Origin of the sequence: [Bacillus] enclensis, from assembly GCF_001456935.1 — a bacterium.
Classification (GTDB): Bacteria; Bacillota; Bacilli; order Bacillales; family Bacillaceae_B; genus Rossellomorea; species Rossellomorea enclensis.
On record NZ_KQ758486.1, the window covers coordinates 115,344 to 173,014 of the forward strand.

Sequence of the window (57,671 nt, forward strand, 5' to 3'; positions counted from 1 at the left end):
GCCAACGGAAGAAAACTTTGTCAGACTTTCTGACATATTTGTCGGGGGCCGCCGCCCGCCCATGTATAATAGGGGTAAGAGGGGGAGGGTAGTGTGGGACAGGAATCTTCCTATAAGGACAAAAAAGTGATTTCAATCGGTGTCGTCAGTGAATTGACAGGCCTGACAGAGAGAAAGATCAGGTATTACGAGGAAAAGAATCTCATCTACCCGGAACGGACCAACCGGGGTTACCGGAAATACTCTTTCAACGACGTAGAGCGATTGATGGAAATTGCGGACCATAGAGAAGAAGGTGTCACGACCAAGGAAATCAAGTACGAGCTGACTAAAAAAGAGAGAAAAGAAGCGAAGCAGAAAATGATCAAGGGCCAGATAAACGCACGGTTCGGTATTCAGAAAAACTGATCGGCCTTCTAAAAAGACAGACTCAAATGGGGGAGAGTTTGTCTTTTTTGTTGTGTGAAAAAAGAACGGCCATCTCCTGAACTTGGCGATACCAAAAATATACAGGTTACTTCCCACTGTAATCGGGAATAACTTCATCATGTAAAAGCAGCCAAGATCAGGAAGGTAGGATTATCAATGTCAAAATGGAAAATCATCATACCCATTATCGTAATTGCACTAGTTCCAATTATTTATTTCATTTATTTTGCCGATGAAAGCAAATCGGAATCGAAGAAACGAGTCATTGCCCTTGGCGATTCCCTGACGTACGGATACGGGGATGACAAAGATACAGGCTATATCGGCCGCCTCGAAGAAAAAGTGAATAAGAAGGAGACGGACGAACTCTACACATTCCAGAACCTCGGGATTCCCGGTCAGAAGTCATCCGGCCTTCAAAAGCAGATGATGAAACCGAGCGTGAGCGAAGACCTGACTGAAGCGGATGTCTTCATCGTCAACATCGGGACGAATGATCTCATCAAAAGCAACGGAGGCAAACTGGTCCCGCTGCATCATGATAAGATCATGGAAGCGAAGAAAGAATATGTGGATAACTTGAATTTCATTCTTGATACGCTTGAAAAAACGAATGAAGATGCAGAGATCCTTGTAATCGGGCTCTATAACCCATACCCGGACAGGGACAGTGATAAAATCGAAGCATATGTGGATGAGTGGAACCAGACAATCGTGAAAGAAGTGAAGAAGCATGGTAAAGTGAAATATGTTTCTTCAAATCCTTTATTCAAGGGTAAAAATAAGAAGAAATACTTCCATGATTCCCTCCATCCAAATGGAAAAGGATATGAACTCATGGCAGATCAGATCATGAAGAAGTATGACTTCTAAGAATAAACATCCAGAAAAATGAATGTTCATTCATCAAAAGTTATACAAATTCTCACAAAAATCGACGCTTGTTTAATAAAAATTCGTCAAAATTAACAATTCCGTAATACCGTTTTAAATCTGTTGTAACATGAATGAAACAATTATCGGGTATTATAGAAAGTAAGAAATTGACCCCCTTTTTAAGTAATAAATCCCTTTGACGACACAGGACTCGCCTGTGTCTATTTTTTTTGCCATTTTTTCCTGTTATAGTGGTTCAACTATAGCTGTATCACTCGAAATTTGCGGAAGCTTGTCCCTATATTTTTATAAAGAAATCGACATTTTTTCCTGAATGAGCCTCCAAATGGAACTTCCTTTCCTCCAACACAGGCTGAGACATTGTAGCCTGTCCGCAATCATAGTATAATAAAAGGAATGAAAAAGGACGGAAAATGTCCAAATGAACCAGACTAGAGGTGAAGGATGTGCAGCGTGTCACAAATTGCTTATATCTGGATGGAGACAAAGTACTCCTTCTCCAAAAACCCCGCCGCAATTGGTGGGTGGCACCCGGAGGCAAAATGGAGCCGGGCGAGTCGATCCGCGATGCCGTCATACGCGAGTACCGTGAAGAGACAGGGATCTATTTAAAAAATCCGGATTTGAAAGGTGTGTTCACCTTTATCATCAAAGACGGCGAAAAAGTCGTCTCAGAATGGATGATGTTTTCCTTTTTTGCAACCGAAGCAGACGGCGTGAACCTTCAGGAATCAGAGGAAGGCAAGATCAAATGGCATAAGTTCGAAGACATCAAGGACCTGCCGATGGCCGAAGGGGATTACCATATCCTCGACTACCTGCTGCACGGAAAGAAAACCATCTACGGAACGTTCACGTACACACCGGATTTCAAGCTGCTTTCATACCGCTTGGATCCGAGCTGATAAAATAAAAGAATATGTACATGTGATTTGATCTTGGGCGGTTCCAGCAGTTGATTGGAGTGGAAGATGAAGACTCCTATCAGAAAAGCGGAAGGGCTTTGCCCAGAGGCGTGTGGCATAAGACGAATCGACCTGGAAGGCGTTCTTTGCCTTCTCGGTCGGTTTGGCTTATGACATGTGCCTCTAAGCCCTGCAGCTAGACAATAGACTCTCCTAACAGGAGGCTCACGGGCTACCCGCGGAAAGCGAAGTCTTCCACGGAAATCAACTGCGGTATTTAGAAGCGAAACACAAATTTTAAAATAAAGCGGGGGAAGAGTATGAGTACAGGTTCTACGAATGACGTACAATTAGTGATCATCACCGGGATGAGCGGAGCCGGTAAAACGGTCGCCATCCAAAGCTTCGAAGATTTAGGTTTTTTCTGCGTAGATAATTTGCCGCCGACTCTTCTGCCTAAGTTCCTCGAACTCATGAAAGAGTCCGGCAATAAAATGAATAAGGTCGCACTTGTGATGGATCTTCGCGGACGCGAATTTTTCGACCATCTCTTCAAGGCGCTGGATGAGCTGGCGGAAACCTCCTGGGTGACGCCGCAGATCCTGTATCTGGATGCGGATGATTCAGCCCTCGTGAGACGTTACAAGGAAACTCGCCGCTCCCATCCGCTTGCCCCGTCAGGTCTACCCCTTGAAGGGATCAAGCAGGAACGCGAGCTGCTCGAAGAATTAAAAGGCCGTGCACAGCTGATTTATACGACGTCGAAAATGAAGCCAAGGGAATTGCGCGAGAAAATCCTGACCGAGTTTTCGGTGAACAAGAAATCGATTTTCACGGTCAACGTGATTTCATTCGGCTTCAAGCACGGACTTCCGATTGATGCCGATCTTGTATTCGATGTGAGATTCCTGCCGAATCCGCATTATATCGACCACATGCGTCCGAAAACCGGGCTGGATCAAGAGGTTTCAACCTATGTGCTGAAATGGAATGAAACCCACAAGTTCCTTGATAAAGTAACCGATTTGCTTTCCTTCATGCTTCCTCACTACAAACGAGAAGGGAAGAGCCAGCTTGTCGTGGCGATCGGCTGCACGGGCGGCCAGCATCGTTCCGTGGCACTCGCGGAATACATCGGGCATCATTTCGAAGAGGATTATCATACGAAAATCTCTCATCGTGATATCGAAAAAAGAAAGGCTGTTCAGACACCATGACCACATTGCCAAAGGTTGTCGTCATCGGAGGGGGGACGGGTCTCCCCGTGCTCCTGCGCGGACTGAAACGCCACCCGCTCGATCTCTCTGCGATTGTGACCGTGGCGGATGACGGTGGCAGTTCGGGAAGGCTGCGGGATTCACTTGACATCCCTCCGCCGGGCGACATCCGGAATGTGCTTGCGGCACTTTCAGAGGTCGAACCCCTCGTGGAGCAGATGTTCCAGCATCGATTTGAAACAGAGAATGAGCTCTCGGGGCATGCCCTTGGAAACCTGATCATTGCCGCACTGGCTTCGATCACGGGTGATTTTGTCCACGCCATCCAGGAGATGAGCAGGGTCCTGAATGTAAAAGGCAAAGTGCTGCCTTCCGCCAATCAAAGCGTCATCCTGAATGCCGAGATGGAAGACGGCACCATCGTGACGGGTGAATCGGCGATCCCGAAGGCGGGCAAAAAGATCAAGCGCGTCTTTTTAAAACCTGACAACATCAAGCCGCTTGCTGAAACGCTGAGGGTCATCGCGGAAGCGGATCTGATCGTCATGGGACCAGGCAGTCTTTATACCAGCATCATACCGAATCTGCTCGTGCCGGGGATCGGCGAAGCAGTCTGCCGCTCAAAAGCCAAGAAGCTGTATATATGCAACATCATGACCCAGATGGGTGAAACATTGGGATACACGGCAAGCGATCATGTAGAAGCTCTTTCAAAGCATTTGGACTCTTCATGCATCGATGCGATCCTCGTTAATAACAAACAGGTGCCGGGTGAAGTCCAGGCACGCTATGACAAGGAGCAGGCGAGTCCCGTCCATTTCGATATCGAACGGTTGAACTCGATGGGGATGGAGGTTCTTGCACAGGACATCCTGTCATATAATAATGGACTGGTACGCCACAATACAGAATCAGTAGCGAAAATCATTCATTCCTATATGGAATCCAAATAATGACAGAAGAAAATTTCTGTTACAGTAGCTTGTGCAAGCGTTTGCTAGGAGGTGATGGGGATGTCGTTTGCGTCAGAAACAAAGAAAGAATTAACTAACATCGAGGTCAAGGACTGCTGTGCCAATGCTGAATTATCCGCTCTCATCCGGATGAACGGCTCACTTTCCTTCTCGAATCAGACGCTGGTCGTCAATATTCAGACTGAGAACGCCGCAATCGCCAGAAGGATCTACACACTGATAAAAAAGGGATACGACACCCCGGTGGAACTTCTGGTGCGGAAGAAGATGCGTCTCAAGAAGAACAACGTCTACATCGTCCGGATCAAAGAAGATACAAAGAAAATCCTTGAGGACCTGAAAATACTCGGCGAAGGATTTACATTCATCCATAATATCTCAGAAGATCTGATCAAGAAGAAATGCTGCAGGAGGTCCTATCTGAGAGGGGCGTTCCTGGCAGGGGGATCGGTGAACAACCCGGAAACATCCTCCTACCATCTTGAAATCTTTTCTCTTTATTCAGAACACAACGAAGCGTTGTCAGAACTGATGAATACCTTCGGACTGAACAGCAAGACGCTCGAACGAAAAAAAGGATTCATCACCTACTTGAAAGAGGCGGAAAAAATCACCGAATTCCTCAACATCGTCGGGGCGCACAACTCCCTCCTGCGATTTGAGGATGTACGGATCGTACGAGATATGCGTAATTCGGTGAACCGCCTTGTCAACTGCGAGACGGCTAATCTGAACAAAACGATCGGTGCCGCATTGAGGCAGGTAGAGAACATTAAATTCATTGAAAAGCATGTCGGCCTGGGGGTCCTTCCTGACAAACTGCGTGAAATCGCGGAACTGAGGGTAACCTATCAGGACGTGACATTGAAAGAACTGGGGGAAATGGTATCAGGCGGTACCATCAGCAAATCCGGAATCAACCACCGCTTACGGAAGATCGATCAAATTGCCGAGAAAATCAGAGCGGGTGAGAAAATAAGCAAGTAATCCGAACAAAGGGGAGAAATGATCATGGTAGAAAAACAAGTCGAAGTCAAACTGAAAACGGGTCTTCAAGCACGCCCGGCAGCACTATTTGTCCAGGAAGCAAACCGCTTCTCATCCGAAATCTTTCTAGAGAAAGACGGGAAAAAAGTGAACGCCAAAAGCATCATGGGCCTCATGAGCCTCGCGATCAGCACCGGCTCCGAGATTACACTGGCAGCGGACGGAAGCGACGAAGAAGAAGCCATCGCGGCGCTTGAGAAGTTTGTTGGAAAAGAAGGATAGGATCGGCTTCACATGAGATAAGCCGGCAGCCCAATAGGGGCTGCCGGCTTTTTCTGTGCTTACTTTTCAACTGGGACCCAGGTCTCCTTGTCCCAAGACAAGGGAGAAGATTGGATATATTGATTCATCAATCTGACATTTTTAGGGGGAAAAGATCATGGAAGTGTATGGTATTTTTTGTTACATTAAGGTTTTAGGGGAATTCGCACATGACTGAAAACCAGTTGGCTTACCCCCACTGCACAAACCTTCAATAAAACTATTAAACAATTAAAGACGGCAGTATACTAGTAAAAACTTGTGAACTGACCACCACCCGAAAGTACTCCAATAAAAAGGCAGAAGATGAGATATGGAAAAATACCAGAAGCATTTTTTAAATAACTTCAGAAAGAAATTAGAGAAATGGGAAGCGGAGCCGGAAGTTTCCCATACGGAACTTTATCGGTTTGTCCATTCCCTGGCAGGAACAGCTTCAACCCTCGGCCTCGATCACATCGGAGGTCTTGCCAGGAAACTGATGGACACGATGGATGAAAGAGATGACCGGATGCTGGCCATCGCTGAATGGAGAACCATGCTGTTTGACATCATTGAGGCGTATTACCAGCTGGAGGAAGGGGAGGCAGATGCACGCCTTGGAATGCGAGAAAAAGACGGGGATAAGCCAGTCCTCCTTTTGGTCGATGATGATACCTCTTTTCTGATGTATATGAAAGAACAGCTTGAGAACATTGGATGGTATGTCGTCCCTGTTGCCAACCCGCAAAAAGCCGTGATGTCCTTTTATGATGTAAGGCCGGATTGTGCCATCATCGATATTTATATGGATGAAACGGATGGGTTCGAGGTGCTTGACTTCTTTAAACAAAAACTGAAGCAGCAGTTCATCCCAACTGTCATGGTCAGTGTGGATGACCGGAAGGAAACCAGGATGAAATGTTATGAACTGGGAGCGGATGATTTCATCCCAAAACCCTTTGATATCGATGAATTCATCGTTCGGGTAAAAAGGCAGATCGAGCGGAAGAAACAGATCGAAGAACTGGTATTAATCGATGAATTGACCCATGTGTACAATCGTAAATACCTGACGCAGGCGTATGACCAGGTCAAGAGCATCTGGCAGCGGAGAAAAGAAACCTCTTCCATTGCGGTGCTTGATATCGATCATTTCAAGCAGGTGAATGATCAATATGGCCACTTGGCCGGAGATAAAGTGTTAACGGAATTTGCTTCATTTTTAAAAAAGAACACCAGGGGACAGGATGTAATCGTCCGATATGGAGGCGAGGAATTTGTCGTCCTTTGCCTGAGCACCACTGGGCAAGATGCCCATACCTTCCTTGATCGGTGCCGCCAGGAATTCAGCAGGCACATTTTTAATGAACCTGACGCATTCACTTGCACGTTTTCTGCAGGCATCGCTGAAATCACCGATCCGTCCAAGCCGATGGATGAATGGCTCAGATTAGCCGATCAAGCTCTTTATGAAGTGAAAGAAAACGGAAGGAATAGTGTGAAACTCGATTCGGAATCCACCGATATACAACATATGAAGACGATCAAGGTTGCGATCGTCGATGATGATCCGATCATCCGGACGGTTATGAGGGATATCGTTTCCAAACTGCCGTCAGAGCAGGATGTTCAGTATGATATCCAAAGCTTCAATGACGGAGCTTCTTTTATGGAATCTGATTGGCACCTTGAATCCCTTTGTCTCGTGATCCTGGACGGGGTGATGCCCAAGATGGATGGACTTGAAGTCCTGGAGAGGCTCCGCAGCCGGAATGATGCCGATCGCTATAAAGTTCTTATGCTGACCTCTCGCAGCAGTGAAAAAGATATATCAAGATCTCTCCAATTGGGCGCGGATGATTATATGACAAAGCCATTTAAACTGCTTGAGCTGGAAGCGCGCCTGAGGCAAATCTTGAAAAGGATGGGGTAAAGAACGTGTTTGCTAACGAGATTTTTTATTTCTCTATCGTGCTGGTCAGCTCACTGATCATTTTATTTCTATTGTTCGGCTACCTGGTCATAACGAAGGTACTCGAAAATGACAGACGGACAAAGGTGGAGCAGTACAAGGAAGAGTACCGTCTGCCCCTTTTCCAGTATCTCAACAATAAAGCCGGTGAAGAGGCACTGAGCCTTCAATCACCGCTCGAGGTAAAAGCATTCATAGAATTGACGGCCGGCTTTGCCAAGGTACTTGGCGGTGACGAGATCGGTGAGCGGATCAGGGAATTTGCAGAAACCTATTTCGGAACCTATATCCGATCGCGCTTGACTCATAGGCGCTGGAGCATGAGGATGAATGCCTTCTACTGGATCGAGGAATTCAACATGAAAAATATGTTCATAGAGTTGGATCGATTATATGATTCAAGAAAATTGACCAAGAGTGAAGAGATTCAGCTCCTTAAGATTTATATTCTGAATGAGGATGAAACGGTGATGGGGAAAATGACCAGACCCAAACATCCGTTGACGGAATTTGATTACAGCCTGCTCTTTACATCCTTCACCGGGGAACAGCTCGATCGATTCATCGCGATGTTTAATCAGTTACCCGCAGAGATGGCCTATGCGCTGGTCGATTCAATCGGCGTCAGGGGCAGGCAGGGGGACAGCCTGTTCCTCGAAAATCTCCTGGAAGATCCAGCGGAGGAAATCCGTATCCGCGCCTTGAAAGCAATGGTCGAAATGGAGTATTTCCTTGCGCCTTCAGCTCTGATAAAACATCTTCTGTCGCCTTCCTGGCAGGAGCGCCTGATGGCCATTAAAGCGTGCGAGTATATCAGAAGCCATGAACTCCTCCCGTATCTTGAAGACCTTATGTCCGACCATTCCTTTTACGTCCGGTCACAGGCAGCTAAAAGCTTATTAAGGCTGGAAGCAGGCAAAGAGGTACTAAGACAGGTCGCTGCCTCCAATGAAGATCACTACGCAAGGAATATGGCTGAACAATGGCTGGAAAGGGGATCGGTATGATGGAGCTGACATTACAATGGGGCGGGGTCCTGATGGCCATCGGATGGATGGTCCTCGGCTATATGGTCCTCGTCATATCCTTTTATTCTCTTTTACTCTTGATCTCCTTCGTCCAATTAAGGAAGACCTATCAGCTGGATGAAAGGGAACCTTATGAGGAACTGCTGCATCTGCATCAGACCAAACCGGTTTCAATCCTGGTTCCTGCCTATAATGAATCAGTCGGGATCATGGCCACTGTCCGGTCCCTGCTCAGTATTGAATACCCGGAATATGAAATCATCATAGTCAATGACGGGTCGACCGATGATTCCCTTGAGAAGCTCATCGAGTCTTTTCAACTGGTGAAAATAAAATGGGTCATCCGTCGTCAGTTGGATACGAAGCAGGTGAAGGGGGTCTATCAATCCAGGATTTATAAAAATCTCCTCGTCGTCGATAAGGAAAATGGCGGGAAGGCAGATGCCTTGAATGCCGGCATCAACGTCTCCAACTATCCTTATTTCTGTTCGATCGACGGAGACTCGGTCCTCGAAAGAACGGCATTCCTGAAGGTGATGAAGCCGATCATCGAATCAGACGGCGAAGTCATTGCTTCAGGCGGCAGCATACGAATCGCCAATGGCTGTGAGATCGAAAGCGGTGAAATCGTCAAGGTCGGGTTGTCACGGTCACCGATTGTCGTCATGCAGGTGATCGAGTATTTGCGGGCCTTCCTGATGGGAAGGATCGGCCTGAGCCGTCATAACCTCCTTCTCATCGTTTCCGGGGCGTTCGGCGTCTTCTCGAAGCGCTGGGTCGTGGAAGCCGGGGGCTACTCTCATACAGTCGGCGAGGATATGGAGCTTGTCGTGCGTCTGCACCGCTATGTAAAAGAGCAGAAAGCAAATAAGAAAATCGTATACGTCCCGGATCCTGTCAGCTGGACAGAAGCACCGGAATCGCTGAAGTATCTGCGCAGACAACGGAGGAGATGGCACAGGGGGCTGTTTGAAAGCCTCTGGATCCACCGCCGGCTCATTTTCAATCCGAAATACGGATCCATCGGAATGGTGTCGATCCCTTACTTTCTCATTATTGAATTCCTGGGACCCGTGGTGGAGCTGATGGGGTATTTGGTGATGCTCCTGTCCATTTTCTTCGGAGGGGTCTACCTCGAATTTGCGATTCTATTATTCTTGCTGTCGGTTCTTTACGGCTCCATCCTTTCGATGGCTTCCGTCCTCCTCGAGGAGTGGACCATCCGGAAGTATCCGAAGGCGTCCGATATCATCCGCCTGTTCTTCTATTCTTTGACGGAAACACTCTGGTACCGCCCATTGACTGTCCTCTGGCGCTGTGAAGGGATCCTTGACGTGCTGCGCAGAAAGACAGGCTGGGGAGAGATGGCCAGAAAAGGAGTATCAAAATGACAAAACTAAAACTCTATGGATTCCTGCTGTTCATTTTTGGAATCGTGCTCGTTATCTCCTCACCATTCTGGCTCTGGCAGTTGAAGGGCGATCGGGAGCTTGAGGTCCTGATCATCGATAAGACCGTGCCGGACGCGACGTACCGGGAACATAAGGGATTGATGTGGATTCTGAATCAGCAGAAATATAGGAAGGAGGACGGAAATCCTTATAAGCTTGAAGAAGATTACGCTGGCTTCGTTCCTGGTGCGGGAGGAGGATCGGTGAAAGAACTGCCTTCTACTCTTGAAGACTATGACGCTGTCTATGTGACGGATACGTACGGTGTGTACGAGGAAGACCTCGATAACGAAAATGTATCGGGGGAGCGTTCGTCCAAAGTATACGGAGGTATGACCGATGAAGACGTGGATGCACTGAAGCAAATGGCGGTGAATGACGGGAAAACGCTCATGGCAGAATTCAACTCGATGGCACATCCGACGACGGAAGAAACCCGGCAGTCCTTTTATTCCCTGTTCAACTTGGAATGGTCGGGCTGGATCGGCCGCTACTTCCCAGAATTGGACGGCAGTGAGGTCCCTGAGTGGGTCCGTGGAAACTATAAGGAACAGTACGGGGAATCCTATACGTTCAGCGGACCGGGATATGTCCTTGTCGGCAAAGACGACAAGCTGGTCATCCTTGATCAGGATGACATCGGGAAAGAAGGCGTCGTCTTTTCCACGACTTCAGAAGGTGAAAAACAGTTCGGTCAAAAATTAAAAGTACCGTACTCCTACTGGTTCGATATCGTTAATCCGGTCGCAGGGGGCGATGTGCTGGCCAATTACACATTATCCCTATCAGAAACCGGAAAGGAAACGCTGAGGGCCCTTAGTTTGCCCGAGACATTCCCGGCAGTCGTTCACAGTGAAAATAAGCGCTACGACACGTATTATTTCAGCGGCGATTACGCCGACCATCCGGATGTTCCCGATCTCTATCAAACGGCCGGACTTCAAAAGTGGAGAAAGTGGACCGAAGCGTCAAACCCGGATAACTTGTCTGCTTTTTACTGGAAGGCTTATGTCCCTATGATGACAAGAATCCTTGAGCGTATCGAGAACGGAAAAGACCGGGTGACGCCGAAAAAACCGAAAATCAAATCTGAAAACGGTATAAAAATGGCCGGAAAAGCAGGTGCCGACTACATCCAGGTCAATAAAGACGGCAAATGGGAAGACCTTCTCATTAAAGGAGTGAATATGGGGATTTCTAAGCCCGGTTCATTCCCTGGTGAGACGGCCATTACGAAAGAAGAATATTTAAGATGGTTCAAGCAGATCGGCGCCATGAATGCCAATGCACTGCGAGTCTACACGATTCATCCGCCTGCTTTCTATGAAGCTTTTTACGAATATAACCAAATGGCGGAAGAACCCCTTTATCTGTTCCATGGTGTGTGGGTGAACGAGGAAATCTTCCTGGAAACGAATGATGCCTTTGCCAGGGAGAATACGGACGAATTCCGCGAAGAAATCAAGCGTACGATCGATCTCGTTCACGGGAATGCAGAGCTACCGGAAAGAAAAGGGCACGCATCCGGTGTGTACGACAAGGATATCTCACCTTATGTGCTTGGCTGGATCTTCGGTGTAGAGTGGGATCCTGGGGTGGTCCTTGCCACAAACGAAAAGCATAAGGGTCTTGAAGACTTCAAGGGGAAATATTTGACGACGGAACAAGCGGAGCCGTTCGAAATATGGCTGTCCGAAATGATAGACGAAGGGATCGCCTATGAAACCGATAAGTATAGATGGCAGCGCCCGGTCAGCTTCACGAACTGGGTGACGACAGACTTGCTTCACCATCCAAGCGAACCATCCGAAACGGAAGACATGGTGTCGGTGGATCCGAACGTGATGAAGGGGACCGGCAGCTTGCACACAGGCTTATTTGCCTCTTATCATATTTACCCTTACTATCCGGACTTCCTGAATTATGAGCCCGAATACGTGAACTACGTGGATCACCGCGGTGAGAAGAATAACTACGCCGGCTATCTGAATGATATGAAAAAGGCCCATTCGATGCCGCTTTTGGTGGCAGAATTCGGGGTGCCGGGTTCAAGGGGACTCACGCACCGCAATGTCCAGGGACTGGACCAGGGCCATCATTCTGAAAAGGAACAGGGAGAGATCAACAGCCGCCTGTTCGACGATATCGTCGAAGAAGGAGCGGCCGGCGGACTCGTCTTTGCCTGGCAGGATGAATGGTTCAAGCGGACGTGGAACACGATGGACTACGACAACCCCGACAGGCGTCCTTACTGGTCTAATGCCCAGACGAACGAGCAGCAGTTCGGGCTCCTGAGTTTCGATCCCGGACCGGACAGGGCTTCGATGATCAAAGTGGACGGCCGTCCCGAGGACTGGGAGCTGAAGGGGATTCAGCCTGCCTTTTCAAATAGCGGCCGCGCCATGTATGTAACCAGTGATGAACGCTACCTCTATGTGAGGGTTGATACGGAGCCTATCAAGGACGAAACAGACACCTACGTTCTATTTGATACCCTGTACGGACAGGGACAGTCTTCCATTCCCGGGGTGTCGGGGGTGAACACTTCCGGCGTGGATTTTGCCCTGCATATCGAAGGCGGGAAAAAAGCCCGCCTGCTTGTGGACAGCTATTATGATACGTTTCATTACCATTACGGTGAGGTCCTCGGCATGATCCCGCGCGAAAAATATGCGGATCAGAAGGATAATGGAATGTATCACGGGATCAGACTTACGCTGAACAAGGAACTGAACATAGGCGGAAAGGTGCTTCCGTTTGATTCTTATGAAACCGGGAAATTGGCATTCGGGACGGCCAATCCTGAAGATCAGGACTATGACTCTCTCACGGATATCAGTGTCAGCCCTTCAAAGGACCGTTATGAAATCAGGATTCCATGGCAGCTCTTGAATATAAAGGATCCGAGCCAGAAAGAAGCGATTGGGGATGTCTGGGAAAATGGTCTGGAGGCAGGACAAACGATTGACGGCATAAACATAGGGCTGTATGAATCGGTTGGAGGATCTGAATTTTCTTATCCGGAAGTAAAATCAAACAATCTGGAACCTGCCGGATTTTATCATTACTCTTGGGAAACATGGAACGAGCCTTCTTATCATGAGAGGCTGAAAGAGTCCTATTTTGAAATGAAGAAAGCTTTCGAAAAAGAGGAGGAATAAAAGGTGGCCAAAATTTTAGTGGCGGAAGATGAAGAAGTACTTAGAATGCTGGTGGTTGATACCTTGGAGGATGAGGGTCACGAACTTCATGAAGCGGCGGACGGCCGGGAAGCCGTCGTAAGCATCATGGAACATGACTATGACCTGATCCTCCTCGACTATATGATGCCATTATTCACAGGACTTGAAGTCATCGAAAAGGTAAGGAACACACCGGAGAAAAAAGACGTGAAAATCATGATGGTTTCGGCCAAAAGCCAGCAGGCGGATAAAGAACGCGTGCTGAAATCAGGTGCCGACTACTTCATTGCGAAACCATACAGCCCAATGGAACTTGTCCAGCGGATCGAGGAAATCTTGAATGAAGAAAATTAGTGGGTTTTTCCAAACAAGCCTGCGCAATCAATTCATCGGTGTGATGAGCAGCTTCATCTTTATTTTCCTGATAGGGGCTGCCTGTTTGTTTCTCTACAATCAATACATTACGGATGAATATCAAGCGGAACGAGAAAAGCTCAATGAAAAAGAAGCAGTGGCTGAACAGCTGAACAGGGCATTCAGCAAAGCCTTCTTTGATGCCAGGGGCTACGTTGCATTTGGACGGCTGGAGCTGAAGGAAAGCATTTACCGTCAGGAAATCGTAATCGAAAATACCATCGAGAAATTCAGGACGCTTGCGATCGAACCGGAGGATCAATCGTTCATCAAAGATGTAGAAGAATTCTCTGCATACTATTTTAACCAAATCGTCGCGAATGCCATTACAAATTACGATAACGGAGATCTCGAAGCGGTAAAAAAAGCATCTGCAGACGGCGGAACTGCCACTGTTGACACTTTTCAAAATCAGATGAACGACTATAAGGATTCAATCGAGCAAAAGAGTGATGAGGCATATGAAGAGGTGAAACGCAAGCAATCCCTCAGCCAGGGGGCCTTTGTTTTATTCATTTTCCTTATGCTCCTGGTCTTGATGCGAATCATGAGGATGCTGGCAAGACAAATCGGCACCCCGCTCAATCTGGTAGCAACGGCAGCCGAGCAGATTGCCGAGGATGAAACGAATCAGCGCTGGTCTTTTGAAAACAATCGGAAAGATGAAATCGGGAAGGTCTCGAGGGCTTTTGAAAAAATGATCCACCGGATTCAATTGAAGGAAGAAGATTTGCTTGCCCAGAATGAGGAGCTGGTCGCCCAGCAGGATGAACTTGAATCACAGCAGTCGAAGCTTGAGCATCTGCTTACGGTTGCCAAACTTCGCGAGCAGCAGCTCGAGCGGCGCAATGAATTCATCAACGGGATTTCCTATTCCCTTAACAAACAGGAAGTGCTGGATAGCATCGTAGACACGATGTGCGGGGTCATGGACGCTTCGCGCGGAATGATTGTCCTCCTTGATGAGAAGAAGTCGCGTGCATCATGCGGGATTTCCGAAAAGGGAGTGGAGCAGTTTATCAACTATATGGATAACGGACTTCATCAACGTTTAGTTCAACAGAAGAAAGCTTTTTCGGTTAAACGTGAGCTTGTGGAGGCGGAGAAGAGCTATCATCTTGAAACGATGTATTCTTATGATCTTTTCATCCCGATATTATCGCTGAGCAAAGAGGTGGAAGCCATCATGGTCTTCAGCCGCTTCGGTCATGACTTCAGCCCGGAGGAACTGAAAGAATATAAGAGTCTCAGCAAACAGATATCGATTTCCCTTCAAAAGATCCATCTGTTTGAGGAGTCGGAAAAAGACCGCCATATGAACCAGGATATACTGAATAACATCCAGGAAGGCATCCAGCTGGTCGATAACAGCGGGAACAGCATGCTGATGAATACGAAACTGGCGAAAATCATCCAAGGGGAGCTGTGTGCCCTGCAGCAGGCACCTTATCAAGAATGGAAACAGGCGCTTGCAAGCCGGGTTGAAGATCCGAAAATGCTTAACCGGTATTATGAGATGGTCATTGAAGCGGAAAAAGCCGGCAGGCATCTCCATACGTACCATCTCGAAGACGGCAGGACCGTCTATCAGGTGTACTCGGAGTCTCTCTACCGAGGTGATGAGAAAGTCGGCACCATCTTCGTCCACCGGGACATCACAAAGGAATTCGAAGTCGATCAGATGAAATCGGAATTCGTCTCGACGGTCAGCCATGAACTGCGAACTCCGCTTTCGAGTGTACTCGGCTTCACCGAATTGATGCTGACGAAAGACTTGAAGCCGGAAAGAACGAAGAAGTATCTGACCACCATTTATCAGGAAGCCAAACGATTGACGTCGCTGATCAATGATTTTCTTGATGTCCAGCGGATGGAGTCCGGCAGGCAGACCTTTGATAAACGGTATGAGGACATCGTCCCGATCATCCAGCATGCCATCAACACCCAGAAAGTCAATGCCCCCCATCATACATTCACTATTGAGAAAGACACGGATTGTACGATGGTCCTCGGCGATAAAGATAAATTATCACAGGCGTTCACTAACCTGATCAGCAATGCCATCAAATATTCACCTGACGGGGGAACCATCACCGCCCGGGTTTATGAAAAACAGGATATGGTGTTCATCAATATCATCGATGAAGGACTCGGCATCCCGGATGATGCCTTCCCTAAGCTGTTCACGAAATTCTACCGGGTCGACAATTCAGACCGCAGAAGGATCGGCGGCACAGGGCTGGGTCTTACAATCGTAAAGGAAATCATCGAGAATCATGACGGCAGTATCAGGGTCGCTTCTGAAATAGGGAAGGGAAGTACGTTCACGGTCTGCCTCCCGATGGTGACACTCCAGACCTTCAAGGAGGAAGAATCAAGCGGCGATGGCATGTCGATCACGGTCATAGAGGATGACATAAACCTCGCATCGCTGCTGACTACAGAGCTTTCCGGAAGCGGATTCCAGGTGCAGCATGCGAAATCCGGAGAAGCCGCGATTGAAAAAATCACTGAGTTTAAACCGGATGCGGTCGTCCTCGATATCATGCTCGAAGGAACCATGTCGGGATGGGACGTTCTCGAAGCCCTGAAAGCAAATGAAGAGCTGTGCGACATCCCGATCATCATCTCATCCGCACTCGATGAAAAAGAAAAAGGCATCACACTCGGGGCAGTTGATTACCTTGTGAAACCCTATCACCCAAGTGAACTGTCCAAGACCATTCTTCATCTGCTCCTGAAAAGCGGGAGGAATGGGGAAGTGCTGATACCTTTTAAAAATTGAAGACCACTTTTGAAGGCCCGTCCCAGACTGCGTTATCGCAGTCTGGGACGGGCCTTTTGTGTTTATGGAAGCCTCTTTTCGCATATTCCTTATAAGAGGTGATAAAATACTCAGATAATGCCTTTATTTGTCCTCATAGTTCAGATGGTAACTGCAATTGTCATAAGCCGAAAACAGGAATGCTTTAATTCATATGATTGAAATTCCTTGTAAAATTCATCGAGAGTAGCTTCACCTCTACTAATTCTATGTTGATTAGTACAGGCAAAAGTTTTAATATTATTTTCCTTTAAAATTTGTAATGCATCTCTACTGAACGAATATAGGGAGAAATCTTTTGGATGTATAAATTGTCCATTGCCATAGTTCCATCACGGGGTCAACAAAAACTGTTTCAATATTCATTGGTATGGTATTCCCCCTTTTATTACCATATTCAACTTTCCTGGCCGTTAGCTGAATAAAGCCTCTCTTTATATAATACCATAAAAAGTAAATTATTCCTTATATTAATTAACAGCAACAATCATTACGAAAAGAGTCTTGTAAATTATTTAAAGCTGATGTAATTTCCGTGTAAAATCTTTGTAGGAAGCTATCATTCCTTCTAATTTGCTTTTAAAATGCTAGTGAAAAGGGATAATGCCAAATTATTTCTTTATCACAGATAGTCATTAGGAGGAATCGTATGAGAAACGTCATGGCATTACTTACAGGTGTTTTGTTCATCAGTATGATATCAACGGCAGTAGTTGCGGAAGATAATCAGAATCTGGAAGGTTCATTCAAAGAGCTTTCACGTAATACTGAATGGAAAAAAACAAATCGGATTGAGCTTCAATTCAATGCCTATCATCCTCAAGGAATGACAAAGGTTGGGGATACATACTATATGTCTTCTGTAGAAATCCTTGAAAAACCCGAGAAATATGAGACTCCTAAAAATGGATATGACCGGTCTGCCGGGAAAGGTATCGGCCACTTATTCATTTTCGATGAGCAGGGGGAATTATTGAAAGATATTAAGCTGGGCGAAGCTGATATGTATCACCCGGGCGGAATTGACTTTGATGGGGAAAATATTTGGGTCCCTGTTGCAGAATATCGTCCAGATAGTGAGTCGATTATCTATAAAGTTGATACAGATACACTTAAAAGCAAAGAAGCATTCCGTGTGAATGACCATATCGGCGGCGTCGTTCATGACGATAAAACGGGGAAAAATCTCGGTGTCAGCTGGGGATCCCGTGAATTCTATGAATGGGGAAAACAGGGTAAAAAGTTGAAGAAAGAAAAGAATGACAGCCACTTCATCGATTATCAAGACTGTGAGAATGCAGGCGGAGGGAAAATGATTTGCAGTGGTATCGCAGAATTGAACAATCCGGCATCCGAAACAGGAAAATACGAACTTGGCGGTTTAGCGCTGCTGGATATGAAAGACTTTTCTGTTGAACATGAAGTCCCTCTTGCTGAGTTTTCTTCCGAAGGGCATGTCATCACTCGTAATCCAGTCTTTCTAGAAGAATCTGATGGCAGACTTCAACTTTTTGCTGTACCTGATGATGACGAAGCGTCGCTTGTCATTTATGAGACAGGTATAGATGAGGAATAAACAAAGGCATTCGCTATTTTAGGAACCTCACTTAAACTTAGACAAGTGCACCACATCACCATTCTGTAAAATGATTTCGTAGTTGCTGCGGGGTCATTTTTTTGTAAGGGATTTTCTCGTAACAAGTATTCGTTGTTGTAGACAGTCTAAATAGTCTACAGTATTAATACGAAAAGCAACAATCTATTAGAAAACAGCCTTATGAAAAAAACCCCGACGGCATAATTCGTCGGGGCAGACTCTTGATAAGAGTATTATTTATTGTTCATATCGTTGCGTGTGATGATGCGGTCGATCAAACCATACTCCTTCGCGCGCTCGGCAGTCATGAAGTTGTCGCGGTCCGTATCTTTCGCAATGACTTCAAGCGGCTGGCCAGTGCGGTCTGCGAGGATCTGGTTCAGTTTTTCACGAAGGAATAGAATGCGCTTCGCAGCGATTTCGATTTCCGTCGCCTGACCTTGTGCTCCTCCAAGCGGCTGATGGATCATGACTTCTGCATTCGGAAGGGCAAGTCGCTTGCCTTCAGCACCTGCTGCAAGAAGGAATGCACCCATTGAAGCGGCCATACCGATACAGATTGTTTGTACATCAGGCTTGATGTATTGGATCGTATCATAGATCGCCATACCTGCCGTGATGCTTCCGCCAGGTGAGTTGATATAGATGGAGATATCTTTCTCCGGATTTTCAGACTCCAGGAATAGAAGTTGTGCTACAATGGAGTTCGCCACATTATCATCGATGGCGCTTCCAAGCATGATGACACGGTCTTTCAGAAGACGGGAATAAATGTCATATGCACGTTCGCCGCGGTTCGTTTGTTCAATAACTGTAGGAATTAAGTTCATCCTTCGTTCCTCCTTAAAGTACACTTTTTTATTTGTATTTAATACATATTCACTTTGTACTGTAATCATACACTGTTGGTCAATAAAGGTCAAACCTGACGCATCAGTGATTCTTACACTATGTAATCCTTTCTACATCATACCCATCCATTCCTTTTTTAAACAGAGAAAACGTATTGCATTCCTGAAAAAAGTACATTATAATATACTTTCGTACGATAGTTTTACAAGATCATTTACATGCCCTCGTGGTGCAACGGATAGCACGTAAGATTCCGGTTCTTAAAATGGGGGTTCGATTCCCTCCGAGGGCGTACTAAAGACCTTGTGTTTGTTGAGTTTATCAGCGGACATGGGGTCTTTTTTTGTTTCTGATGTTTGGGTGCTTTTCAAATGTTTATACCACGCAACGAATAACACGCAATGGGAGGAATAAACGTGCAAGAAGAAAAGCAACGACTAGCACCAGTCGATCTAAAAGCGGTACAGACACCAACATTGAGAACTGAATAGATTACATGAAAAATAAAAGAGCAACCTCCTCGATGAATGCTCGTATGAGAACAGGTAGAACGTTCTTTAGTTTTTGTATGAAGAAGAGTTACGTTGATAAGAACCCATTTGGGGGTGTTCCTCAACTTAGGAAATGTCATATCATTGGGGCAACATTCACAAAAAAGCAATTAGAAAAGTTATTAAGCGCTCCAGATATAACTCAATTTGTTGGACTTCATGATCTTGCTATAATGCTAACCTTTGCACATGTGGGGCTCCGTTTAAAGGAACTATGCACTTTAAAGGTACCAGACGTTATATTCGACGGTAATGGAGAGGTCATCATCCAACAGACAAGAATCATTATGCAAGACGAAAATCGATGACGAAGAGGCTGAAAACTGTTTTAAAAGCTTATTGTGAGGAGCGGGGAATACTTGAGAACGATGCTTTGTTTGTAAGTGTCGAGAATGCCCTATAAGCCCTCGAACTGTTCTAGGAAGGTTGAATAGTACTATGGAGTCCTTTCAAGCGTAGAAAAAGAGGTTTAGGTGTGGCCACACGCTTTTAGAAGGACGTTCTGTAGATTAAAAGTTGAAGCAGGGGTGAATTTGTTTGTGCTGCAATGACTAACTGGTCATCGAGAGCTTGAAACGCTTTAACTATATGTACAGATATATGGGAAGGATCTGAAGGAGGCAATTGAGAAAGGGTTTGAATATGCTAACATAAAATACTAACGGGCTTTAAATTATAGAGTATAAGTATGGAAGATAAGGGAGCGGTCAATTGTCTGCTCTTTTTTATCGATTTGCACACAATTTTACAAGAAAACAATCTTAATAATGTCTAATTTTCTCCTGGGGAGTTGATGCATATTGAAATACAGAGAAATAGCAGTTGACGATTGTGTTAAATTGATTAACGCTGATGGTAACTACAATAAGAGGATAAAGGACTCTATAGACAAACTGGCAGAATGCATAGAGTCAAGAGGACATAAGTTGTTAAGTTCTTATAAAGGGAATAAAACAGCAGTGTTGATTGATTTCAAGTGTGGGCATGAACCAAGAAGGGTTACACCGAAAGATTACAAAAAGAAGAATGGGGTAGGATGTGACAGATGTAGTGGTCATAGTTCAGAGCAAGCAAGAGAGGATTTCTTTAAGCGACTGGAAGACAAAGGACATAAATTATTAAGTGGATATATTAATAATACAGAAGAAGTATTAATAGATTTTAAATGTGGTCACAAACCATCAAAAAAAACGCCTAAGGCATACAAGCTTGGACAAGAGTGTGTAAGATGTAGTGGTCACAGTTCAGAGCAAGCAAGAGAGGATTTCTTTAAGCATCTGGAAGACAAAGGACATGAATTATTAAGTGAATATATTAATAATACAGAAGAAGTATTAATAGATTTTAAATGTGGTCACGAACCATCTAAGAAAACACCTAAGGCATACAAGCTTGGACAAGAGTGTGTAAGATGTAGTGGTCACAGTTCAGAGCAAGCAAGAGAGGATTTCTTTAAGCATCTGGAAGACAAAGGACATGAATTATTAAGTGAATATATTAATAATACAGAAGAAGTATTAATAGATTTTAAATGTGGTCACGAACCATCTAAGAAAACACCTAAGGCATACAAGGTTAGACAAGAGTGTGTAAGGTGTAGCGGTCATAGTCCAGTACAAGCCAAAGAAGATTTCATTAAAATGTTAGTGGATAATGGTCATGAATTACTAAGTGATTATGTCAATAACACTCATGAGGTGTTAATAGATTTTAAATGTGATCACAAGCCATACATGAGAACACCAAAGGAATATAAAAGTGGGAGAGTGTGTCCGAGGTGTGGAAATAACAGCGACACTAAAGTAGCGAAAGAAGATTTCTTGGCATTATTAAAAAGTAATGGTCATAGGTTGCTAAGTAAATATATCGACAACACGACAATAGTTTTAATTGATTTTAAGTGTAGTCATAAACCATCTACTGTAACACCAAAGTCTTATAAAAGTGGGAATGGGTTATGTAAGAAATGTAACTTAAATAAAGACTGGTATAAGCAGAGCGAAGAATCTTTAAAAAGTTTATTAGAGAAGGTGAAGAAAAATAACCATAAGCTGCTTAGTAAGTACATAGATACTAATACTAAAGTATTAATAAACTTTAATTGCGGACATAATCCAAGCTGGGTATATCCACATCGCTATAAGAATGGTCAAAAGTGTCAGCAATGCAACAAGGTAAATAGTAGAGGCGAAATTGTAATTAAGGGTTATCTAAAGAAGAATAAGTTAAGATTTAAGCCACAGTTTACATTTGGTGACTTGGTATATAAAGGTAAGTTAAGATTTGATTTCGCTGTTTATAAAGATAAAGAGTTGTATTCTTTAATAGAATTTGATGGCAGACAACACTTCACATTAGTTGATCATATGGGTGGAGAAGATTATTTTAAAGAAATTCAAATGAAAGATAAATTAAAGAATAACTATTGCTTAGAAAACAATATTAGATTAATCAGAATTAAGTATACTAAGTTTGACGAGATCGAATACATTTTAGAGCGAGAGTTTGCAATTGATTCGGAAAAATCAAGTGATGTCATCTCTTTCTATCCCAAAGTTGGTTACTATGATTCTAGCTTGAGGAACAATTAGACTTAGAATTAGTCTAATTTACTTTCAATTAGGAAGTAGTAGCGAAGATAAGTGTTAATAGAAAATAGAGTTTAAGAGAGTTTACCTCTATATAACGTGTAAAAAAATGGGTTTAGCATTACAAAAATGGGTATCTCAAGACGCTGTATTCCTAACGATTTAACTAGAACTAGTAGAAATTTTAGAATCAAAAAGAGTTCAACTAGTTTCAATTAAATAATATCGTCAATTCAACTGCAACAGGCAGACTAATGCTAAAATGATGAGTGCGATAAACGATTTTGAACCTGAAAATATGCTCGAAAGACAACGTGAAGGAATCGCAATTGCCAAAGCAGAAGGAAAGTATAAAGGACGAAAAAAAGTATCATCCCAGCCTTTGACAAGCATTATCAATGATATATGAATCGAGAACTATCGAAATCTCGACTTGCTAAAGAACTAGGAGTATCCAGACCTACATTAAATAAGTTAATAAAAGAACATCAACAATTAAGCTAATAAAGGGACTCCCCAAGGGTCTCTTTATTTGATTTTAACTAAGGGGGTCTATTTCCACGTATTTACTAATTTCTTTGTAAGGTTTTCATCCACACATCAAAAAAAGTTATTTTTAGAAGATCCTACTACCTTAAATCTATATTCGGGTGGGAAATTCAATTTATTGGGGAGAGAAATAAAATACCCTTATTCAAAGAAACATGAATAAAGGTAAATAGCAATCAGCTGTTAAAATCTCTTCATTAAGTAAATTATACTGCTTGGAATAAAGTGTTTAAACCTAAGGAATTAAACTTTTCTTCTCCAATAACAAATTTAAAGAACCTTAATAGTTTTTCTTGGTAGTTCTCGAAATCATCTGTGATAAGTTTAGTAGCCTTCCAAGGTTTATCATCATTCCATTCTTGCTCGAAAATATCACCTTCAAAATTCGGTTGATGGGTAAGACGGAATGTTTCGTCCCCGATTGCGTTTATAATATTTAAGTTGTTTCCTTCATTTAAATCTTGGTTATCAAGGTCGTGTATCAGGTAGGATTGTATACCAAAGTGAAGTAATACTTCATGGTAAGCTTTCTGAGTTAGTTTACCATTGCATGGAATTACTGAAACTTCCCTCAGTATCTTCTCAAGTTCATCCGAAATCTCTGGGCGAAGTTCCTGTATTTTATCCTTAATGGCTGTAATACTCGCAACTTCACAATCTCCCTCGACTAGAATTACCCTCTTGGCGAAGAATGCTTCGAGTGTAGTAGTGTTGAAGTTCAAAAGCATCCTCATTCTACTTCGTTTCTCTCTAGCAGTTTGCCCATTGAATATGTTTTCAGTAACCTGTCTAACCCTTGTTGAGAGGTTTTCATCTCTTTGCATGACTACTATTCCTTGATGTCTGTCCGCTAAGTCTATAAAGTTTTCTGAATGTGATGTGCAAACGACTTGTGCTAAAGGATGTTTTGAGATTTGGACTAAAGAATCACGCATTTTACGTTGGAGATGTGGATGAAGGTAAATTTCAGGTTCTTCCACTAAAAATAAAAAACTTCTTTTCCAAACATCAGTAGTTGCATCCGCTGCTACTTCCTCTAGGGTGTTTTGGGTTAGTTGTTCTGCCATGAGTTCTAATAGGGAAAGTATAAGCATCCTTTGCACTCCGTTGCCTTGTTGGCTAGGAAGAGTTAGTAGATCATTATGCTTAAGATAAATGTTTGAATTTAAATGTAATTTTTCCATTACCTCTGGTACGTCAAAGTCTACATTTGCTTCAATATCCATTAATCGTTTAAGTTTTCTACTCAGTTTATCCTCGAGATTTAGTACTTCTGTATGGCGTGTACCTTCATTGAAAATGTTCTTGAGGGAAGCGAGAGATGCCCTAAATTCTCGAATCTCCTGAGTCTGGTTTAAATGGTGTTCAAATAAGGCAGAAGTTATTTGATTTGCTGCTGATTTACTCTTGTTTGCGTCTGCTTCTTCATCTATCAATTTTACAGCAGGAACATAAATAACTTTTGGCATAATTGACCTAATGTTCGAAGAAAAACCGTTAGGATTTCTCATCCAATCAACTTCACCTTCAGAAACAAGGGTTGGATTATTTAGGTAAACATATTGTATAAAATCCTCTTTTTTAGATTTGGGGATAGTTCCTGTCGTTATTTGCTGTTCACGACAATAACTCTCATATTGATTATATAATGGTGTTGGAACACCGTTAAACATACCCGTATTCCAAGTCCTTTCCATGTCAAGCTCGGATATATATCGATTGGGAATGAAAACTTCAAAGGGAATTTCACTATCTTTGAGGTTAGGGGAAGACCAAATCCGCCGTATCCGTAATTCATTATTATAAATATACGGTTTAATAAACCTATTATTTCTATCAGCATGATTAAAGTCATCAAAAACCAATAATACTTCCATATTCATAGATGGATTCGTTGGCTCGTTTTTAAAAGGAAACATATCGATAGAAGGTGTATTAGGAGTATCTGTTTCAGGTAAAAATAACTTTAAAGCCTCTAGAAGTGATGACTTACCTATGTTGTTTTCTCCAATAATTGTGACAAAATCAGAAGCCCCTTCCCCATCTACTCTTGGAAAAGTTATGGTAGATGCCTCATCATGACCAAGATTCTTGAAATTTTTGATTGTAAAATCTTTTATCCTCATTGTATCCCTCCTAATATTCTAAGAATTAAAATTCGACAGAGAATCCCATAAACCTTCAAAATATCCAAAATTTGTGAAAAGAATGGATTTCAATTATGATCCTAGGAATCGTTGTGAAAAGAGAGAATTGAGGGAAACAATTGAGGGAAATATTGTTTGTTGTGTTCTCGTACATCCTTCATTGAAGAGAGTCAAACATATTAAAATATATTGAGCCAGAGATGATTCCATTTTAGCAACACTGAGGATTCTCTGCATAATTGGTAGAATTGTAGTTTATGTAAATGACAAGAATTCTTAGCATCTGAAGCATCCACGCAGTGGCGATTCATCTTTCATACTTCTACCACATAAAATGAATGTGAAGAAACCGTTACCAAACAATTCCCATTAACGAAACCCCCGATTTCATGTAAAATGAGGGGAGGAGGTTAGAAGGATGAATTTGAACACAGGATTATGGCAGAAACAACAACTAAAGCTTCAGATGACCCAAGAGCTAAAGCAGGCCATCACCATCCTCCAGTATTCCACGTTGGAACTGAATGCTTTCCTCGAAACAAAGGCATTGGAGAATCCCCTCATACAAATAGAAGACCCCATCACAGACATTCCCGTCCGGGGAGAGTCTTATCAATATAAAAGTAAACATGAGACCGATTTTACCGAGTTTCTATCAGTCTCAAAGAAAACGCTGGAGGAGCATCTTTTTCTTCAATTGAATTTGAAATCGTTTTCATGTCATGAGCTGAAAATCATGAAAGACTTGTTTTACAGCCTGGATGAAAACGGATATCTGCATATTGAAACGGAAGACTTCCTTTTCCGGCATGATCTGCAAACCGACCAGCTCCAATACTATATTGACAGTCTGCAAGAATTGGATCCTGCAGGCATAGGGGCCCGTTCCCTGCAGGAGTGCATTTCCCTCCAGTTAAAGCGAAGAGAGGCCGCAGAGCTTGCCCGAACGATCGTAGAAGAACATTTCGATGATTTTGCCGCGAAAAAATGGAAGGGGATTGCGAAGGATTTGGATGTCGACCTGAAGGAAATCCAGAAGGCCGCAGATCTCATCCGGGAGTGCAATCCACGTCCCGGTGCACTATACAACGACGGACCTTCTCATTACATCGTCCCTGAATTGGTCGTGAAAACATCGGGTGGGAATGAAGTCTCTGTTTCCCTTTTTGACGGGACGACTGTCAAGGTGATCTATAATGAAGAATACAAAGATTTCCTCGAGCATCACCCCGATAAGGAAACCGTACGTTACCTGAGGGAGAAGGACCAGGAATTCCAATGGCTACTTCAAAACCTGCAGCAGAGGAAACAGACGATTCTAAAAGTGGGTAAATTGATTGTCGAAAAGCAGAAATCATTCTTCCTCGAAGGGCCGGCCGGTCTGCAGCCGCTTACACTGAAGGAAGTGGCCGATGAAGCGGGAGTCCATGAATCGACGGTAAGCCGCGCGGTCAAGGGTAAGTATATGCAGACCCCCTATGGAATCTATGAAATGAAGTACTTCTTCAGTGCCGCCATCAAAACGCTGAGCTCAGAAGACTCCGGAGCGGCTTCATCCACTGCCATCAAAAATGAATTACAGCGCCTGGTGGATGAGGAAGATAAGAAAAAACCGCTTTCCGATCAGAAAATCGTCAATATGCTCATCGACAAAGGCTTTGATGTCTCGCGCCGGACGATCGCCAAATACCGTGACCAGCTGGGGATTTCTTCGTCTACGATGAGGAAGCGGTATGAATAGAATGAAATGAACCTTGCGTATAGACATTGTCGTAATAGGCTGGTGAATTTTGTTGGGATTCGGATAGTATGATGAAAACGGACAATCTTTTGAGAATACGGAAAAAAAGTTTAAAATACGGACATTTTTTCTTATATTCGGACGAAAAATCAAATTTGCCGACAATCTTACCAAAACCGACAAAATCCGTTGGCTTGGTCAACCGCCCAAGCCATTTGGACCTTACCATCATATATAGTAATATCAGTTGTACCAGGTATAAAGAACATGTTTTGTAACTGGTACAACTGACCAACAAAAGTACCACCCCTTAAATCATTCGCAAATCACTAAACGGAGGACCAAACCAATGAACCCAGTCATCTTCTACACCAGAAACCAATGCCATCTCTGCACCGATGCGAAACTGAACCTGAAACTCGTCCAGGACGACTTGGAATTCGAGATCATCGAGAAGGATATCGACGAGAGTGACGAGCTGACGGAGCGGTTCGGACTCATGATCCCTGTGGTGGAATATGACGGTGAAATCATTCAGTACGGGCAAATTGACTATTTTACACTGAGTAAACGTTTACATGAAAAAACTCAGTAGTTTCTAGTTGAAATGCGATTTCCATACTGATAGAATTGACGTTGAAAGCAGGGATGAATTTTTTTTGGAGGCAGTGGGACATAATATGTCTATGCGGGACTTTTAGAGTCCAACCGGACATAAGCCACATTTTTATCAACAACAATGGAAGGCTGCGTTTAATGCATATCCATTGTGGAATTACTATAAAGTGGCAGTCACTCACTCCATGTAAGGAGCTTTTACCGATGGAATCCATTATAGATATACAAAAGCGATTATTACCCGACCTGCTTGAAGTTATGCAAAAGAGGCATCAGATTCTCCGTTCGATTCAATTCTTACAGCCGGTCGGCCGCAGGAGCTTAGCGCAGAACCTCGGGCTGACGGAACGGGTGTTGAGAAGTGAAGTGGAATTCCTGAAGAATCAGGATCTCATCTCGATCAAGACGTCCGGGATGATCATGACCGAAGACGGCATGAAGCTCCTCGACAGGATTGAAAACATGATGAGAGAGATTTCAGGAATCAATGAAATGGAGAAAAGATTACAGTCTTTACTCAATCTTAATGAAACTGTCATCGTTCCTGGGAATAGTGATGAGTCTCCCTGGGTAAAAGAAGAATTGGGGCGTGCGTCTGCTTTTAGTATGAAACAGCGCCTTGAGGGGAATAATATCATCGCTGTGACCGGCGGTTCGACCATGGCGGCTGTCGCAGAAATGCTGACACCCGACTTTTCCGGATCCGACACGCTGTTTGTTCCTGCGCGCGGCGGAATCGGGGAAGATGTAAAGAACCAGGCCAACACGATCTGTGCAAAGATGGCAGAGCATACAGGGATGCGCCACCGCGTATTGTATGTTCCCGATCAGGTGAGTAAAGAAGTCTACAAATCCTTTTTGAAGGAACCGATGATCAAAGAGGTCTTGAATTTAATCAAGTCGGCGAACATGGTTCTTCATGGAATTGGAGATGCTATTACAATGGCTGAAAGACGCAAGACGTCACCGGATGATTTTGAAAAAATCACGGCGGGTCACGCTGTCGGTGAAGCGTTCGGCTACTATTTCGATGAGTCGGGGGAAGTGGTACATAAAGTGCCGACCATCGGACTCCAGCTTGAAGACCTGAAGCATATCAATCATGTGTTTGCGGTTGCCGGCGGCAGCTCGAAAGCGAAAGCGATCCGGGCATATTTAAAGAGTGCTCCCTCTTCAACCATCCTGATCACGGATGAAGGAGCAGCGAAAGAGCTTTTAAAAGGCTGAAGCCTTTTGAAATATAAAAATCATCCTTACACACACTAAAGGAGGAAATAATATTATGGCAACTAAAATTGGTATTAACGGATTTGGACGTATTGGACGTAACGTATTCCGTGCAGCACTTAAAAACGATAACGTAGAGGTAGTGGCAGTCAACGACTTGACTGATGCAAACATGCTTGCTCACCTTTTACAATATGATACAGTTCACGGAACTCTTGAAGAGAAAGTAACTGTTGACGGTGACACTCTTGTTATCGGCGATAAAAAAGTAAAAGTACTTGCTGAGCGCGATCCTGCTCAACTTGGCTGGGGCGACCTTGGTGTAGAAGTGGTTGTTGAATCAACTGGCCGTTTCACAAAGCGTGCAGACGCTGCGAAACACCTTGAAGCTGGTGCGAAGAAAGTCATCATCTCTGCTCCTGCAACAGATGAAGACATCACAGTTGTTATGGGTGTTAACGAAGACAAGTACGATGCAGAGAACCACAACGTGATCTCTAACGCATCTTGTACAACTAACTGCCTTGCTCCATTCGCGAAAGTCCTTAACGACAAGTTCGGAATCAAGCGTGGTATGATGACTACAATCCACTCTTACACAAACGATCAGCAAATCCTTGATCTTCCGCATAAAGACTACCGTCGTGCGCGTGCGGCAGCTGAGAACATCATCCCTACAACTACGGGTGCTGCGAAGGCTGTATCACTAGTTCTTCCTGAACTAAAAGGCAAATTGAACGGTGGAGCAGTACGTGTACCGACTCCAAACGTTTCTCTTGTTGACCTTGTTGCTGAACTAGACAAGAACGTTACTGCTGAAGATGTAAACGCAGCATTCAAAGAAGCTGCTGAAGGCGATCTTAAAGGAGTTCTTGCTTACAGCGAAGAGCCGTTAGTATCAACTGACTACAACGGAAGCCCTGCTTCTTCAACAATCGATGCATTATCTACTATGGTAATGGAAGACAACATGGTGAAAGTCATCTCTTGGTATGACAACGAGAGCGGATACTCTAACCGCGTAGTTGACCTTGTTGATTACATCGCTTCTAAAGGTCTTTAATCCGACATTAATGTAAATTGACATTATCAGCACGGTGAGGATGGATAAATTCTGTCCCACCCTCTATAATGGAAAGGGATGAAGGGGAGCGGGGAAGATTCCCCACTCCCTTTTTCTTGTTCCTATACTGAATTTTCTTTTCATTATGAAAAGAAACACAAAAGGAGGCCTTTTACGATGAATAAAAAATCAATCAAAGATGTTGATGTAAAAGGGAAACGCGTATTTTGCCGTGTCGACTTCAACGTACCAATGTCAGAAGGCAAAATCACGGATGAAACCCGTATCCAGGCTGCACTTCCAACAATCAAGTATCTTGTGGAAGGCGGAGCGAAAGTCATCCTGGCGAGTCACTTGGGCCGTCCTAAGGGTGAAGTGGTAGAAGAACTTCGTTTGACTCCGGTAGCGGAAAGACTTTCAGAGCTGCTTGGAAAGAACGTAGCTAAAGCGGACGAAGCATACGGAGAAAACGTACAAGCCAAAATCAGCGAAATGGCTGATGGTGATGTACTCGTTCTCGAAAACGTGCGTTTCTATGCCGGCGAAACAAAGAATGACCCTGAACTTGCAAAAGAATTCGCGGAGCTTGCAGATCTTTATGTGAACGATGCATTCGGTGCAGCCCACCGCGCGCACGCTTCAACTGAAGGTGTGGCAAAGCATATTCCGGCTGTCGCAGGATTATTGATGGAAAAAGAGCTTGAAGTACTTGGCAAAGCACTTTCAACTCCTGAGCGTCCATTCACTGCGATCATCGGCGGAGCGAAAGTCAAAGATAAAATCGGTGTCATCGATAACCTGTTAGATAAAGTGGACAACCTGATCATCGGAGGCGGACTTGCTTACACATTCGTGAAAGCACAGGGCCACGAAGTAGGGAAATCCCTTTTAGAAGAAGATAAAATAGACCTTGCAAAGCAATTCATGAAAAAAGCTGAAGAAAAAGGCGTTAAATTCCTTATGCCTGTCGATGTAGTCGTTGCTGATGACTTCTCAAACGACGCAAATACAAAAGAAGTGGATATCGATTCGATCCCGTCTGATTGGGAAGCACTTGATATCGGTCCTAAGACAAGGGAATTATTCCAAGCGACAATCCAGGATAGTAAGCTTGTCATCTGGAACGGACCTATGGGTGTATTCGAACTCGATGCATTTGCAAACGGAACAAAAGCCGTAGCTGAGGCGTTGGCCGATGCGACAGATACATACTCTGTCATCGGTGGCGGTGACTCTGCAGCAGCTGTCGAAAAATTCGGCTATGCTGACAAGATGAGTCATATCTCTACAGGCGGAGGCGCATCACTTGAGTTCATGGAAGGCAAAGAACTTCCAGGTGTTACAGCCCTTAACGATAAATAATTCAGCAAAAACATTATGATAGCCAAGAAAGGATGAGCACTATGCGTAAGCCGATCATTGCAGGAAACTGGAAAATGAACAAAACGGCATCAGAAGCAAAGACTTTCACTGAAGAAGTAAAAGGATTGGTTCCTGATACAGATAAAGTCGACTCTGTCATCTGTGCACCAGCTCTATTTTTAGAAAACCTGGTTGAACAGACAAAAGACAGCAAGGTGGCAATCGGTGCACAAACCATGCACTTCGAAGAAAACGGAGCTTTCACTGGCGAAGTGAGCCCTGTGGCTCTAGCAGACATAGGTGTTGAATATGTGATCATCGGCCACTCAGAGCGCCGTGAAATGTTCAATGAAACAGACGAGTCCGTAAACAAGAAAACTCTTGCTGCATTCAAACACAACCTGACTCCGATCGTGTGTGTCGGTGAAACATTGGAACAGCGTGAGAACAATGAAACGAAGGATCTTGTCGGATCTCAGGTGAAAAAGGCGCTTTCCGGTCTTACTGAAGATCAAGTCAAGAAGACAGTCATCGCTTACGAACCAATCTGGGCAATCGGAACTGGCAAATCTTCTACTTCAGAAGATGCCAACGAAGTATGCGCCCATATCCGTCAAGTTGTGGCAAGTGAATTCTCACAAGCTGCAGCAGATTCTGTACGCGTACAGTACGGCGGAAGCGTAAAGCCGAACAACATTAAAGAATATATGGCTCAATCCGACATCGATGGGGCTCTGGTAGGCGGCGCAAGCCTGGAACCTCAATCGTTCCTTCAGCTACTGGAGGCAGGTTCTCATGAGTAAGTCACCAACAGCTTTAATCATCTTAGACGGCTTCGCATGCCGTGACACAAACGAAGGAAATGCTGTTGCACAGGCAAAGAAACCGAACTTCGACCGCTTGTGGAAAAAGTACCCGCATAACCAGTTGACGGCTTCCGGTGAAGCGGTCGGTCTCCCTGAAGGACAGATGGGTAACTCCGAAGTCGGCCACCTGAACATCGGTGCAGGCCGCATCGTCTATCAAAGTCTGACACGCGTGAACCTGGCGATCCGTGAAGGGGAATTCGAAACGAATGCAACCTTCCTTGATGCCATCAACCACGTGAAAGAAAAAGGGACAGCCCTTCATATCTTCGGTCTTCTGTCAGACGGCGGCGTACACAGCCACATCGAACACTTATACGCACTCCTTGGCTTAGCGGCACAGGAAGGCGTAGAGAAAGTCTATGTGCATGCGTTCCTTGACGGACGCGACGTCGGTCCGCAGACAGCACCGAAATACATCGAAGAGGCAGAAGCGAAAATGAAGGAAATCGGCGTCGGCGAATTCGCCACGATTTCCGGACGCTATTACTCAATGGACCGTGACAAACGCTGGGAGCGTGTAGAAAAGTCCTACCGTGCGATGGTGTACGGTGAAGGACCTGATTACACAGATCCGATGCAGTTGATCAACGACTCATATGAAAAAGGAATCTACGATGAATTCGTTCTTCCTTCTGTCATTACAAAAGAAAATGGAGAGCCGGTTGCAACAATCAAGGACGAAGATGCAGTCATCTTCTACAACTTCCGTCCGGACCGTGCCATCCAGATTTCAAATACATTCACGAACGAAGATTTCCGCTACTTCGTACGCGGCGATAAGCATCCTAAGAATCTTCACTTCGTATGCCTGACAAAATTCAGTGAAACGGTGGACGGCTTCGTTGCCTTCAAACCGACGAATCTGGATAACACGCTGGGTGAAGTTCTGTCTCAAAACGGTTTGAAACAGCTTCGCATCGCCGAAACGGAAAAATATCCTCACGTCACGTTCTTCATGAGCGGCGGCCGTGAGAATGAATTCCCGGGCGAAAAGCGGATCCTGATCGATTCACCGAAAGTGGCAACCTATGACCTTCAGCCAGAGATGAGCGCCTATGAAGTGACAGATGCTCTGCTTGCCGAAATCGAAGCAGACAATCACGATGCGATCATCCTGAACTTTGCAAACCCTGACATGGTCGGCCACTCCGGAATGCTTGAACCGACGATCAAGGCAGTCGAAACAGTCGATGAATGCCTCGGCAAAATCATCGACCTGATCGAGAAAAAAGGCGGAACGGCCATCATCACAGCCGATCACGGTAACGCGGACGAAGTCCTTACCGAAGAAGGCAAGCCGATGACCGCCCACACAACCAACCCGGTTCCTGTCATCGTCACCAAAGAAGGAATCGAACTCCGCGACGGCGGTATCCTTGGGGATCTTGCTCCGACGATGCTTGATCTGCTGAATGTGGATCTTCCGAAGGAAATGACGGGGAAATCTTTGATTAAAAAATAAATTGTAGAAACAGTACTTTGCAGGGGCCAGCGGGTTCATATCCAGAGTTGATTGGAGCGGAAGGCACTCGACTATTGCGGGATATGCGGGACAGGTGAGACCCCGCAGGCGAAGCCAAGGAGGCTCACCGCCCGCCCCGCGGAAAGCGAGTGCTTGAAGCGTAAATCAACGGCCCTTTTTCGAAGAGTATGATAAAAACCCAACTATAAAGGAGAGTTATTTTTATGCCATTTATTACAGACGTATACGCACGTGAAGTACTAGATTCACGCGGTAACCCAACAATCGAAGTAGAAGTTTACACTCAATCAGGCGCTTTCGGACGCGCACTTGTTCCATCCGGAGCATCTACTGGTGAATACGAAGCAGTAGAACTTCGCGACGGCGACAAAGGCCGCTACCTTGGTAAAGGTGTTCAAAAAGCAGTCGACAACGTAAACAACGAAATCGCTGAAGAAATCATCGGTTACGACGTAACTGAACAAGTGGCGATCGACCAGGCGATGATCGCGCTTGACGGTACAGAAAACAAAGGTAAACTGGGTGCGAACGCAATCCTTGGTGTTTCCATGGCTGTTGCACGCGCAGCTGCTGACTTCTTCGGAGTGGAACTTTACCAATACCTTGGAGGATTCAACTCCAAGCAGCTTCCAGTTCCAATGATGAACATTGTCAACGGCGGAGAGCACGCTGACAACAACGTTGACATCCAGGAATTCATGATCATGCCTGTAGGAGCTCCTACTTTCAAAGAAGGACTTCGCATGGGTGCTGAAATCTTCCACAGCCTGAAGTCAGTTCTTAAATCTAAAGGCTACAACACGGCTGTAGGTGACGAAGGCGGATTCGCTCCTAACCTTAAGTCCAACGAAGAAGCACTTTCTACAATCATCGAAGCAATCGAAAATGCAGGCTACAAGCCAGGCGAAGAAGTTCTTCTTGCAATGGACGTAGCAGCTTCTGAAATCTACAACAAAGAAGACGGTAAATACCATCTTTCTGGTGAAGGCGTTGTTCGTACGTCTGCTGAAATGGTTGACTGGTATGCTGAAATGTGCGACAAATACCCAATCATCTCAATCGAAGACGGTCTTGACGAAAACGACTGGGAAGGTTTCAAACTTCTTACTGACCGCATCGGAAACAAAGTTCAGCTTGTTGGAGACGACTTGTTCGTAACAAACACAACGAAGCTTGAGCAAGGTATCGAGCAGGGTATCGGTAACTCCATCCTGATCAAAGTGAACCAAATCGGTACACTTACTGAAACATTCGATGCAATCGAAATGGCGAAGCGCGCAGGCTACACTGCAGTTATCTCCCACCGTTCTGGTGAAACAGAAGACAGCACAATCGCTGACATTGCAGTTGCGACAAATGCCGGCCAAATCAAAACAGGTGCACCATCACGTACAGACCGTGTAGCGAAATACAACCAATTGCTTCGTATCGAAGACCAATTGGCACACACTGCACAATACCTTGGTGTGAAAACTTTTTATAACGTTAAGCGCTAATTGAAGTTTTAATTAGTGAGGGCAGCCCCGTTGGTGACGGGGCTGTTTTTTTCTGTTATGGGGTGTCGCGTGGTGTGTGCTGCCGGACTGAGCGCTCGGTCGGGCAGGGGGGAGACTGATCAGCGGCTGTAGAAGCAGTTTATCTTCTGAATGCGTTCGTTTTACCTGTTTTTTATTAAAAATAGACAAATTAGTCTTTAAAAGAGTTGCCAAGGTGCAATACAGAGGTCATATATTTGATGGAATCTCCTTCTGCAACGGTTTTCATGCAACTTATCCAACTTTGCATTCCACATTTTGAATTTACGTGCAACTTTTACAAAATACGTTCCAGTTTTCTAAAATACGTGCAACTTTTCATTTTTATGCACCACTTAGAATCATTCTAATCTGCCAGCGAAGTACCATACCCGAAATGTCCAAAACCTTTATTTGTCTGTTTTTAACTGTCCCGATTCTAACAGATATATGTTTCATTCCGGCCCGAAAAAAATCCCACTCCTCCCAAACCCAACACTTTCCACAATTATGCGAATATTACCTTGTCCGTACCATGTCCCTATGGTAAACTAAGAATGTTGTAATGTTCGTATCAGGAGGTGGGACTCATGCACGCTTTATTAGTCACTTTGCTTATCATTGATTCAATTGCCCTTATCGCTTTGGTTTTACTTCAATCAGGTAAGAGTGCTGGACTTTCAGGGGCCATCTCTGGTGGTGCAGAACAGCTTTTCGGAAAACAGAAAGCACGCGGTATCGACTTGGTATTACACCGGATCACCATCGTGCTGGCGGTATTATTCTTTATTTTAACAACTGCAATCGTTGCGATATAATACAAAACCTGATCTCTAATAGGGTCAGGTTTTTTTATTTTTATCCCTATAATGCCGCTATTGATTTCCGTGCAAGACTTCGCTTTCCGCGGGTAGCCCGTGAGCCTCCTCGGCTTCGCCTCCGGGGTCTCACATAAGCTACATTTCCCGCAGGAGTCTTCGTCTTGCACTCCAATCAACCGCTGATAACGCGCTAAAATAAAAAGCGAAATATTGGATTGTAACCACAATCTTTGCTAAAAATAAAGAGTAAACCATTTAAACGATCGTTTAACTCATTGAACCCATACGCATCAAGGGTTCGCCAATCTTAATCAAACGTTTGTTTAAAAAAACAAACCGAAATCCCATTACATAAACAAATCTTTTAAACAATCGTTTAAACCGTTGTAGCCCGCCTCATCAACACTGGATGGAGTTAATCAAACGTTTGTTTAAATTCAGAGAAAAGGAGTCACACTATATGAAGACCGTTTTACCAAAGCCATTTACATTCGAAGCCGGCCCGAGAGCCGTTTTGCTGCTGCACGGATTCACCGGCAACTCGGCAGATGTGAGGATGCTCGGCCGCTATCTTGAAAAGAAAGGATACTCTTCACACGCACCTCATTATAAAGGACATGGTGTACCGCCTGAAGAGCTGGTTCATACAGGCCCTGAAGACTGGTGGCAGGATGTCATGAACGGATATCAGCATCTGAAGGATAAAGGCTACGAAGAAATCGCCGTTGCCGGACTGTCATTGGGTGGGGTATTTTCCTTGAAATTAGGTTACACTGTACCTGTAAAGGGTATTGTACCAATGTGTGCGCCTATGTATATAAAAAGTGAAGAAGTCATGTATAAAGGGGTCGTGGAATACGCCCGCGAATTTAAGAAATTTGAAGGAAAACAGGAAGATCAAATTGAAAAGGAAATAGAAGAGTTCAAGAAGACACCGATGAATACGTTGAAAGCTCTACAGGAACTGATTGCCGATGTACGCGGGAATGTCGACATGATCTATTCACCGACATTTGTCGTACAGGCAAGACATGATCATATGATTAATACCGATTCTGCCAACATTATTTATGATAACGTTGAATCGGACGAAAAGGACTTAAAATGGTACGAAGAATCGGGTCATGTCATTACACTGGATAAGGAAAAAGAGCAGCTTCATGAAGATGTGTACAATTTCCTTGAAAAATTGGATTGGACTGTTTAATGAATAGCAAGAGCAGGAGGGAATGTCATGGACGAAAATATTAAAGAGCATGTGGATAAACTCCTTTCCTACATGAGAGATGAGGCCTATAAGCCGCTGACGGTACAGGAGTTGGAGGAAGCATTCGGAATCGAGGGCTCCACCAATTTCAAGGATTTTGTAAAGGCGCTTGTCGTGATGGAAGAGAAGGGTCTTGTGGTGCGTACCCGCAGCAACCGGTATGGGCTGCCGGAAAAAATGAATCTGGTAAGAGGAAAGGTTTCCGCCCATGCGAAAGGATTCGCTTTCGTCATACCTGAGGAATCGGGCATGGATGATATCTTCATCCCTCCGAATGAAACAAACAACGCGATGCACGGGGACATCGTCCTTGTACGTGTGTCATCGAACTCGTCGGGTTCAAGACGGGAAGGGACCATCGTCCGGATCGTGGAACGCGGTGTCGATCAGATGGTCGGTACGTTCACTCAAAGCAAACACTTTGGATTCGTCATCCCTGATGATAAGAAGTTTGCAAGCGACGTCTTTATCCCTAAGTCCGCCCAAAAGGGAGCTATCGAGGGACATAAGGTTGTCGTGAAGCTAACGGCTTATCCTGAAGGCCGGAAGAGTGCAGAAGGGGAAGTAGTTGAAATCCTCGGTCATAAAAATGATCCCGGCGTCGATATCCTGTCGATCATTCATAAACACGGCATCACGGTCGAGTTTCCTGAAGAAGTGATGGAACAGGCAAATAATGTACCCGATACGATCGACGAATCCGAGATTCCGAATAGAAGGGACCTGCGTGACCAGACGATCGTTACGATTGACGGAGCGGATGCAAAGGACCTTGATGATGCGGTCACGGTGACAAAGCTCGACAACGGCAACTACAAGCTTGGAGTACATATCGCCGATGTCACCTACTATGTAAAAGAAAGCTCTCCTATCGATCAGGAAGCATTTGACCGCGGAACGAGTGTATACCTGGTAGACCGGGTCATCCCGATGATCCCGCACCGACTCTCAAACGGAATCTGTTCATTGAATCCGCAGGTGGACCGTTTGACACTTTCCTGTGACATGGAAATCTCACCGGATGGGGATGTCGTCAAACACGAAATCTTCCAGAGTGTGATCAAGACGACGGAAAGAATGACGTACTCTGATGTAAATAAAATTCTTGTCGACAAAGACGAAGAGCTCCGCAAGCATTATGAGCCGCTAGTGCCGATGTTCGAGCAGATGGAAGACCTTGCCCAGATCCTCCGTACAAAACGGATGAAGCGGGGCGCGATCGACTTTGATTTTAAAGAAGCAAAAGTCCTTGTCGATGATGAAGGTGAACCGACGGATGTCGTCCTTCGTGAACGTTCAGTTGCGGAAAAGCTGATCGAAGAATTCATGCTCGTCGCCAACGAAACGGTGGCGGAACATTTCCACTGGATGGAAGTACCGTTCATTTACCGAATCCACGAAGATCCGAAAGAAGACAAGCTGCAGCGTTTCTTCGAGTTCATCACGAACTTCGGATTGATTGTAAAAGGCACAGCCAATACCGTACACCCTCGTGCCCTTCAGGAAATCATTGAAGACGTACAGGGTAAATCGGAAGAAATGGTTGTTTCCACGATGATGCTTCGTTCGATGCAACAGGCGAAATACGATCCTGAGAGCCTTGGTCACTTTGGACTGGCGACAGAGTTCTACACTCATTTCACATCGCCGATCCGCCGTTACCCTGACCTGATCGTCCATCGTCTGATCAGAACGTACCTGATTGAAGGGAAAATTGATCAAGCGACCCGCGATAAATGGGGAGCTCAAATGGGCAATATCGCTCAGCATACTTCAAGCCGCGAGCGCCGTGCCGTTGACGCAGAGCGCGAAACGGATGAACTGAAAAAAGCAGAGTACATGGAAGACAAGGTAGGGGAAGAGTACGACGGGATCATCTCTTCTGTCACGAACTTCGGTATGTTCGTCGAACTGCCTAACACGATCGAAGGTCTGGTCCATGTCAGCTACATGACAGACGATTACTACCGATTCGACGAACGGCACCTTGCCATGATCGGCGAGCGGACAGGCAACGTCTTCCGCATAGGTGACGAAATCACGATCCGCGTCGTCAGCGTCAACAAAGACGAACGCGCCATCGACTTCGAAATCGTCGGCATGAAAAACAACCGCAGGGAACGGCCGGCCGAATCCCGCACCTTCCGCTCAGACAGCGGAAAAGGAAAATCCCCGTCACGCAAAAAAGACGACGGAGAATGGTCAACCCGACCACCCAAAAACAACAAAAAGAAAAAGAAAAACAAAAAACACTACGAAAACGCCCCAAGAAGCAAACGTAAAAAGAAGAAATAGGCTGTTTTTGTAATAGATATGCTTTTCTATTTTTAAATGAAAAGGTTTAGCCAATGCAGATTTGGGATATTAAGATAGCTGTCCGTTCCAGCGATTGATTGGAGTGCAAGCCGAAGACTCCTGCGGGAAAAGCGGTGCTGGTGAGACCCCGCAGGCAAAGCCGAGGAGGCTCACCGCCCGCGGAAAGCGAAGGCTTGCACGGAAATCATTAGCGGTATTTAGGACAGAATTATATATTTCGCATAGCTGGGAGCAAAGCTAATCCTTTGCTCCTTTCCTTTTCATACAAATCCTCACTAAAATATGAGATAATAAAAAGCACGACAGAAAGAGAAAAGAGGGGATCCACATGCCAAAGGGAGAAGGCAAACTCATTGCCCAAAACAAAAAAGCACGCCATGACTTCACAGTCGAAGAAACATACGAAGCGGGACTCGTCCTCCAGGGAACCGAAATCAAAGCCATCCGTGCCGGACGCGTGAACCTGAAGGATTCATTCGCACGCATCAGAAACGGCGAAGTCTTCGTTCACCACATGCACATCAGCCCGTATGAACAGGGAAACCGCTACAACCACGAACCGCTTAGGACACGCAAGCTCCTTCTGCACAAAAAGCAAATCAGTAAGCTGATCGGCGAAACGAAGGAAGCAGGCTACTCGCTCGTACCATTGAAACTCTATATTAAAAATGGTGTAGCAAAACTTCTTATCGGCCTTGCCAAAGGTAAGAAGAAGTATGATAAGCGTGAAGATCTGAAACGCAAAGAAGCAAATCGTTCTATCCAGCGTGAATTGGCACAAAGACAAAAGGGAATGTACTGATTTCCGAAATCTTACAATTGCATTCTGCTGTAGATTTGTTATAATAATAGATGTCGCAAGGTAATCAAGCGACTGCAAGAACAATTGAATAAGTGACCAGATTGAACTTATTCTCTCCCGTTCTTCCCTTTGGGGACGTTACGGATTCGACAGGGATAGTTCGAGCTTGGGTCGCGAGCCGTAGGGATCGTCTACGTTAAAACGTCAAAGCCAATAATAACTGGCAAATCAAACAATAACCTAGCTTTAGCAGCGTAATAGCGCTTTAGCTGTTCCTCCCTCCATCGCCTATGTGGTAGGGTAAGGGACTCACTCTTAGTAGGCTACGCCGGATTCCACCGTCTGAGGATGAAGGAAGAGATTAATCAGACTAGCTGCATGGACGCCCGTCGATAGGCAGAAATTGCAGTGAACTCGCGAATATATCGACTACGCTCGTAGACGCCTAAGTGCCGATGTTTCTGGACGTGGGTTCGATTAGTAATTAGTCGCCTTATGTGGCAACACATAAGTGAAAATTTGGCTTTATCGGTGAAACCTAAGTCACACACAGTGTGATATGGCAATGCCGAGCGGTATGTGGAGTAATCCAACAGCCGTGTATCGACTTATAGGCTGCCATCCTGGCAGTACTAGGATGCGGGATCCTGTCTGACATCAGATAAAATCTATATTCCGCATAATACGCCAAAGGACCTCTGCTACACAGGTTCAAGATATAGTCAGTGCCATGTCGAAAGCATGGAAGTGCACGTCCCACCGTCTCCACCAAATACATATTTGGTGGTTTTTATTTTGTCTTAATTTTTATAAGTTATGATTAATAAAATTCTAATCAGGCTCTCTTGAGGTTGGTCTTTTTTTAAAAACACCAACTTATAAATACTTATAAATTGAAAAACCCTTCTTCAAAATCCATTTTGCGTTTTAAACACTCCTTACTGTACTTTCCATTTCGCTTTGTAACTTTGTTATAGTGCTCAAGAATCCAGGCTGCCCGCTTTTTCTTTTTTTCTACCCTTAAATAGGGTGTCACTTCTTTTAGAATATTTAGGACATTATTTTTATTCTTTATTGTAAACGAGTATGAGTTTAAATGTCTGGAAGGGTTATAGTTCTTCTTTTTGGAGATATGACCGGTGGTTAATTTTTGGATGTATTCAAGAAGTTCTAAATCTGTGGACGCAATCGAAATACACGGTCTCCTATGTTCATTTTCATGGATGCGGGTAAGTGTTATGGATCCTTCTCCATCGATAATACCTGCTAAATAGGCAGCTTCCCAATCCTTCAAATTTATCATCCCCTGTCTTCTCTACTTACATCACTTTTCCCTAAAATAGAAGATAGTGAACCTATTTTGGGACAGGTTTATTTTTTTGATTACTTTAGCTTGCAGAGGTAAATCGATGTGAAACTCTAAAATTTTTACAAGTCCCCCTTCACCAATATCGTGAAGGTCTGGCACTCATTTTTTAAAGGAAATGACCTAATAATATATTGCATATTTCAATAAAGTCTTTTTTCCTGTATAATTTTTCATACCAAATGAATTTCCAGAAAGGCTGATTTCTATGCCCATACCAACAAACCATTCAAAACCCGTGCGCCAATCTGCCAAGGAAAATGCGTTCAACCAGATCCAGGAGTGGATCATTGATGGAACTTTGAGTCCTGGCGAAAAATTGAATGATACTGAACTTGCGAATGCATTAGGAAGCAGCAGGACGCCGATACGTGAATCGCTGCAACTTCTGGAAGTGCAGGGGTTTGTCAAAATGTACCCTGGTAAGAGTACGGAAGTCACAGAAATCGAACGTGAAGCAATCAAGGATCTGCTCCCTCCTTTGGCAGCCTTGCAGGCTTTGTCCGCTGAACTGGCAATCGGTCAGATAACAGAGGAGCAGCTGAAACAGCTCGAAGATATCAATGAACATTTCGCAAAGTTGATTCATTCAAATAATGCCTACGCTGCCTTAAAAGTGGATGAAGAATTTCACCAGGTCATTATTGAAATAACCAAAAATACATATATCAAAAACATGGTAAAATCCTTGCAGGCACATGTTCGAAGGCATTTTTTCCATGATTCCATTATTTTAACCGAAAGATCCATCGAGGAACATAAAGCCATTATTACCGCCATGAAAAATGGTGAAAAGGATAAGGCAGCAGCCATCATGAAAGATAACTGGCTCGGTACACTGGAGGACTTTCAAGCATAGACAAATGAAAAGCCGGCCCCGCACATGTGGAGGCCGGCTTTTTCCTATGTTCTTTAAGCATGAACCGGGGCTTTTCTTTGGAAGTGACTGATGAAACCGGTAACGATAATCACGGCAATAGCCGGCAATAGCCACCCAAGCCCTTGATTGTACAGTGGCAATGTCTGTTCATAGAAAACGACAATTGGCTGCATCCAGCTGAAATACTCAATTCCAAATGAGTCGCAGAACGACTTGAGACCATCAAAGATACTGATTAAAAATGTAACCGCGATGGTGGAACTGTAAACAATCGTTGCGTGACTAAACAATGGAGACAGAAATGTCAGGATGATCAGCACAATCGCCAGTGGATATAAGAACATCAGGACCGGTATAGAGTAGGAGATGATATTTGCCAATCCAAAGTTCGCAATCACGAAGGTAATTGTGGCAAAAAAGACTACAAGTTTCTGATAACTGATCTTCGGGAACAACGTATGAAAATATTCGGCATTGGCCACTGTCAATCCGATCGCCGTTGTCAGACATGCCAATATGATGGCAATCGCAAGCATAACAGAACCAAGTATGCCGAAGTAGTGGGAGGCAGCGTTACTCAAAATCGGTCCGCCGGTTTCAAAGGTTCCATAAACCTGTGTACTTGTTGCCCCTAGATAAGCAATTCCAACATAAATTACAGCGAGCAGGAATATGGCAATACTGCCTGCTTTAACAGTTGCTCTGAGAATATCGGTATTCGAAGTTACGCCCATTGCACGGATCGCGTTTATCACGATAATACCAAATACCAATGATGCAAGAGCATCCATGGTATTATAACCTTCCAGAAAACCAGTGATAAATGAGCCATTCGTATAAGCAGCTTCCTGCGGTGCTTCCATGCCTCCCATCGGATTGGCTATTGCAGCCGTAAGAAGAACGGCAAGCATGACCACAAGTCCGGGTGCCAAAAACTTGCCGACATTATCAACAAGTTTGGCTGGTTTCAGTGAGAACAAGAGAACCACACCAAAAAATAGTAAGGTGAAAATAAAGAGTCCCATTTGCTGTGAAGACTCATTTATAAAAGGAGCTATTCCCACCTCGTACGCAACGGTACCCGTGCGAGGAGATGCGAAGAACGGCCCGATGGTCAGATAAAGCAGTGACGTGAAACCCACCGCATAAACCGGGTGTACACGGCTTGAAAGTTCCTGAAGGTTACGGCTCCCAGAGAAACTCATTGCGATGATTCCGAGCAGCGGAAGTCCCACTCCTGTAATTAAAAACCCAATGATGGACGGCCAGAGATTGGTTCCTGCATTTTGACCCAGCTGTGCCGGGAAGATCAGGTTTCCAGCGCCGAAAAATAATGCGAAAAGCATGACACCAATGGTTGCGTATGATGAAAAAGTCAATTTTCCCTTCATGAAGTATGCCTCCTATGATGAAATATTTAAGAATAATAATTTCGATATGCAATATATCACTGGAAACTATCATACTCCCCTGATATGCATAATGCAATATATTTCAGAAAATTTTCATATGTAAACTAATGACGTTTGGGAATACTACAATAATATATTCCTCTATCATAGGAGGCAGCCGAAAAGGTGAGATTCTTAGAGAACTCTTGATTGAAGAAATATCGGCTGGAAATATAAAACCATTAATAGAAAAGATTGAAAAGAAAAAGAAAATCGCCGGATTAATGGCGGGTAAGATAAAATTAAAAGATGATTCAAAATAGCATCCTCCAGGGGAATCGGATGAACCTGCCTGTTTTCTATAGTATTAACTCTCTGGCATAAGTAGTTTTATATCCTGATCACCAAATAATCCCCATTCGTCATCTGCACAACATCAGCTTTTAACCCTTTCGCTATATCTACGGTCATCTGTTTTAATTCTTCAAGGTCCTCGCTGTATAGAAGAAGCGGTCCGCCGCTTATGACCCGGTCACGGTCTGAGGTTAAGTATGCCAATATTTGATAAGGCGGCTTCATTGAATTTTCCCTGCCCATGCAGAATCATCCTTTCAAGTTGGTTTTCATCACAGCATGAGATTTCTTTGTGCTTTCGAGCAATGGACATTTTTTTACGGCTTCGATGAAGGCATCCATATCGCGCTTGATTGGAACCAAGGTGATCATGACTTTCCCGTCCACATAATCTTTTCTGGTGAACTGATAGCGTTTGACACCTAGTGCCCTGCACGCTTCGAATAAAGCTGCCTGCCGCTGTCCGAAGTTATCGAGGCTGATCCTGAAATGATTTTCTTTAGGATAGATGACGACGGCCATTCCTTCTTCAGAAAACAGCTTTTCGGCGTTGTCCGTTCCGAGCAGATTGCTGACATACATATCATCTACGTACAGGGAAGACTGTTTCACGGTCACTTTTCCTTCTTTCACTTCCGCAATATCCCCGATCGTTTTGCCTTTTGTAAATCTCTGCAAATAATAAAGCAGTGCGAAACCAGCAAGCGCGCCGCCTGCAATGCATACCCAAAGATTTTTCACATCGAATGCGTTATGAAGAAGAGAAATCACGAGCGACGTGACGAGTGCCGTGATGAATGCAAGATAATTCCTGGCTTCGAATGTTTTGGCGATCCCATCTATGTATGCTTTTCCCCGGTAGGTGAATTCCGTTTCCTCCAAGTCGCTCAAGCTTTCCTTCTCCATTTTCCGGACATCCCTGAATTGCTGGAGTGCCAGCGTAAGAAACGTCACTGCCACAAAATTTTTACTTAATAAGGCAGGGATGGCCACTGCCCCGAGGGCCGCTGCCACAAAACCGGTAATGATTTGTATCAGATATCCATTCGGGTAGCTCGGATATTGCCTGAAATCTTCTTTTATCGTTATGATCCTGGCGATGGTTCCAATCACAATCGCACTGGTGATGGTGTATAGTTCGGGAGTCGTTAATCCAGCTGGTTCCATTAGGTAACACCTCGATTTCATGGATGCAATCGAGATTAGTATGAGGAAACGGCCTGTTTATTATGCGATATGGGAGCCGGGGAAAGAAGTTTATCATAAGTTGAGAATAATCATTCAACAAAAAAGAACCAGGCAGCAATTGCCTAGTTCCTCTTCGATTTAAAATAACTCCTCGCTGTCATATAGCTCAGCAGCGCGACGGTAAGGATGGACAAAATCATGTGTAAGGAAGATGTGATAGGGCTGAGTTCCTCCGTTTTAACTACAAATCCTCCGAACGTGGCAAGTGCAGCCAGCAAAATCAGCAGTAAAGCTGATTTCTTCATCACATTGAACCTTATGGATAAGAAAAGGGCATAGCCGATATAGAAAAGAGTCAGCAATCCCAATATTCCGTGGACCAGATAGACAACGTTTGCAAGCGCGAATTCCGTGTGATTCACCTCAAAGATCTGTTCGCTGAGCCGGAAATGCTTAAAGATTGCACCGATCAGTATTTCACTCATCAGGGCGGCAAAGCCGATGATCAGTGGTTTTTTTATTTCCTTGTATTTAATGTCATAGGTTCGATCGCTTAATCCTGCATAAAGGAAGACCAGGGAAATCAATAGAAACAGACTGAACATCACATCGAGCGTCGTGAATCCGGTTGGTGTCCCGAGCAGCACATTCATCCCGCCGATCATCGCCTGCGTAAACAGGAGCAGCAAGGAAAGGATCGAGATGAATTTCACCTGCTTCACCGACGTTTTCTTCCAGGCCAGGATGGCGTTGATTAAGATGAACAGACCAAGCAGGGTCGTGAATAACCGGTGGGAATATTCAATTATGATATGGTAGTCCGTGATATCCGGAATGACTTTACCATTGCAGATCGGCCAATCCGTACCGCAGGCGTCGCCTGAGTTGGTCGCCACGACCAGATTGCCGAGAACCAGGGCTGCAATCGTCAGGAAGACCGTAAATAATGAGAATTTATTTTTCATTTCATAAAAGTCCTTTCATATTTGAATCGCCTATATTGATGTCTGTTCATATACTATCAGCTTGGCCGGCTTCCTACAAAAGATAGGTATAGAGTTCACATAACGTTCATCATTTATCAAAAAATAAGGCAAGCGGTCATCCTCACTTTTTTCCAAAATCAAAGGAACGCATTGACACAGGAAGTATATTTTTTTATCATTTAATTATAATATATGAACACATTATCATATATAAGAATAGAATGGGAGTGTCAACATGGGAAAAGATAAGGATAAGAAGCATGAGTTGGACACACAGCATCATGATGAAATAGAAGATACAAAAGAAACTTGCGTGGAAATCGATGAAGAAACACTGTTCATCGTGACCCAGACGTTCAAAGCTTTATCTGAACCAACACGGGTGCGGATTCTGCACTTATTGGCTCAAAAAGAGCATTCAGTGAATGAGATTGCCGAGAAGCTGTCATTGCTTCAAACCACGGTTTCCCATCAGCTGCGCTTCCTGAAAAATCTGCGCCTGGTGAAATATCGACGGGAAGGCACGACATTGTATTATTCAGCTGATGACGATCATGTGATGAACATGCTCCAGCAAACCATGCACCATGCCAGACACCACTAAGTATCATGGGGGAGTTCAAGATGGACGAATATAAACTTCAGGGACTTTCGTGCGGAAATTGCGCGAGGGAAATGGAAGAAGAAATCAATAAGCTTGAAAACGGGGAAGGATCAAGGATCCTGTATAACAGCAGCAAACTGGTGCTCGCCAAGGGAGTCGACATGCAAAAAGTCGAAAAGATCCTTTCCTCGGATGGTGCAGCCATTATCAGAAGTCATGATGACAGTGAAGCCGGCGGCCATGAACATGACCACGCTCATGCTCATACGCATGATAGCAGCTCAAAAATCAAGATCCTGCTGGGGATTTCAGCCATCATCTTTTTGTCTGCCATTTATGTCGATACCCAGTGGAATAATCTTGTCCCGGTCTTCATGTATCTTACTGCGGCCGCTACGAGCGGGTACCCTACGTTCATTAAAGGGGCCAAGAACTTACTAAAGTTTAAGTTCAACATCGACACACTCATGACCATCGCCCTGATCGGTGCATTTTCCATCGGCGAGTGGAAGGAAGGTACACTTGTTGCGATCCTGTTCGGAGTCAATGAACTGTTGGAAGGCATGGGGATGGAAAAGGCAAGGAAATCGATGGAGGAACTCTTGAAGGTAGCACCTAAGGAAGCGATCCTTATAGAGGGTGACATAGAAAGGGTCGTCCCGATCGAAACCCTTAAAACCGGCGACCTTGTCCTTGTGAAATCCGGACAGAAAATCCCGTCGGATGGAATCGTCGCAGCCGGGAAGAGCTCGGTCAATGAAGCGGCCATCACCGGGGAAGCCATGCCGGTTGAAAAAGAGCCGGATGAGAAGGTCTTCGGGGGAAGCATCAACAATGAAGGTGTACTGAAAGTGAAAATCACGAAGGAATACAAAGATTCTTCCCTTGCAAAAATCCTTCATTTGGTCGAAGAGGCTCATGAAACGAAGACGCCGACAGAACAGTTCATCAATCGGTTTGCACGCTATTATACACCGCTCATCATGATCATTGCGGCTCTCGTGATGGTCGTCCCGCCGCTGTTCATGAACGGCGATTGGGGGGCATGGTTTTATCAGGGCCTTGCCGTACTGATCGTCGGCTGCCCATGTGCTTTGATCCTTTCATCTCCAATCGCGATTGTCTCGGGAATTGCCCGTAATGCCAAAAACGGCATCCTTGTAAAAGGCGGCGTATTCCTTGAGCAGCTCGGTAAGATCGATACGATCGCTTTTGACAAAACAGGAACGCTGACAAAAGGCCATCCGTATGTGGAAAAAACAATCGTATATGATGTAGAGAATTTTTACCGGATTGCCGGTTCGATTGAAAAGACATCGTCCCACCCGATTGCTAAAGCGGTCATTGAAAAAATCAGCCGGGAAAACATCACATACTCAGAACCCGAAGAAATCAATACGATATCAGGCCAAGGGGTTTCCGCAGTGATCGAGGGAACTACCTATAAGGTGGGAAATGAGAAAAGCCTCGGCTTTACTTTATCTCAACAGACGGAAACGGATATCAATTCATTGAAGGATGCCGGCTATACCTTAGTGATCGTTTCAGATGAAGAGAAGGTATTAGGGGTCTTTGGCATCACTGATGAGATCCGCGAAGAAAGCAAGGGAATCATTTCCGAACTTTATTCAGCAGGCATCAACAATGCCGTCATGCTGACAGGTGATCACCATAAGACCGCTGAAAAGGTGGCAAAGCAAGTAGGTTTGACTGACTACTACGCGAATCTTCTGCCTGACGAAAAAGTTGCCAAGGTGAAGGAGCTGACGGCAAAAGGAAAGACTGCGATGGTTGGGGACGGCATCAATGATGCGCCGGCACTTGCCACGGCGGATCTCGGTATCGCAATGGGGAAAGGAACGGACAGCGTTATTGAAACCGCAGATATCGTCCTGATGCAGGACCACCTCGGCAAGCTGCCGTCTGCCATCACGATTTCAAAACGCGTCAACAAGATCATCAAGCTGAACATTTCACTTGCGCTCGGATTGAAGCTGATTGCACTGTTACTGACCATTCCGGGGCTGCTGACACTATGGATTGCCATCCTTTCAGACATGGGTGCTACCATCCTGGTGACATTGATCAGTCTCACGATTATGATCGGAGAAAAAAGAGGTGCAGCTTAGAAGAAAGAAACTGATCGACTAGCATATGAATTGAAAAAAGCTGGACTATCATTCAATGGCAGAATTTGAATAAGTCCAGCTTTTTTTAGTGTGATTTTGTTTGAGCTTGTCTAAAGTTTGTAGTTTGTTCCAGCGGTTGATTGGAGTGGAAGACGAAGACTCCTGCGGGAAGAGTAGCTTATGTGAGACCCCGCAGGCTTGCCGAGGAGGCTCACGGGCTACCCGCGGAAAGCGAAGTCTTGCACGTAAATCATTAGCGTTGTTTATAATCCACTCTAAAATGTTCGTCTTTAGACATTGGATTTTTAGTCTGCTCCCAACTTCTTTTTTAGAATCAATGTATTTTGTCACGGAAATGTCATAATAATCCGGGGGAACCGATTAAGAAGCAAAATTTTATTGACGGAACATGAAGGGCTATGTAAAATCAATAAGTGAGAATAATTATCATTTTCAAATACATACATAAGGGTGGAAACAAGAGATGAACATATCAAAACTGCTAAAGCCTTTTATTGCAACAACGGCATTAACTCTTGCACTTGCCGGGTGCGGCGGACAAGACAATTCTGAGGGCGCAAAAGACAACGCTTCCAAAAAAGAAGAAAAGGTAGTCAATGTATACACTGCCAGACATTATGAAGCTGACGATCAAGTATATAAAGACTTCACAGAAGAGACAGGCATCAAGGTCAACGTCGTCAAAGGTGAAGCGGAAGAACTTATCGAGCGTCTGAAGCGCGAAGGGGAAAGTACGGAAGCGGACTTATTCATCACTGTCGACGGCGGTGTGCTTGCCCACGCAAAAGACAATGATATTCTTCAGGCGGTTGAATCCGATGTTGTGAACGAAAACGTCCCTGAAACGTTCCGTGATAAGGAAAACAAATGGATCGGGATGGCGACAAGGGCCCGCGTCATCGTCTATTCAAAAGACCGTGTGTCAGAAGATCAATTATCGACTTACGAAGACCTGACAAGTGACAAATGGAAAGGCAAAGTGCTTGCCCGTTCATCGACAAGCCTTTACAATCAGTCGCTGCTTGCTTCTTTCATCGAATTGAATGGTGAAAAAGAGGCTGTAAAATGGTCAGAAGGCATCGTGAAAAACTTCGCCCGCCAGCCGGACGGCGGTGACCGCGATCAGGCGAAAGCCATTGCAGCCGGTGTAGGTGATGTAGGAATCATGAATACCTACTATGTAGGCCTGATGGCTAATTCCGAAGATCCTGAGGAAAAGAAAGTAGCAGAAGGCCTGGGCGTATTCTTCCCTAACCAGGAGACTAACGGCACTCATGTCAATGTCAGCGGAATCGGTCTGACGAAGCACAGTAAGCATCCTGAAAATGCCGTGAAGCTGATTGAATATATGACAAGTAAAGATGCTCAGGAATATTTGGCTGCAAACAACTATGAATTCCCGGTAAATGCCGAAGCGAAAAAACCTGAAATCCTTGAGTCATGGGGCAAGTTCAGAATTCAGGATCTGGACTTTGATACTCTGGGGAAACATAATCAAAAAGCCATTGAAATCTTTAATAAAACAGGCTGGAAATAATCATGAGAATACAATCTGTTAAACATTTTTTTCGAAAAGATTTTAACGGATGGTGGCTGGTAAGCTTGATCGGGGCAGCAATCATATTGCTGCCCATCTTGTTTATCTTTTTTTCTATTTTCCAGGAACCGAATGAAAACTGGTATCAAATAAAAGAATATCTCTTGAAAAATTATGCCGCCAATTCGATTATCCTCGTTTTGTTGACGGGGTTATTTACAGCGGTTCTGGGAGTCAGCCTCGCTTGGATCGTTGCCGCTTATGATTTTCCGATGAGACGCTTTTTCAGCTGGGGGCTCCTTCTTCCGCTGGCGATCCCGCCATATATTGCAGCTTATACCTACCGGACGATGCTGAGTTACACGGGAGTCGTTCAGGTGACATTAAGGAATCAGTTTGATTATCAGATTGATCCGGAGTGGCTGGCAATCTCCTCCCTGAGAGGCGCCGTCTTCATCTTTACAATTTTCCTATTTCCATATGTTTATATCATGTGCAGGGCATTCCTCGAAAACCAGAGCGCTTCTTTCCTTGAAAATGCCAGGCTTCTGGGGAGGAAACCGTTCTCGATATTTGTAAGGATCGTACTCCCGCTGTCAAGGCCGGCAATGGTGGCAGGCGCTGTGCTCGTGGTGTATGAAGTGCTGAGTGACTATGGTGTGACAAGTTACTTTGGCATTCACACGATCACAACGGCGATATTTCAGACATGGTTCGGGATGTATGACGCAGACTCGGCAATGAGGCTTGCTGCCTGGCTGATGGTCATTGTGGTTGGGTTATTTTTCATCGAAAAATGGCTCAGGCAGGGGAGAAGATATAGTATCGGCAGTAAAGCAAGGCCGCTTGCACGTCAGCGGCTGAGAGGGCTGCCTGCTGCAGCTGCTTTCGCTTATTGTCTCTTGATCTTCCTACTCGGCTTCCTCATCCCCGTAATCCAGCTCTTGGCGTGGTCCAAGCTTACATTTGCGAAAGTATGGGATGATTCATTTTTCACCTTATTGAATCAGACGGTTTATGTCGCACTGATAGCGACGGTACTCATTCTATTATTTGCAGTGATCCTTGCGAATGTGACGCGCACTCAATCATCCGGGACGTACATCTTATCGAAACTGGCTACCGCTGGCTATTCGATCCCCGGTGCGATCATAGCGATCGGGATCCTTGCCCTGTTCATAGAACTTGATTCACTGCTTGCACCATTTTACTCTTATATGGGGTGGGGCAATGCCCCCCTCATTCTGAGCCTGTCCCTTTCCATGCTCGTGATCGGATATACGATCCGCTTTATGGCAACGGGTTATAATGCGGTGGAAGTCGGGTTTGAGAAAATCGGGCCAAAATATACGGAAGCGTCAAGAATGCTCGGTTTCGGGGTGACGAAAACCTTTTTCAAAGTGGATCTGCCTTTGATCAAAGGAGCTTTATTCAGCGGATTCATCCTGACTTTCGTTGAGATCATTAAAGAACTGCCCCTGGCTCTCTTGCTCAGGCCGTTTAATTTTGACACACTTGCTACGAAAACATACCAATATGCAAAAGATGAAATGATACATGAAGCAGCCATCCCGTCCCTGATGATCATTCTGTTAAGTGTCGTATCAGTGGCGGTATTCCAAATGATTGATAGGAAGGTGAAGAAATGAACATCCTTACGATCAATAATCTGACCTTTTCTTTTCCAAAGTCACGTAACCCCGTGATAGAAGAGTTTTCTTTTTCCATGAATGAGGGAGAAATCGTTGGGATCCTCGGTGAAAGCGGAAGCGGAAAAAGTACGCTCCTCCGCTTGATTTCCGGCCTGGAAATCCCTCGAGGAGGCACCATCGAAATCGCAGGCAGGGAAGTGGCCGGCGAGAAGACGTTCGTTCAGCCTGAAAACCGGGGAGTGGGCATGGTGTTTCAGGATTATGCCCTTTTCCCTCATATGTCGGTAAGGGATAACCTCCTTTTCGGATTGTCCCGGCTTCCAAGGAAAGAAAGGAATCCCCGTGTGAGGGAGATGCTTGAGCTTATACAGATGACAGAGTTCGAGAAAAGATATCCCCATCAGCTGAGCGGTGGACAGCAGCAGCGGATCGCGCTGGCCAGGGCACTTGCCCCCAAGCCGGAACTGCTGCTGATGGATGAGCCATTCAGCAATCTGGATGCAAGCCTGAAGGGTGCCATCAGGGATGAACTCCGAACCATATTGAAGAAGGCAAACATGACCTGTATCATGGTCTCGCATGACAAAGAAGACGTACAGGCCATTTGCGACAGGAGCCTTGTTTTTGGAAAAAAGGATGACCCTCTGCAGCAGACCCCCGGTAATGACTGGGAGCTCACTTTTTTAAAGTAGATTTTATCTTTAGGAGACTGGAACAAAAGTAATTTAGTCTAGTAAAACCCGAACTAACTTGCATGAGATGAGGCAAATTAGTCCGGGTTTTTAATTTGTTCATTGTCCATTTAGGATTTAGTTCTTTCCAGCGGTTGATTGGAGTGCAAGACGAAGACTCCTGCGGGAAGAGTAGCTTATGTGAGACCCCGGAGGCGAAGCCGAGGAGGCTCACGGGCTACCCGCGGAAAGCGAAGTCTTGCACGGAAATCATTAGCGTTATTTAGTGTTCATTCTAAAAGGTTTCCCTGTAAACCATGTCTTTAAAGTTTTGCCTCACCCTCTTGCTTTATTTTGTCAGTCAGTTTATGGCAAAGAGTAAAAAGCGTTGCTTCCTTACTCAAATATTGATAGAATCTCGTTGGTGGTACTGAAAACGCACACAAAAGGGGTAGAGACATGACGACTGCTACTAGCGGATACAGAATAGAAAAAGATTTCCTCGGGCAAAAAGAAGTGCCTGAGAATGTATATTATGGAATACAGACGCTCAGGGCGGTGGAGAACTTCCCTGTGACAGGTTATAGAATTCATAAAGAAATGATTGACGCGCTCGCCGTTGTCAAGAAAGCGGCGGCGCTTGCGAATATGGAGACGACACGCCTTTATAAAGGAATCGGCGACGCTATCGTCCAGGCTTGTGATGATATTCTCGCAGGGAAGCTGCATGAGCATTTCATCGTCGACCCGATTCAGGGAGGCGCCGGTACGTCCATCAATATGAATGCGAATGAAGTCATCGCCAATCGTGCACTTGAACTGCTTTCCCACCATAAAGGGGAATACGGGAAAGTAAGCCCGAACAGTCACGTGAATATGGCACAGTCGACCAATGACGTCTTCCCGACGGTCATCCATATCTCCACATTGAAACTGTTGGACAAGCTCCTGATCACGATGGAGGATATGCTGGCCGTCTTTAAAAAGAAGGCACAGGAATTCGACCATGTCATCAAGATGGGCAGGACCCATCTTCAGGATGCCGTTCCTGTCCGTCTCGGTCAGGAGTTCGAGGCGTACAGCCGCGTTGTTGAGCGTGATATCAAGCGCATCGGACGTACGCGCGAGCATCTGTACGAAGTGAATATGGGTGCGACGGCAGTGGGAACAGGATTGAATGCCGACCCTGAATATATTCAAAGTGTCGTGAAGCATCTGGCTGACATCAGCGGGCTGCCTTTGACTGGTGCCGAGCACCTTGTCGATGCGACACAGAATACGGATGCCTATACAGAGGTATCTTCTACATTGAAGGTATGTATGACGAATATGTCCAAGATCGCAAATGATCTGCGCCTGATGGCTTCAGGACCGCGTGCAGGCCTGGGTGAGATCTCCCTTCCTGCGAGGCAGCCGGGTTCGTCGATCATGCCTGGAAAAGTGAATCCGGTCATGCCGGAGCTCATCAATCAAGTGGCATTCCAGGTGATGGGGAATGACCAGACCATTTCCCTTGCTTCTGAAGCAGGGCAGCTTGAACTGAATGTGATGGAACCGGTCCTTGTATTCAACCTTCTTCAATCCATCAGCATCATGAATAACGCGTTCAGAAGCTTCACCGACAACTGCCTGAGCGGCATCGAAGCAAATGAGACACGCATGAAGGAATATGTGGAAAACAGCGTCGGAATCATCACCGCGGTGAATCCGCATCTCGGTTACGAAGTCGTTTCCAGGATTGCAAGGGAAGCGATCCTGAAAGGGAAATCGGTACGGGAACTTTGCCTGGAATACGATGTTCTGACAGAGGAAGAACTTGATTTGATCTTGAACCCTTATGAAATGACGAATCCCGGGATCGCAGGCCGTGTCTTGTTTGATCGGGAATAAATGATATTGCCTGTCTTTTTACAGGAAAAAAGCTTGCAGACAAAATCCGTAAATCGGATCTAGTCTGCAAGTTTTTTTGCTTTGATGGGTATTATTCAGGGCCGGGGAGCAAATCATTCCGGGCAATGTAACCTCCTTTAGTTCAGCGTGTTGGAAATCTTTTCTGCACTCTATGGCCTCTGGCTTGTTTTCTTCTTTATAGAAAGGGTAATGGAATATGGGGAAATAAGACAAAGTTTTAAAGGAAGAGGAGGACTGGGGTTTACATGAGTAAGAAGCGTTTGATCGATTACAGAATTTTTCTTCCCTCATTACTGATTGTAATGGGGATCAGTATTCCATTTGCCTTTTATGAGGCAGAGTCTTTGGAGCTGTTGAACTCCATCTTTAATACGATTGTGGATGTATTCAGCTGGGGCTATCTCTGGTATGGGGTGATCCTCGTGGCAGCGGCATTATATTTTTCTTTTTCAAAATATGGAAAGGTCGTCCTCGGGGATCCGGCCGAGAAGCCCAGATTTACTTTATTCGAATATGCATCGATTTTGATTGCGATGGGGATAGGATCCACGATCATGAGGACGGGGATGCTACAATGGACTTCCGTTGCAAACGATCCGCCTGCGGGAGTGGATCCCGGATCTGCAGAGTCATTACTTTGGGGTAATTCCTACAGCATGTTCCTGTGGGGCTTTCAGGTGTTCGCGATCTTTGTGATGATCGCGCCGGCAATGGGATATGTCCTTCACGTGCAAAAACGCCCATTAATGAGAATTTCAGAAGCATGCAGGGTCCTGTTTGGTGACAGGTTTACAGATGGATGGGGCGGAAAGGTCCTCGATATCTTATTCCTTATCAGTATATTGACAGGTGCCGCCGTGACGCTTGGGCTTGGTGCTCCGATTATTACATATAATTTATCGAGTCTGTTAAATATGGAAGTCACCTTTGGTATGACGATCATCGTCACTGCTGTCTGGGTATTTTTATTTTCGCTGAGTGCGTACCTGGGGATCGAGAAGGGCATTAAACGCTTAAGTACACTTAATATGTATTTGGCTGGACTATTTGCCGTTTTGATCCTCATTGCAGGACCCGGTGTCTTTATTTTGAATTATTTTACCGACAGTGTTTCATTTTTATTGAGTCATTATCTTACCTTTTCTTTAAATACGGATTCCGTTCACGGAGGTGAGCCATCCCATGTCCAGAGCAATACTGTATTCTGGTTCGCCTACAGCGCGACTTGGGCGATGCTTCACAGTGTATTTGCAGCTAAAATATCAAAGGGACGGACGATCAAAGAGATGATCCTTACCTACCTCCTGGCACCGACTATGATCTCCTGGATCGCCACAGGTGTTCTGGGTGGACTCGGAGTGCACCGCTATCTGACTGGGGAACTGTCCATCCTGAAGCTTGTCAGGCAGGATGAAAGGATGGCTGCGATCCCGGAAATTCTAAATACACTGCCTATCGGCGGCATCATGATTGTTATCTTTATCATCGTCGCACTCATATTCCTCACTACAACACTTGATTCTACTACCTATACCGTAGCGGCATATACAAGTACCAGGGATATGAGTCAACATGAGCCGGCCAAACTTCTCCGCATCGTGATCGCAGGGGTTATTGCAGGTCTTGCTCTATTACTTATGCGCATAGGCGGACTGGCGCCGCTCGAAGTGATCTCGGGGCTCATGGGCCTGCCGATCATCGTGGTCCAATTTATTTTGATTTATGCTGCCAAAAAGATGATGGATGAAGATCAGGCATGGAAATATAATATCCGGAAATAAGAAAAATACAAAAAACCTCTCATCGTTTAACTGCGAAGAGAGGTTTTTTGTACTCTTTCGGGTTGATGATCAGGCTTGAACCGGCCGGAAAAAACTTTTTCGTATAAGAATTGAAACCCGTACATGGAAATGGACTTAGCTAAAAAGAGCAATGAAAGCTGTAATCTGGTGAATTTTCTTAATGTTACATACTTGATTTTCTTGAACCAATTCAGCATGACAATGGTGAAAAAGGCGTCTACGATTAAATTGGTGACGAAATAGGACATGAATTTTCCATATGTGAATTTAAAAATCCATAGTGACCCGATAAAGAAAGGCCCAAAGATTAAAGGCAGTTCAGCCAGGACATTCGGTTTAAGAGATGAAGAGAACGACCACCAATTCCTTTTCTCAGCCACACTGCCTTCCACCAATAGATAGATGCTCATAAAAAATGTACCAGGCAAAAAACGCTTAAATGTTTTGCTGCCGATAAACGGGAGGGACAACCAGGGGAGCAGGGCCATCAGCAGGATCAACAGGTTTCTTTTTTTCATAACAGACACCCTTTACATAATAGTGGTGGTTTTATTTTTCCTTTTCCATGAAGATTTTATGTGTCTTTACAGTTGATTTTGAAAGAGTGCCTTCTTTTTTACTTCCCCTCAAAATATATACATATAAAAAGGGGGTTAAGATGTGGCAAAACAAATGATCACGTTGTGGGAGGAGCACTTATTCTGGCTGGAAGTGCTGCAGGACCACGCATATTTCATCCGGGATAATCTTTCTCCGGCGGAAACGGAGTATGTAAAAGTTGCAGAGCGGTACATTCAGAAGTTTGGAGGGCTGATTGAACAATTGAATTCTGTTCCCCGTGGCGCAGGTCCTGGGGATGAAGCCATGATCCGATTTTCAAGGGACGTGTGGCCGGTGGCAAAAGGGTACTTTGAGTTTGAAGGGATGCTTCAGTCATTGAGGATCGATAATAAAGTGAATCTCAATCTGTCACCGACCTATCTGAACGGAACGCTGGCTGAAAATCAGGAGTACCTGCGGTTTCTCGGGTTTCTTGTGGAGGGGAAGGAACCCGAGCCGCTTCATCTGGTCGAATTGATGGACCTGTGGCTCGAGGATCAGCTCGGCCACGCATTGTTATTCCAGAACATGCTCGATCCCATCGAAATCGGGGCGAACAGGCGTGCAGAAGCGTATATCGATCAATATCAGGTATTTATCATTCAAAACCGGCATCTGAAAGGATATCT

General features: G+C 44.9%; 46 protein-coding genes, 1 tRNA gene and 1 other RNA gene (1 of these 48 only partly in view). 40 read left to right on the forward strand and 8 right to left on the reverse strand.

Annotated features, from left to right (window positions below):
* Nucleotides 1-93: 93 nt before the first annotated feature.
* From AS034_RS17940 to AS034_RS18005, 14 genes are all read left to right on the forward strand, one after another.
* Nucleotides 94-408 carry a MerR family transcriptional regulator gene (locus AS034_RS17940; protein WP_032086636.1) on the forward strand — a complete coding sequence of 105 codons (315 nt, stop codon included), beginning with the start codon at nucleotides 94-96 and terminating at the stop codon, nucleotides 406-408.
* Between the two features lie 177 nt (nucleotides 409-585).
* Nucleotides 586-1,302, forward strand: coding sequence for a GDSL-type esterase/lipase family protein (locus tag AS034_RS17945; protein ID WP_058299629.1), 717 nt, complete (start codon nucleotides 586-588; stop codon nucleotides 1,300-1,302).
* Between the two features lie 470 nt (nucleotides 1,303-1,772).
* Complete coding sequence (locus tag AS034_RS17950; protein WP_032086634.1) at nucleotides 1,773-2,231, forward strand: 8-oxo-dGTP diphosphatase; 459 nt, start codon at nucleotides 1,773-1,775, stop codon at nucleotides 2,229-2,231.
* A 320-nt stretch (nucleotides 2,232-2,551) separates the two neighbouring features.
* Nucleotides 2,552-3,448 (forward strand): RNase adapter RapZ, encoded by an 897-nt coding sequence (rapZ, locus tag AS034_RS17955; protein WP_032086633.1) that lies wholly within the window; start codon nucleotides 2,552-2,554, stop codon nucleotides 3,446-3,448.
* On the forward strand, nucleotides 3,445-4,401 hold the full coding sequence (locus AS034_RS17960; protein WP_032086632.1) for a gluconeogenesis factor YvcK family protein: 957 nt from the start codon (nucleotides 3,445-3,447) through the stop codon (nucleotides 4,399-4,401). The genes rapZ and AS034_RS17960 overlap by 4 nt, the downstream gene beginning before the upstream one ends.
* Nucleotides 4,402-4,461: 60 nt before the next feature.
* Complete coding sequence (gene whiA / locus AS034_RS17965; RefSeq protein WP_032086631.1) at nucleotides 4,462-5,409, forward strand: DNA-binding protein WhiA; 948 nt, start codon at nucleotides 4,462-4,464, stop codon at nucleotides 5,407-5,409.
* 24 nt (nucleotides 5,410-5,433) lie between these two features.
* A complete protein-coding gene (locus tag AS034_RS17970) occupies nucleotides 5,434-5,691 on the forward strand; it encodes an HPr family phosphocarrier protein (protein WP_032086630.1) in 258 nt (85 codons plus the stop codon).
* Nucleotides 5,692-6,043: 352 nt separating this feature from the next.
* Complete coding sequence (locus AS034_RS17975; RefSeq protein WP_058299630.1) at nucleotides 6,044-7,645, forward strand: diguanylate cyclase; 1,602 nt, start codon at nucleotides 6,044-6,046, stop codon at nucleotides 7,643-7,645.
* A gap of 5 nt (nucleotides 7,646-7,650) precedes the next feature.
* Nucleotides 7,651-8,691: a HEAT repeat domain-containing protein gene (locus AS034_RS17980; protein WP_058299631.1), complete on the forward strand. Its 1,041-nt coding sequence runs from the start codon at nucleotides 7,651-7,653 to the stop codon at nucleotides 8,689-8,691.
* Nucleotides 8,691-10,103 carry a glycosyltransferase family 2 protein gene (locus AS034_RS17985; protein WP_052011418.1) on the forward strand — a complete coding sequence of 471 codons (1,413 nt, stop codon included), beginning with the start codon at nucleotides 8,691-8,693 and terminating at the stop codon, nucleotides 10,101-10,103. Before AS034_RS17980 ends, AS034_RS17985 begins: the two co-directional genes overlap by 1 nt.
* Complete coding sequence (locus tag AS034_RS17990) at nucleotides 10,100-13,324, forward strand: hypothetical protein (protein WP_058299632.1); 3,225 nt, start codon at nucleotides 10,100-10,102, stop codon at nucleotides 13,322-13,324. The genes AS034_RS17985 and AS034_RS17990 overlap by 4 nt, the downstream gene beginning before the upstream one ends.
* Before the next feature lie 3 nt (nucleotides 13,325-13,327).
* Complete coding sequence (locus tag AS034_RS17995) at nucleotides 13,328-13,699, forward strand: response regulator transcription factor (protein WP_058299633.1); 372 nt, start codon at nucleotides 13,328-13,330, stop codon at nucleotides 13,697-13,699.
* The gene (locus tag AS034_RS18000; RefSeq protein ID WP_058299634.1) at nucleotides 13,686-16,544 is read left to right on the forward strand and encodes an ATP-binding protein; all 2,859 of its coding nucleotides are present in this window, start codon (nucleotides 13,686-13,688) and stop codon (nucleotides 16,542-16,544) included. Before AS034_RS17995 ends, AS034_RS18000 begins: the two co-directional genes overlap by 14 nt.
* Before the next feature lie 688 nt (nucleotides 16,545-17,232).
* Nucleotides 17,233-18,159, forward strand: a complete 927-nt coding sequence (locus AS034_RS18005; protein ID WP_058299635.1) for a DUF6454 family protein — start codon at nucleotides 17,233-17,235, stop codon at nucleotides 18,157-18,159.
* A gap of 254 nt (nucleotides 18,160-18,413) precedes the next feature.
* Here the strand turns inward: AS034_RS18005 and clpP are convergent, their stop codons facing one another.
* Nucleotides 18,414-19,010 carry an ATP-dependent Clp endopeptidase proteolytic subunit ClpP gene (gene clpP, locus AS034_RS18010; protein ID WP_032086625.1) on the reverse strand — a complete coding sequence of 199 codons (597 nt, stop codon included), beginning with the start codon at nucleotides 19,008-19,010 and terminating at the stop codon, nucleotides 18,414-18,416.
* A gap of 242 nt (nucleotides 19,011-19,252) precedes the next feature.
* Between clpP and AS034_RS18015 the strand changes: the two genes are divergently transcribed.
* The 3 genes from AS034_RS18015 to AS034_RS23435 all read left to right on the forward strand — a co-directional run bounded on the left by AS034_RS18015 (nucleotide 19,253) and on the right by AS034_RS23435 (nucleotide 22,675).
* Nucleotides 19,253-19,324: transfer RNA gene (locus tag AS034_RS18015), tRNA-Arg, on the forward strand.
* Nucleotides 19,325-20,383: 1,059 nt separating this feature from the next.
* Complete coding sequence (locus AS034_RS18025; protein ID WP_058299637.1) at nucleotides 20,384-22,174, forward strand: hypothetical protein; 1,791 nt, start codon at nucleotides 20,384-20,386, stop codon at nucleotides 22,172-22,174.
* Nucleotides 22,175-22,576: 402 nt separating this feature from the next.
* Nucleotides 22,577-22,675: a helix-turn-helix domain-containing protein gene (locus AS034_RS23435; RefSeq protein WP_336433378.1), complete on the forward strand. Its 99-nt coding sequence runs from the start codon at nucleotides 22,577-22,579 to the stop codon at nucleotides 22,673-22,675.
* Nucleotides 22,676-22,926: 251 nt separating this feature from the next.
* On the opposite strand, the gene AS034_RS18030 is transcribed toward AS034_RS23435, so the two are convergent.
* Nucleotides 22,927-24,846: an ATP-dependent nuclease gene (locus AS034_RS18030; RefSeq protein WP_058299638.1), complete on the reverse strand. Its 1,920-nt coding sequence runs from the start codon at nucleotides 24,844-24,846 to the stop codon at nucleotides 22,927-22,929.
* Between the two features lie 439 nt (nucleotides 24,847-25,285).
* Between AS034_RS18030 and rpoN the strand changes: the two genes are divergently transcribed.
* The 13 genes from rpoN (at nucleotide 25,286) to ssrA (ending at nucleotide 40,430) form a co-directional block, all read left to right on the forward strand.
* Nucleotides 25,286-26,608, forward strand: coding sequence for an RNA polymerase factor sigma-54 (rpoN, locus tag AS034_RS18035; protein WP_058299639.1), 1,323 nt, complete (start codon nucleotides 25,286-25,288; stop codon nucleotides 26,606-26,608).
* Nucleotides 26,609-26,957: 349 nt separating this feature from the next.
* A complete protein-coding gene (locus AS034_RS18040; protein WP_058299640.1) occupies nucleotides 26,958-27,203 on the forward strand; it encodes a glutaredoxin family protein in 246 nt (81 codons plus the stop codon).
* 227 nt (nucleotides 27,204-27,430) lie between these two features.
* Entirely contained in the window at nucleotides 27,431-28,453 is a 1,023-nt protein-coding gene (locus AS034_RS18045) for a sugar-binding transcriptional regulator (protein WP_058299641.1), read from the forward strand.
* Nucleotides 28,454-28,508: 55 nt separating this feature from the next.
* Nucleotides 28,509-29,516, forward strand: a complete 1,008-nt coding sequence (gene gap / locus AS034_RS18050) for a type I glyceraldehyde-3-phosphate dehydrogenase (RefSeq protein ID WP_032086619.1) — start codon at nucleotides 28,509-28,511, stop codon at nucleotides 29,514-29,516.
* Between the two features lie 177 nt (nucleotides 29,517-29,693).
* The gene (locus AS034_RS18055; protein WP_058299642.1) at nucleotides 29,694-30,878 is read left to right on the forward strand and encodes a phosphoglycerate kinase; all 1,185 of its coding nucleotides are present in this window, start codon (nucleotides 29,694-29,696) and stop codon (nucleotides 30,876-30,878) included.
* 41 nt (nucleotides 30,879-30,919) lie between these two features.
* Nucleotides 30,920-31,681 (forward strand): triose-phosphate isomerase, encoded by a 762-nt coding sequence (tpiA, locus tag AS034_RS18060; protein WP_032086617.1) that lies wholly within the window; start codon nucleotides 30,920-30,922, stop codon nucleotides 31,679-31,681.
* Nucleotides 31,674-33,209: a 2,3-bisphosphoglycerate-independent phosphoglycerate mutase gene (gpmI, locus tag AS034_RS18065; RefSeq protein WP_032086616.1), complete on the forward strand. Its 1,536-nt coding sequence runs from the start codon at nucleotides 31,674-31,676 to the stop codon at nucleotides 33,207-33,209. The genes tpiA and gpmI overlap by 8 nt, the downstream gene beginning before the upstream one ends.
* A 224-nt stretch (nucleotides 33,210-33,433) precedes the next feature.
* Nucleotides 33,434-34,726: a phosphopyruvate hydratase gene (gene eno / locus AS034_RS18070; protein ID WP_032086615.1), complete on the forward strand. Its 1,293-nt coding sequence runs from the start codon at nucleotides 33,434-33,436 to the stop codon at nucleotides 34,724-34,726.
* 608 nt (nucleotides 34,727-35,334) lie between these two features.
* Nucleotides 35,335-35,562 carry a preprotein translocase subunit SecG gene (gene secG / locus AS034_RS18075; RefSeq protein ID WP_032086614.1) on the forward strand — a complete coding sequence of 76 codons (228 nt, stop codon included), beginning with the start codon at nucleotides 35,335-35,337 and terminating at the stop codon, nucleotides 35,560-35,562.
* Between the two features lie 463 nt (nucleotides 35,563-36,025).
* Nucleotides 36,026-36,772: an alpha/beta hydrolase gene (locus AS034_RS18080; RefSeq protein WP_058299643.1), complete on the forward strand. Its 747-nt coding sequence runs from the start codon at nucleotides 36,026-36,028 to the stop codon at nucleotides 36,770-36,772.
* A 27-nt stretch (nucleotides 36,773-36,799) separates the two neighbouring features.
* On the forward strand, nucleotides 36,800-39,127 hold the full coding sequence (gene rnr, locus AS034_RS18085; protein WP_058299644.1) for a ribonuclease R: 2,328 nt from the start codon (nucleotides 36,800-36,802) through the stop codon (nucleotides 39,125-39,127).
* 349 nt (nucleotides 39,128-39,476) lie between these two features.
* Nucleotides 39,477-39,950 carry an SsrA-binding protein SmpB gene (gene smpB / locus AS034_RS18090; protein WP_058299645.1) on the forward strand — a complete coding sequence of 158 codons (474 nt, stop codon included), beginning with the start codon at nucleotides 39,477-39,479 and terminating at the stop codon, nucleotides 39,948-39,950.
* A gap of 139 nt (nucleotides 39,951-40,089) precedes the next feature.
* Nucleotides 40,090-40,430: a transfer-messenger RNA gene (gene ssrA / locus AS034_RS22480) on the forward strand.
* A gap of 406 nt (nucleotides 40,431-40,836) precedes the next feature.
* Here the strand turns inward: ssrA and AS034_RS18095 are convergent.
* On the reverse strand, nucleotides 40,837-41,244 hold the full coding sequence (locus tag AS034_RS18095; protein WP_058299646.1) for an LAGLIDADG family homing endonuclease: 408 nt from the start codon (nucleotides 41,242-41,244) through the stop codon (nucleotides 40,837-40,839).
* 280 nt (nucleotides 41,245-41,524) lie between these two features.
* Here AS034_RS18095 and AS034_RS18100 point away from each other — a divergent pair, with 280 nt between their 5' ends.
* Nucleotides 41,525-42,175 (forward strand): GntR family transcriptional regulator, encoded by a 651-nt coding sequence (locus AS034_RS18100; RefSeq protein WP_058299647.1) that lies wholly within the window; start codon nucleotides 41,525-41,527, stop codon nucleotides 42,173-42,175.
* A gap of 53 nt (nucleotides 42,176-42,228) precedes the next feature.
* On the opposite strand, the gene brnQ is transcribed toward AS034_RS18100, so the two are convergent.
* From brnQ to AS034_RS18120, 4 genes are all read right to left on the reverse strand, one after another.
* Nucleotides 42,229-43,587: a branched-chain amino acid transport system II carrier protein gene (gene brnQ, locus AS034_RS18105; RefSeq protein WP_058299648.1), complete on the reverse strand. Its 1,359-nt coding sequence runs from the start codon at nucleotides 43,585-43,587 to the stop codon at nucleotides 42,229-42,231.
* Between the two features lie 390 nt (nucleotides 43,588-43,977).
* Nucleotides 43,978-44,184 (reverse strand): capping complex subunit for YIEGIA, encoded by a 207-nt coding sequence (locus AS034_RS18110; protein WP_032086598.1) that lies wholly within the window; start codon nucleotides 44,182-44,184, stop codon nucleotides 43,978-43,980.
* 6 nt (nucleotides 44,185-44,190) lie between these two features.
* Entirely contained in the window at nucleotides 44,191-45,108 is a 918-nt protein-coding gene (locus tag AS034_RS18115) for a YIEGIA family protein (RefSeq protein WP_032086597.1), read from the reverse strand.
* A 143-nt stretch (nucleotides 45,109-45,251) separates the two neighbouring features.
* On the reverse strand, nucleotides 45,252-46,094 hold the full coding sequence (locus AS034_RS18120; protein WP_058299649.1) for a COX15/CtaA family protein: 843 nt from the start codon (nucleotides 46,092-46,094) through the stop codon (nucleotides 45,252-45,254).
* Nucleotides 46,095-46,350: 256 nt separating this feature from the next.
* Between AS034_RS18120 and AS034_RS18125 the strand changes: the two genes are divergently transcribed.
* From AS034_RS18125 to AS034_RS18155, 8 genes are all read left to right on the forward strand, one after another.
* On the forward strand, nucleotides 46,351-46,719 hold the full coding sequence (locus AS034_RS18125) for an ArsR/SmtB family transcription factor (protein WP_052011414.1): 369 nt from the start codon (nucleotides 46,351-46,353) through the stop codon (nucleotides 46,717-46,719).
* 20 nt (nucleotides 46,720-46,739) lie between these two features.
* A complete protein-coding gene (locus tag AS034_RS18130) occupies nucleotides 46,740-48,848 on the forward strand; it encodes a heavy metal translocating P-type ATPase (RefSeq protein WP_058299650.1) in 2,109 nt (702 codons plus the stop codon).
* 136 nt (nucleotides 48,849-48,984) lie between these two features.
* Nucleotides 48,985-49,212 carry a hypothetical protein gene (locus AS034_RS23220; protein ID WP_244888198.1) on the forward strand — a complete coding sequence of 76 codons (228 nt, stop codon included), beginning with the start codon at nucleotides 48,985-48,987 and terminating at the stop codon, nucleotides 49,210-49,212.
* A gap of 120 nt (nucleotides 49,213-49,332) precedes the next feature.
* Nucleotides 49,333-50,406 (forward strand): Fe(3+) ABC transporter substrate-binding protein, encoded by a 1,074-nt coding sequence (locus AS034_RS18135; RefSeq protein ID WP_058299651.1) that lies wholly within the window; start codon nucleotides 49,333-49,335, stop codon nucleotides 50,404-50,406.
* A gap of 2 nt (nucleotides 50,407-50,408) precedes the next feature.
* Complete coding sequence (locus AS034_RS18140; protein WP_058299652.1) at nucleotides 50,409-52,055, forward strand: ABC transporter permease; 1,647 nt, start codon at nucleotides 50,409-50,411, stop codon at nucleotides 52,053-52,055.
* The gene (locus AS034_RS18145; protein WP_058299653.1) at nucleotides 52,052-52,750 is read left to right on the forward strand and encodes an ABC transporter ATP-binding protein; all 699 of its coding nucleotides are present in this window, start codon (nucleotides 52,052-52,054) and stop codon (nucleotides 52,748-52,750) included. Before AS034_RS18140 ends, AS034_RS18145 begins: the two co-directional genes overlap by 4 nt.
* Nucleotides 52,751-53,188: 438 nt before the next feature.
* Nucleotides 53,189-54,619, forward strand: a complete 1,431-nt coding sequence (gene aspA / locus AS034_RS18150) for an aspartate ammonia-lyase (protein WP_032086591.1) — start codon at nucleotides 53,189-53,191, stop codon at nucleotides 54,617-54,619.
* A 266-nt stretch (nucleotides 54,620-54,885) separates the two neighbouring features.
* Complete coding sequence (locus AS034_RS18155; RefSeq protein ID WP_058299654.1) at nucleotides 54,886-56,421, forward strand: BCCT family transporter; 1,536 nt, start codon at nucleotides 54,886-54,888, stop codon at nucleotides 56,419-56,421.
* A gap of 26 nt (nucleotides 56,422-56,447) precedes the next feature.
* Here the strand turns inward: AS034_RS18155 and AS034_RS18160 are convergent, their stop codons facing one another.
* Nucleotides 56,448-56,960: a hypothetical protein gene (locus AS034_RS18160; protein WP_074440074.1), complete on the reverse strand. Its 513-nt coding sequence runs from the start codon at nucleotides 56,958-56,960 to the stop codon at nucleotides 56,448-56,450.
* A gap of 142 nt (nucleotides 56,961-57,102) precedes the next feature.
* On the opposite strand from AS034_RS18160, the gene AS034_RS18165 reads away from it, so the two are divergent.
* A protein-coding gene (locus tag AS034_RS18165) for a DUF2935 domain-containing protein (protein ID WP_244888197.1) crosses the window boundary here: on the forward strand, nucleotides 57,103-57,671 show its 5' portion. The gene runs 259 nt beyond the window's last position; 569 of the gene's 828 nt are visible here — the first part of the coding sequence; the start codon lies at nucleotides 57,103-57,105; the stop codon falls past the right edge of the window.

Coding starts and splice junctions, on each gene's coding strand:
- AS034_RS17945 (WP_058299629.1), top strand. CDS start 586: ATGTCAAAATGGAAAATCATCATACCCATTATCGTAATTGCACTAGTT.
- rapZ (WP_032086633.1), top strand. CDS start 2,552: ATGAGTACAGGTTCTACGAATGACGTACAATTAGTGATCATCACCGGG.
- AS034_RS17960 (WP_032086632.1), top strand. CDS start 3,445: ATGACCACATTGCCAAAGGTTGTCGTCATCGGAGGGGGGACGGGTCTC.
- whiA (WP_032086631.1), top strand. CDS start 4,462: ATGTCGTTTGCGTCAGAAACAAAGAAAGAATTAACTAACATCGAGGTC.
- AS034_RS17970 (WP_032086630.1), top strand. CDS start 5,434: ATGGTAGAAAAACAAGTCGAAGTCAAACTGAAAACGGGTCTTCAAGCA.
- AS034_RS17975 (WP_058299630.1), top strand. CDS start 6,044: ATGGAAAAATACCAGAAGCATTTTTTAAATAACTTCAGAAAGAAATTA.
- AS034_RS17985 (WP_052011418.1), top strand. CDS start 8,691: ATGGAGCTGACATTACAATGGGGCGGGGTCCTGATGGCCATCGGATGG.
- AS034_RS17990 (WP_058299632.1), top strand. CDS start 10,100: ATGACAAAACTAAAACTCTATGGATTCCTGCTGTTCATTTTTGGAATC.
- AS034_RS18000 (WP_058299634.1), top strand. CDS start 13,686: ATGAAGAAAATTAGTGGGTTTTTCCAAACAAGCCTGCGCAATCAATTC.
- AS034_RS18005 (WP_058299635.1), top strand. CDS start 17,233: ATGAGAAACGTCATGGCATTACTTACAGGTGTTTTGTTCATCAGTATG.
- clpP (WP_032086625.1), bottom strand. CDS start 19,010: ATGAACTTAATTCCTACAGTTATTGAACAAACGAACCGCGGCGAACGT.
- AS034_RS23435 (WP_336433378.1), top strand. CDS start 22,577: ATGAATCGAGAACTATCGAAATCTCGACTTGCTAAAGAACTAGGAGTA.
- AS034_RS18030 (WP_058299638.1), bottom strand. CDS start 24,846: ATGAGGATAAAAGATTTTACAATCAAAAATTTCAAGAATCTTGGTCAT.
- rpoN (WP_058299639.1), top strand. CDS start 25,286: ATGAATTTGAACACAGGATTATGGCAGAAACAACAACTAAAGCTTCAG.
- AS034_RS18040 (WP_058299640.1), top strand. CDS start 26,958: ATGAACCCAGTCATCTTCTACACCAGAAACCAATGCCATCTCTGCACC.
- AS034_RS18045 (WP_058299641.1), top strand. CDS start 27,431: ATGGAATCCATTATAGATATACAAAAGCGATTATTACCCGACCTGCTT.
- gap (WP_032086619.1), top strand. CDS start 28,509: ATGGCAACTAAAATTGGTATTAACGGATTTGGACGTATTGGACGTAAC.
- AS034_RS18055 (WP_058299642.1), top strand. CDS start 29,694: ATGAATAAAAAATCAATCAAAGATGTTGATGTAAAAGGGAAACGCGTA.
- tpiA (WP_032086617.1), top strand. CDS start 30,920: ATGCGTAAGCCGATCATTGCAGGAAACTGGAAAATGAACAAAACGGCA.
- gpmI (WP_032086616.1), top strand. CDS start 31,674: ATGAGTAAGTCACCAACAGCTTTAATCATCTTAGACGGCTTCGCATGC.
- eno (WP_032086615.1), top strand. CDS start 33,434: ATGCCATTTATTACAGACGTATACGCACGTGAAGTACTAGATTCACGC.
- secG (WP_032086614.1), top strand. CDS start 35,335: ATGCACGCTTTATTAGTCACTTTGCTTATCATTGATTCAATTGCCCTT.
- AS034_RS18080 (WP_058299643.1), top strand. CDS start 36,026: ATGAAGACCGTTTTACCAAAGCCATTTACATTCGAAGCCGGCCCGAGA.
- rnr (WP_058299644.1), top strand. CDS start 36,800: ATGGACGAAAATATTAAAGAGCATGTGGATAAACTCCTTTCCTACATG.
- smpB (WP_058299645.1), top strand. CDS start 39,477: ATGCCAAAGGGAGAAGGCAAACTCATTGCCCAAAACAAAAAAGCACGC.
- AS034_RS18100 (WP_058299647.1), top strand. CDS start 41,525: ATGCCCATACCAACAAACCATTCAAAACCCGTGCGCCAATCTGCCAAG.
- brnQ (WP_058299648.1), bottom strand. CDS start 43,587: ATGAAGGGAAAATTGACTTTTTCATCATACGCAACCATTGGTGTCATG.
- AS034_RS18110 (WP_032086598.1), bottom strand. CDS start 44,184: ATGGGCAGGGAAAATTCAATGAAGCCGCCTTATCAAATATTGGCATAC.
- AS034_RS18115 (WP_032086597.1), bottom strand. CDS start 45,108: ATGGAACCAGCTGGATTAACGACTCCCGAACTATACACCATCACCAGT.
- AS034_RS18120 (WP_058299649.1), bottom strand. CDS start 46,094: ATGAAAAATAAATTCTCATTATTTACGGTCTTCCTGACGATTGCAGCC.
- AS034_RS18125 (WP_052011414.1), top strand. CDS start 46,351: ATGGGAAAAGATAAGGATAAGAAGCATGAGTTGGACACACAGCATCAT.
- AS034_RS18130 (WP_058299650.1), top strand. CDS start 46,740: ATGGACGAATATAAACTTCAGGGACTTTCGTGCGGAAATTGCGCGAGG.
- AS034_RS18135 (WP_058299651.1), top strand. CDS start 49,333: ATGAACATATCAAAACTGCTAAAGCCTTTTATTGCAACAACGGCATTA.
- AS034_RS18140 (WP_058299652.1), top strand. CDS start 50,409: ATGAGAATACAATCTGTTAAACATTTTTTTCGAAAAGATTTTAACGGA.
- AS034_RS18145 (WP_058299653.1), top strand. CDS start 52,052: ATGAACATCCTTACGATCAATAATCTGACCTTTTCTTTTCCAAAGTCA.
- aspA (WP_032086591.1), top strand. CDS start 53,189: ATGACGACTGCTACTAGCGGATACAGAATAGAAAAAGATTTCCTCGGG.
- AS034_RS18155 (WP_058299654.1), top strand. CDS start 54,886: ATGAGTAAGAAGCGTTTGATCGATTACAGAATTTTTCTTCCCTCATTA.
- AS034_RS18160 (WP_074440074.1), bottom strand. CDS start 56,960: ATGAAAAAAAGAAACCTGTTGATCCTGCTGATGGCCCTGCTCCCCTGG.